This is a genomic window from Gemmatimonas sp. (assembly GCF_046594945.1).
Classification (GTDB): domain Bacteria; phylum Gemmatimonadota; class Gemmatimonadetes; order Gemmatimonadales; family Gemmatimonadaceae; genus Gemmatimonas.
Genome location: NZ_JBKJRB010000096.1, coordinates 1 through 41,923 on the forward strand (window position 1 = coordinate 1; position 41,923 = coordinate 41,923).

General features: G+C 64.4%; 37 protein-coding genes and 1 tRNA gene. 22 read left to right on the top strand and 16 right to left on the bottom strand.

The features are described from left to right. From ACLL97_RS11410 to ACLL97_RS11510, 21 genes are all read left to right on the top strand, one after another. Nucleotides 1-652, top strand: a 652-nt coding sequence (locus tag ACLL97_RS11410; protein WP_411280599.1) for a lysophospholipid acyltransferase family protein, incomplete at its 5' end; no start/stop codon positions are given. A 4-nt stretch (nucleotides 653-656) separates the two neighbouring features. After that, nucleotides 657-1,751 carry a tetraacyldisaccharide 4'-kinase gene (locus ACLL97_RS11415; protein WP_411280600.1) on the top strand — a complete coding sequence of 365 codons (1,095 nt, stop codon included), beginning with the start codon at nucleotides 657-659 and terminating at the stop codon, nucleotides 1,749-1,751. A gap of 24 nt (nucleotides 1,752-1,775) precedes the next feature. Next, nucleotides 1,776-3,086, top strand: coding sequence for a Glu/Leu/Phe/Val family dehydrogenase (locus tag ACLL97_RS11420; protein ID WP_411280601.1), 1,311 nt, complete (start codon nucleotides 1,776-1,778; stop codon nucleotides 3,084-3,086). Between the two features lie 44 nt (nucleotides 3,087-3,130). Then, the gene (locus tag ACLL97_RS11425) at nucleotides 3,131-3,595 is read left to right on the top strand and encodes a 23S rRNA (pseudouridine(1915)-N(3))-methyltransferase RlmH (RefSeq protein ID WP_411280602.1); all 465 of its coding nucleotides are present in this window, start codon (nucleotides 3,131-3,133) and stop codon (nucleotides 3,593-3,595) included. A 9-nt stretch (nucleotides 3,596-3,604) separates the two neighbouring features. Further along, nucleotides 3,605-5,221, top strand: coding sequence for a bacillithiol biosynthesis protein BshC (gene bshC, locus ACLL97_RS11430; RefSeq protein WP_411280603.1), 1,617 nt, complete (start codon nucleotides 3,605-3,607; stop codon nucleotides 5,219-5,221). Beyond that, nucleotides 5,218-6,792, top strand: a complete 1,575-nt coding sequence (gene murJ, locus ACLL97_RS11435) for a murein biosynthesis integral membrane protein MurJ (RefSeq protein WP_411280604.1) — start codon at nucleotides 5,218-5,220, stop codon at nucleotides 6,790-6,792. The genes bshC and murJ overlap by 4 nt, the downstream gene beginning before the upstream one ends. Then, nucleotides 6,789-8,744 (top strand): excinuclease ABC subunit UvrC, encoded by a 1,956-nt coding sequence (gene uvrC, locus ACLL97_RS11440; protein WP_411280605.1) that lies wholly within the window; start codon nucleotides 6,789-6,791, stop codon nucleotides 8,742-8,744. Before murJ ends, uvrC begins: the two co-directional genes overlap by 4 nt. Further along, nucleotides 8,741-9,886: a threonine synthase gene (locus ACLL97_RS11445; RefSeq protein ID WP_411280606.1), complete on the top strand. Its 1,146-nt coding sequence runs from the start codon at nucleotides 8,741-8,743 to the stop codon at nucleotides 9,884-9,886. The genes uvrC and ACLL97_RS11445 overlap by 4 nt, the downstream gene beginning before the upstream one ends. A gap of 153 nt (nucleotides 9,887-10,039) precedes the next feature. Further along, nucleotides 10,040-11,527, top strand: a complete 1,488-nt coding sequence (locus ACLL97_RS11450; RefSeq protein ID WP_411280607.1) for a tetratricopeptide repeat protein — start codon at nucleotides 10,040-10,042, stop codon at nucleotides 11,525-11,527. 132 nt (nucleotides 11,528-11,659) lie between these two features. Next, nucleotides 11,660-12,955 carry a DUF512 domain-containing protein gene (locus ACLL97_RS11455; RefSeq protein ID WP_411280608.1) on the top strand — a complete coding sequence of 432 codons (1,296 nt, stop codon included), beginning with the start codon at nucleotides 11,660-11,662 and terminating at the stop codon, nucleotides 12,953-12,955. After that, a complete protein-coding gene (gene der / locus ACLL97_RS11460) occupies nucleotides 12,952-14,265 on the top strand; it encodes a ribosome biogenesis GTPase Der (protein ID WP_411280609.1) in 1,314 nt (437 codons plus the stop codon). The genes ACLL97_RS11455 and der overlap by 4 nt, the downstream gene beginning before the upstream one ends. Nucleotides 14,266-14,270: 5 nt before the next feature. Beyond that, complete coding sequence (gene plsY / locus ACLL97_RS11465) at nucleotides 14,271-14,900, top strand: glycerol-3-phosphate 1-O-acyltransferase PlsY (protein ID WP_411280632.1); 630 nt, start codon at nucleotides 14,271-14,273, stop codon at nucleotides 14,898-14,900. Beyond that, nucleotides 14,900-15,904 carry an NAD(P)H-dependent glycerol-3-phosphate dehydrogenase gene (locus ACLL97_RS11470; RefSeq protein WP_411280610.1) on the top strand — a complete coding sequence of 335 codons (1,005 nt, stop codon included), beginning with the start codon at nucleotides 14,900-14,902 and terminating at the stop codon, nucleotides 15,902-15,904. Before plsY ends, ACLL97_RS11470 begins: the two co-directional genes overlap by 1 nt. 1 nt (nucleotide 15,905) lies before the next feature. Continuing rightward, nucleotides 15,906-16,283, top strand: a complete 378-nt coding sequence (locus ACLL97_RS11475; protein ID WP_411280611.1) for a MerR family transcriptional regulator — start codon at nucleotides 15,906-15,908, stop codon at nucleotides 16,281-16,283. A gap of 62 nt (nucleotides 16,284-16,345) precedes the next feature. Further along, nucleotides 16,346-17,104, top strand: coding sequence for a 5'/3'-nucleotidase SurE (gene surE, locus ACLL97_RS11480; RefSeq protein WP_411280612.1), 759 nt, complete (start codon nucleotides 16,346-16,348; stop codon nucleotides 17,102-17,104). After that, complete coding sequence (locus ACLL97_RS11485) at nucleotides 17,086-17,745, top strand: protein-L-isoaspartate(D-aspartate) O-methyltransferase (protein ID WP_411280613.1); 660 nt, start codon at nucleotides 17,086-17,088, stop codon at nucleotides 17,743-17,745. The genes surE and ACLL97_RS11485 overlap by 19 nt, the downstream gene beginning before the upstream one ends. Before the next feature lie 75 nt (nucleotides 17,746-17,820). Further along, nucleotides 17,821-18,771 carry a hypothetical protein gene (locus ACLL97_RS11490; RefSeq protein WP_411280614.1) on the top strand — a complete coding sequence of 317 codons (951 nt, stop codon included), beginning with the start codon at nucleotides 17,821-17,823 and terminating at the stop codon, nucleotides 18,769-18,771. Continuing rightward, nucleotides 18,771-19,058 carry an acylphosphatase gene (locus ACLL97_RS11495; RefSeq protein WP_411280615.1) on the top strand — a complete coding sequence of 96 codons (288 nt, stop codon included), beginning with the start codon at nucleotides 18,771-18,773 and terminating at the stop codon, nucleotides 19,056-19,058. Before ACLL97_RS11490 ends, ACLL97_RS11495 begins: the two co-directional genes overlap by 1 nt. A 27-nt stretch (nucleotides 19,059-19,085) precedes the next feature. Continuing rightward, entirely contained in the window at nucleotides 19,086-19,616 is a 531-nt protein-coding gene (locus ACLL97_RS11500) for an adenine phosphoribosyltransferase (RefSeq protein ID WP_411280616.1), read from the top strand. A gap of 451 nt (nucleotides 19,617-20,067) precedes the next feature. After that, nucleotides 20,068-20,141, top strand: a tRNA-Arg gene (locus tag ACLL97_RS11505). 152 nt (nucleotides 20,142-20,293) lie between these two features. Further along, complete coding sequence (locus tag ACLL97_RS11510) at nucleotides 20,294-20,959, top strand: YfgM family protein (RefSeq protein ID WP_411280617.1); 666 nt, start codon at nucleotides 20,294-20,296, stop codon at nucleotides 20,957-20,959. 443 nt (nucleotides 20,960-21,402) lie between these two features. Here ACLL97_RS11510 and dapF read toward each other — a convergent pair whose 3' ends face one another. From dapF to ACLL97_RS11590, 16 genes are all read right to left on the bottom strand, one after another. Continuing rightward, on the bottom strand, nucleotides 21,403-22,242 hold the full coding sequence (dapF, locus tag ACLL97_RS11515) for a diaminopimelate epimerase (RefSeq protein ID WP_411280618.1): 840 nt from the start codon (nucleotides 22,240-22,242) through the stop codon (nucleotides 21,403-21,405). Further along, on the bottom strand, nucleotides 22,242-22,994 hold the full coding sequence (locus ACLL97_RS11520) for a polyprenol monophosphomannose synthase (RefSeq protein WP_411280633.1): 753 nt from the start codon (nucleotides 22,992-22,994) through the stop codon (nucleotides 22,242-22,244). The genes dapF and ACLL97_RS11520 overlap by 1 nt, the downstream gene beginning before the upstream one ends. A 10-nt stretch (nucleotides 22,995-23,004) precedes the next feature. Beyond that, nucleotides 23,005-25,443 (bottom strand): hypothetical protein, encoded by a 2,439-nt coding sequence (locus tag ACLL97_RS11525; RefSeq protein ID WP_411280619.1) that lies wholly within the window; start codon nucleotides 25,441-25,443, stop codon nucleotides 23,005-23,007. 48 nt (nucleotides 25,444-25,491) lie between these two features. Further along, entirely contained in the window at nucleotides 25,492-26,466 is a 975-nt protein-coding gene (locus ACLL97_RS11530; RefSeq protein ID WP_411280620.1) for a lysylphosphatidylglycerol synthase domain-containing protein, read from the bottom strand. Beyond that, nucleotides 26,463-27,668: a glycosyltransferase gene (locus ACLL97_RS11535; protein WP_411280621.1), complete on the bottom strand. Its 1,206-nt coding sequence runs from the start codon at nucleotides 27,666-27,668 to the stop codon at nucleotides 26,463-26,465. Before ACLL97_RS11535 ends, ACLL97_RS11530 begins: the two co-directional genes overlap by 4 nt. A gap of 26 nt (nucleotides 27,669-27,694) precedes the next feature. Beyond that, nucleotides 27,695-28,738 (bottom strand): glycosyltransferase family 2 protein, encoded by a 1,044-nt coding sequence (locus tag ACLL97_RS11540; protein ID WP_411280622.1) that lies wholly within the window; start codon nucleotides 28,736-28,738, stop codon nucleotides 27,695-27,697. Nucleotides 28,739-28,777: 39 nt separating this feature from the next. Then, nucleotides 28,778-30,265: an RNA polymerase factor sigma-54 gene (gene rpoN, locus ACLL97_RS11545; RefSeq protein WP_411280623.1), complete on the bottom strand. Its 1,488-nt coding sequence runs from the start codon at nucleotides 30,263-30,265 to the stop codon at nucleotides 28,778-28,780. Next, entirely contained in the window at nucleotides 30,262-31,047 is a 786-nt protein-coding gene (gene lptB / locus ACLL97_RS11550) for an LPS export ABC transporter ATP-binding protein (RefSeq protein ID WP_411280634.1), read from the bottom strand. The genes rpoN and lptB overlap by 4 nt, the downstream gene beginning before the upstream one ends. 419 nt (nucleotides 31,048-31,466) lie before the next feature. Beyond that, entirely contained in the window at nucleotides 31,467-33,179 is a 1,713-nt protein-coding gene (locus ACLL97_RS11555; RefSeq protein WP_411280624.1) for a hypothetical protein, read from the bottom strand. A 3-nt stretch (nucleotides 33,180-33,182) separates the two neighbouring features. After that, nucleotides 33,183-33,722 (bottom strand): LPS export ABC transporter periplasmic protein LptC, encoded by a 540-nt coding sequence (gene lptC, locus ACLL97_RS11560; protein ID WP_411280625.1) that lies wholly within the window; start codon nucleotides 33,720-33,722, stop codon nucleotides 33,183-33,185. A 23-nt stretch (nucleotides 33,723-33,745) separates the two neighbouring features. Beyond that, complete coding sequence (locus tag ACLL97_RS11565) at nucleotides 33,746-34,708, bottom strand: SIS domain-containing protein (RefSeq protein ID WP_411280626.1); 963 nt, start codon at nucleotides 34,706-34,708, stop codon at nucleotides 33,746-33,748. Next, nucleotides 34,705-35,334 carry a KdsC family phosphatase gene (locus tag ACLL97_RS11570; RefSeq protein WP_411280627.1) on the bottom strand — a complete coding sequence of 210 codons (630 nt, stop codon included), beginning with the start codon at nucleotides 35,332-35,334 and terminating at the stop codon, nucleotides 34,705-34,707. The genes ACLL97_RS11565 and ACLL97_RS11570 overlap by 4 nt, the downstream gene beginning before the upstream one ends. A gap of 44 nt (nucleotides 35,335-35,378) precedes the next feature. Then, nucleotides 35,379-36,203, bottom strand: coding sequence for a 3-deoxy-8-phosphooctulonate synthase (gene kdsA, locus ACLL97_RS11575; RefSeq protein WP_411280628.1), 825 nt, complete (start codon nucleotides 36,201-36,203; stop codon nucleotides 35,379-35,381). A gap of 29 nt (nucleotides 36,204-36,232) precedes the next feature. Continuing rightward, nucleotides 36,233-37,885: a CTP synthase gene (locus tag ACLL97_RS11580; RefSeq protein WP_411280629.1), complete on the bottom strand. Its 1,653-nt coding sequence runs from the start codon at nucleotides 37,883-37,885 to the stop codon at nucleotides 36,233-36,235. A gap of 138 nt (nucleotides 37,886-38,023) precedes the next feature. After that, a complete protein-coding gene (locus ACLL97_RS11585; protein ID WP_411280630.1) occupies nucleotides 38,024-38,395 on the bottom strand; it encodes a hypothetical protein in 372 nt (123 codons plus the stop codon). Continuing rightward, a complete protein-coding gene (locus ACLL97_RS11590) occupies nucleotides 38,392-39,933 on the bottom strand; it encodes an acetyl/propionyl/methylcrotonyl-CoA carboxylase subunit alpha (protein WP_411280635.1) in 1,542 nt (513 codons plus the stop codon). Before ACLL97_RS11590 ends, ACLL97_RS11585 begins: the two co-directional genes overlap by 4 nt. 125 nt (nucleotides 39,934-40,058) lie before the next feature. Between ACLL97_RS11590 and ACLL97_RS11595 the strand changes: the two genes are divergently transcribed. Then, nucleotides 40,059-41,923: TIGR02266 family protein (locus ACLL97_RS11595; protein ID WP_411280631.1), on the top strand; the 1,865-nt coding region annotated here is incomplete at its 3' end.

Here is a 41,923-nt window from a genome sequence, read left to right on the forward strand (position 1 = left end):
ATTCGACTGGCGCACGCGAATCGCCATCACGGTCGGCACCTGGGTGTTGTACGCGCTTGGGGCCACGTGGCGCGTGAAGGTGCATGGCCGACACGCGCTGCTCGATCGTACGCCGGAGGCGCCGCGAGTCGTCTTCACGCTCTGGCATGGACAGATGCTGCCGATCCTCTGGGCGCATCGACAGCCGACCGGCGTGATGATCAGTGAGCACAAAGATGGCGAGATCATCGCGCGCATCGTCGGTGCGTTCGGCTTCTTTGGCGTACGCGGTTCGTCGTCTCGCGGTGGCACCCGCGCGCTGCTTGAAGCGGTGCAAGTGCTCAAACGTGGCGCCGATATGGCGATTACGCCCGATGGTCCACGAGGACCACGCTACAGCTTTGCCGCCGGCGCGCTCGTGCTGGCGCATCGGGCGGGCGCGCCGATCGTGACACTGGTTGCGCATGTGGATCGCACGTGGCAGTTGCGCAGCTGGGACGGATTCGAAATTCCGAAACCGTTCGCACGGGTGACGATCGAGTACGGCGTGCCGGTCATGCTGGAGGGTCCCGATGGGCGTGCCGTCGCCGCGCGTACCGAGGAGTTCGCCCAGCGGATGCGCGATGCGGTCGTTCGTGTGGAGACGCTGTCGAAAGCGCCGACGAGCGCGTGACACAATGAGCATCGGGACCGGCAGTCGCGCGTTCGTGTCGTACGTCTGGACCTCTTCATCGGTCGGCGCGCGTCTGGTACGCATGGCCCTCATGCCGCTGAGTTGGTTGTTCCGTGTGATCGTGGCGCGTCGCAATGCGGTATTCGACGTGCGGGTGCGCGCTGGCGCGCTCCCCGTGTCGGCGTTGCCGGTACTCTCGGTTGGCAATCTCACCGTGGGTGGCACCGGGAAGACGCCCATCGCCTCGTGGTTTGTCTCGCGATTGCAAGCGGGCGGTGCATCGCCAGCGCTGGTGTTGCGTGGCTACGGCGACGATGAGTGGCGCGTTCATGGACTGCTGACACCCGGTGTTCCCGTGATCGTCGCACCCGAGCGTGCCGTGGGACTTGTCACGGCTCGAGGTAAACAGTGCGACTGCGCCGTGCTCGATGATGCGTTCCAGCATCGTCAGCTGTCACGGGTCATCGATGTGGTGTTGGTGAGTGCTGATGCGTGGCAGGAGCCGGTCCGGCTGCTGCCGAGCGGTCCGTATCGGGAACCGCTCGACAGCCTGAACCGGGCGTCCGTCGCGGTGATCACCGTCAAGGCGGCCCCGCCTGAGCAAGTGCAAATGTTGCGGGCGGCCATTCGCTCGGCGGCGCCGGCCGTGCCTATCGCACAAATACGACTAGTGCCGGGGACCATTCGGCTGGCCGAGACAATTGGCCTCGGCCAGGGGTCGCCGCGCGGGCTCCAGCACGATCCGACCTGGCTTCGCGGACGAACGCTTGTCCTGGTGAGCGCCATCGCGGATCCCGACGCGTTTCGTCTCCAGATGGAGGCGGCAGGAGCCGTGGTCCAACATCACGCCGTGTATCCGGACCATCATAACTTCGCGACCGGCGACCTGTCGGACATCGTGGCACGGGCCGATCCGTCAGCAGTGGTGCTCTGCACCCTCAAAGATGCCGTCAAACTGGTACCGCTGTGGCCTCGCGCCGGGGCCGCTCTTTGGTATGTTTCCCTGACTGTGGTGGTCGAGCAAGGCGCCGAGATACTGGATCAGGCAGTAGCCCACGTATTGGCGGCGCGCAGGGCCATCACTCCCACCGCCGGCTGAGTCCGGCCTAAAATACCTGGCGAAATGGCTATCGACCTCCTCCGCCTGCCGACGGACAGTATCGTCCGACCGGACAAGGACAGGTTTCTCAACGAAGAAAATCCGTTCGAAGCGATGATGTCCCGCTTCGACCGTGCCGCCGAGCTGCTCGATCTCGAGCCTGGCATCTACAAGATTCTTCGTAATCCCGAAAAGCAGCTCATCGTTTCGGTCCCCGTACAGCTCGACAATGGGGACGTGGAAGTGTTCACCGGCTACCGCGTGCTGTACAACACGTCGCGGGGGCCGGCCAAGGGTGGCATTCGCTTCGACATGAAGGTCACGCTCGAAGAAGTGAAGGCGCTCGCCGCGTGGATGACGTGGAAGTGCGCCGTGGTGAATCTGCCCTTCGGCGGTGCCAAGGGAGGCGTGATCTGCGATCCGCTCACGATGAGCGTTGGCGAACTCGAGCGCGTGACGCGCCGCTATACCAAGGGCATTATTTCGTTGTTGGGGCCCGACACCGACGTCCCCGCGCCGGATGTGAATACCAATGAGCGCGTGATGGCGTGGGTGATGGATACCTATTCGATGCACGTCGGTCGCACCGAGAATGCCGTCGTGACCGGGAAGCCGATTGAAATGGGTGGCTCGTACGGTCGCCGTGAAGCCACAGGTCGTGGCTGCATGCTGGTGACCCGCGAGGCACTCGAACACCTCGGCCTGCCGATGAAGGGGGCGACGGTGGCGGTGCAGGGCTTCGGCAACGTCGGTTCGACGGCGGCCAAGCTGATGGCAGCGGAAGGGTGCAAGATCGTCGGCATCGGCGACCGCGCCGGTTCGTTCTACAACGCGAAAGGTATCGATGTCGACGCCGCGATCGCATACGTGGAGAAGCATCGCTCGCTCGAAGGCTTCACGGGCGCCGACATGATCGATGCCGATACGTTGCTCACGCTCGATGTGGACGTGCTGGTGCCGGCGGCACTGGAAAACGTCATCACGACCAAGAATGCCGCGCGCATTCGCGCCAAGGTGATCTGCGAGGGCGCCAACGGACCCACCACGGCCGCCGCTGATCCGATTCTCGACGAGAAGGGAATCTTCGTGATTCCCGACATTCTCGCCAACGCGGGTGGCGTGACGGTGTCGTACTTCGAGTGGGTGCAGGATCGCATGGGCTACTTCTGGTCCGAGGCCGACGTGAACGAGCGACTGGGCGGCATCATGACCCGCAGCTTCCAGGATGTCTTGTCGCTATCGAAGCAACATCGCGTGAACATGCGCACGGCCGCGTACATGTTGTCGATCAGCCGCGTGGCCACCGTGCACCGCCTCCGCGGCATCTACGCGTGACTGCAGCTCCGCATGATCGGTGAGGCGGCGCCGGATCCGGAGCCATGCGGATCTCGCTGCTGGTAATCGGCCGGCCCCGCCACGCGGGGCTGGCCGATGCCATTCGGGACTACGAAACGCGGGCGACGCGCTATTGGCCGCTCGATGTCATCGAAGTCAAGGAAGAATCTGGACGTGGGCTGACCCCGGCGCTGGTGATGGATCGCGAGGCCGAGCGACTGGCTGAGCGTATTCCATCCGATGCGCAGGTCGTTGCCTGCGATCCAGGCGGGGATTCGATGGATTCGCCCCGGTTCGCGGCGTGGCTGCAGGAGCTCCGTGAGCATGCTCGCAGCGTAGCGTTTGTGATCGGCGGTGCACACGGTCTCGGTGAGGCCGTCCGCGGGCGATCGGTCCGTCGATTGTCGTTGGCCCCATGGACGTTGCCGCATGAGGTAGCGCGGCTGGTGCTCTCGGAGCAATTGTACCGAGCGGGCACCATCATTCGAGGCGAACCGTACCACAAGTGAGCAGAGGGCGTGAGTGTCCGTGAGCCAGTTCCGATGTCGGTAGACGGCGTGATCATACGTACGGCCCAGCTGGGCGGCAGCACGCTTTCGCAGGCGGTGCAGCGCGGCGACGTCGGTGGGGAGTGGTATTCCCATCGGCCGTCGTCGCCCGCGGCGTGGCGCGCGCATGCGCTTCAGGTGCGAGCCTCGCTGGAGGGATTCGATTGGCTCACGACGCTCGCGCCGGCCTTCGCGGCAACGGGAGCGGCGGCCGACCGGCTCGCGCAGGCGGCGGCGCGAGGCGTCGTCGTGACGACGGGTCAACAGCCCGGACTGTTCGGCGGTCCGGCGTATACGTGGACCAAGGCGCTGAGTGCGCTGTCTCTCGCCGACGAACTGTCGGCGGCGCTCGATATGCCGGTGGCGCCTGTATTCTGGGCGGCCAGTGACGACGCTGATTGGATGGAAGCGGCCGTTACGCATGTTGCAACAACCCGTGGCCTCCAGACCTTATCTCTCGTTGGAGAACCGACCGAAGGGATCGCGATGGCCGACGTGCCACTTGGCGACCTGAGTGCCGCCCGTGCGACACTCGCCGCGGCTTGCGGATCGGCCGCCCACTCGAGCGTGCTCGACGCCGTCGACGCGGCGTACGTTCCCCACGCCACCGTCGGCGCCGCATACGTCCAACTGCTCCGGGCCCTCCTCGAGCCGCTCGGCATTGCGGTCCTCGATGCGGCGCATCCGGCGTTCCGGGCAGCCTCCGATCCCTTTCTTCGCCGTGCGCTCACCGCAGCGGCGAGCGTCTCCGAAGCACTCTCGGCTCGAACGCAGGCCATCGTGGCGGCCGGCTACGCGCCGCAGGTGGACGGAGTCGACGGATTGTCGTTGGTGTTCCTCACGGCGCTCGTGTCGAAGGCCGACGCGGTTCAGCGCGTTCGAGTTCGTGTTCCTGTGGCGGACGCGGCCACGGTGGCTCGTGAAGCCGAGGTCGGGACACTTGGTGCCAATGTCCTGCTACGCCCGGTGCTGGAGCGGTCGTTGCTGCCCACACTGACCTACGTCGCTGGCCCCGGGGAGTTGGCGTATTTCGCACAAGTCGCACCGATCGCGTCGGCGCTGGGCGCGCCGGCGCCGATCGTTTCGCCGCGTTGGGCCGGCGAAGTCCTCGACGACGACGCCTACCGCGCGCTCGATCGGCTCGGCCTCTCCGAAGAGACGCTGCGCGATCCTCACGCCGCCGAGCAGCAGGTAGCGCAGCGGCTGATGGACGACGGAATCAGCGACACTCTGGAACGGTTGCGAGTCGCGATCGATGCGCAGCTCCGCGCGCTGCGCGACAGTGTCGATGGCGCCGGGTCTCCCGTCACACACGACGTGGTTGCGGGACTCGCGCGCGACCTGACGCACCGAATCGACAAGTTCGAGCACCGCGTACTGGGGGGCGTCAAGCGCAACGAAGTCGATGCGATGCGCGAGCTCGCGTATGTGCGCGCATCACTGCGACCGATGGGTTCGTCGCCGGAGCGGGTGCTCAATCTGCTGCCGTATCTCGCGCGATTCGGCGTCGGGCTCCTGACGCGCCTTCGATCGGCCTCGCTATCGCACGCGCACGCGCTCGTGCACGGAACTCGCGCCGATTCATGAGTGACGCCGGGGGCGGACGCTCCGCCTTCGTCGTCGGGGCGGGCATCCTGATCAGTCGTGTCGTCGGGTTGCTGCGACAAACCGCGTTTGCGTACTACTTTGGCGCGGGACCGGCAGCCGACGCCTACGGTGCCGCGTTCAAGATTCCCAATGCCGTGCGCAACTTGCTGGGAGAGGGCACGCTCTCGGCGGCGTTCGTACCGATCTACAGCCGGCTGCTGTCGCGCGACGATCCGCGCGCCGCGCGCGCGTTGTCGAACGCGGTGCTCGGACTGCTCCTGGCGGCAACGTCAATACTGACGCTGATCGGGATTCTGGCGGCGCCGCTGTTGACACGCGTGCTGGCGGGGGGGTTCGATGACACGACACGAGAGCTCACCACGCGGCTGACGCGCGTGATGTTTCCCATGACCGGCCTGATGGTGCTGAGTGGCTGGTGCCTCGGCATTCAGAATTCGCATCGACGCTTCTTCTGGTCCTACGCCAGCGCTGCGATCTGGTCGCTTGCCCAGATCGCGCTGCTCCTCATCGGCGGGCCGCACGCCGCCGACACGGCTACACTCTCGTACTGGCTTGCCTGGGCTACGCTCGGGGGTGCGGTCCTGCAGATCGGTGCGCAGGCTCCGGAAGTGCTTCGTCTCGCCGGCCCGCTTCGACCCACCCTCGATCGTGCGGCCGAGGGTGTGATGCCCATGCTGCGCAATGTGCTGCCGGTGGTTACTGCGCTCGGTGTCGTTCAGATTTCGTCATTCGTCGATCTGTACATCGCCTCGTTTCTGCCCTCGGGGGCCGTCGCCAACATCGGGTACGCGAACACCCTGGCGCTCTTGCCTGTATCGCTGTTCGGCGTCTCGGTCGCGGCCGCCGCGCTGCCCGACCTGTCGCGTGATTCCGGTGCCATGGCCATGGAGGCCCTGTTGGAACGGGTGCGCGGTGGTTGGCAGCGCATCCTGTTTTACATCGTACCCAGCGCCGTGGTGTTCATCACGCTCGGTGACTACTGTGTCGGTATTCTCTACCGTGCCGGACGGTTCGGTGTGGCGGAGCAGACGTCAGTGCACTGGATCCTGGCAGCGTACGCCATCGGCCTCGTGAGCTTCGGGTCGGTCAAGCTGCTCGGGTCGGCGTACTATGCCCTTCAGGACTATCGCACTCCGCTTCGCGCCTCGATGGCGAGTATCGTGGTATCGGTGATCGTGTCGGTGAGCGTTGCCGTGCCGCTGCGATCACTCTCCGTAGCGGCGGCTGGCATCGCCCTCGGATCGGCGGTTGGGTCGTACGTCAATCTGGCGATACTTGCCAGTGGATTGCGGCGCCGGCTCGGCGCGTTGTACACGGCGACGATGTGGAGCGGTACACGACGCATCGTGTTCGCAGCATTCGTCGCCGCCGTGGTGGGCACGCTCTTGCGATCTGTGCAGTCTCACTGGTTTCCCACCATGCACCCGCGACTTGCCGGCATACCGGTGCTGAGCGCCTTCGGTGCGACGTATCTCTTGGTGGCATGGACCATGGGTTCGGCTGAAGCCGCGCGATGGCTCCGGCGACCGGTGCGCAAGGTGGGTGCATGAGCGCGGACCACGAGCAGCGGCTCAGCGACGCATTGCTGGTGCCCGAGGACGATTGGACCAGCGCGGCGATTGCGCGCGGCATGCCGACAGGCGTTGCGCAGAAGCTGCCGCATCTTCCCGAATCGCCCGGCGTCTATCTCTGGAAGGACGCCGAAGGGCAGGTGCTGTACGTCGGCAAGGCTAAGCGTTTGCGCTCTCGAGTCAAGAGCTACTGGGCGCAGGATCACTTGAGCAGTCCGAAAACGCGCGGGTTGATGCGAAAGGTCCGGGATCTCGACACGATCGTGGTGCCGAACGAATCGCATGCGTTGATTCTCGAAGCGACGCTGATCAAGGAGTATCATCCGCGCTTCAACATTGCGCTGCGGGACGACAAATCGTATCCGTACATCAAGGTCACGGTACAGGAGCCATTTCCGCGCGTGATCGTGACGCGCCGACTGCAGGACGATGGCGCTCGCTACTTCGGACCGTACACCGACGTCGGCTCGATGCGACGGGCCATGAACGTCGTCAAACGGATCTTCACCGTTCGGTCGTGCCACTACAACCTGCCGAAGGAAGCGCCGGAACGGCCGTGCCTCGATTACTTCATCAAACGCTGCCAGGCGCCGTGCGTGGGATATCAGACCACCGACGACTATCGCGCGATGATCGACGAAGTGGTGTGGTTTCTCGACGGACGCACGAGCGATGTCGTGCGCCACGTGCGGGAACGGATGCTCGACGCATCGGCGCGTCTTGATTTCGAGCGCGCGGGTGAGCTGCGCGATGCGTTGCGACATCTCGAGAAAATGGAGGAACCGACAGTCGTGCTCGAGGTCGAGGGGGGCGACCGCGACGTCGTTGGCTACGCCCGCGACGGGGCAGACGCGTGTGTCGTCATCATGCGTATCCGGGGCGGGAAGTTGCTGGCGCGCGACCACCGTCTCGTGGAGCATGCGGACGACGAGGAGGATGGCGCAGTGCTCGGCGCCTGTCTCGCGCAGTGGTATCGCACCGCCGAAGCACGCGCGGCGGATTTGCTCGTGCCGTTCGACTTCGAAGATCGCGAGTCACTGGCCGCGTCGCTCAGCGGCACCACGATCCGCATCCCGCAACGCGGTCCGCGTCGAGCGCTGGTGGATCTCGCCGACAAGAACGCGCAGCATTTGCTCGAAGAGTTCAAGCTGGCGGCGCTGGAAGCTGATGAACGCGCCGCCGATCCGGTGTACGAGTTGCAGCGAGAGCTGGGCTTGCCGCGCTTGCCGCGTTCACTGATCTGCTTCGACATCTCGCACGCGCACGGCACCGACGTCGTGGCGAGCGCGGTCTGGTTTGAAAATGGACGGCCGAAGCGCGCCGAGTATCGCAAGTTCAAGATTGCGATTTTTGAAGGCAACGATGACTTCAAATCGATGCACGAAGTCGTCACGCGCTATTTCACGCGTCGCGTGACCGAAGAGCTAATGCTACCCGATCTCGCCGTGATCGACGGCGGCAAGGGTCAGCTCGGTGCCGCACGCGCCGCGCTCGATGCGTTGGGCATCACATCGATCGGGTTGATCAGCCTCGCCAAGCGAGAGGAAGAGATCTTCCTTCCTGGCCGTAGCGATCCCGTGCGACTGCCACGTCGCTCGCCGGCGCTTCGCATGCTGCAACAGGCGCGCGACGAAGCCCATCGGTTCGCCGTCACATTTCAGCGACAGAAGCGCGCGGCGCGTACGATCACGTCGGAGCTGCTGAAGATTCCCGGCGTCGGCCCCGGCAAGCGGCGTGCCCTGCTTACGTCCTTCGGCAGCGTGCAGGGCGTTCGAGAGGCGACCGTCGAGCAGATTGCCGCGGTCCCGGGCTTCGGCCCGGCCTCCGCTCAACGGCTGCTCTCGGCGCTGGGCGTTCCATCCCGTGTACCTCCGTCGGAGATTCCCATCGTTCCGACTTCTGACGTTCCTCTCGACTCGACTCCCGAATGACTGCTGCGTCTTGGACTCTGCGCTGTTCCGCGTGCGACATGGCGGCGGCGCGCGATCGCGCCTCCGTGTGCGCATCGTGCGGACAACCCCTTTTCGCGTACTACGCGCCAGTGCCGAAGGGAACACCACTCCTCGACCGGTGGGATGCCTGGCGCTATGCGCCGTTCATGCCGCTGGAGACCGGGGAAGTCCCGGTGTCCCTTGGCGAGGGGCTGACGCCGATGATCGATGCGCCGGCGCTGGCCGCGGCGACCGGTGTTCGCCGTCTCTGGATCAAAGACGAGTCACAGAATCCGACCGTGTCGTTCAAGGCACGCGGAATGAGCGCCGCCGTGACCCGCGCCAAAGCGCAAGGCTACCCCGGCCTCGTGGTACCGACGGCAGGGAACGCCGGTGCCGCCCTCGCCGCCTACGGCGCCGCCGCTGGCATGCCCGTGCGCGTGTTTGCGCCGCGTACCACGCCGCGCCCGATTCTCGACACGATCGAGGCGATGGGTGCGACGCTCGTACGAATCGACGGGCACATTGGTGATGCTGGCAAGCTGGCAATCGCCTACGCGGCGGAATCCGGGTATTTCAACGTCTCGACGTTGCGCGAGCCGTATCGCGTTGAAGGCATGAAAACGATGGGCTTCGAAATGGCCGAACAGCTCGGCTGGCGACTGCCCGACGCGCTGGTGTATCCGACCGGCGGAGGGGAAGGGACGATCGGGATCTGGAAAGCCATCAACGAGCTCATGGCCAGCGGATGGTTGCCCGACGGCGCGAAACAGCCGCGGTACGTGGTGGCCCAAGCCGCGGGATGTGCACCGATTGCGCGAGCCTTTGCCGCCAACGAGGATCGCGCCACGCCCTGGGTCGATCCCGTGACGTACGCCAGCGGACTGCGTGTGCCGTCTCCGCTTGGGGATCGGCTCCTGCTGCGCGTGCTGCGCGAAACCGATGGAATCGCCGATACGGCCACCGAAGAGGCAATTCGCGAGTGGACGCTTCGCTTGGCCATGGCGACGGGCATCGATGCCGCGCCAGAGGGCGGCTGTGCACTGTCGGTACTGCGTGATGCGGTGACGGCGGGCACACTCTCGGCCGACGCCGAAGTCGTGGTGTTTAATACGGGCAGTGGTGCGTCGTACCGCGCGTAATTGCGCCGCTCGCCTATCACTCGAGTGGCGTTTCAGTGTTCGGTGGGACGAATTGCGCTGGACTGAAGGCGCGAAGAGGCGCCGCGCGAACCTGTGCGCCCGTCGGGGTATAACAACGCAGTAGCTATCATGGCACTTACGAGGAGAGCAGTGATGAAGGCTCGGATGTGGACAGCAGTGGTGAGCGCGACGGTGCTGAGCGCGGGAATGCCGGCGGCGGCGGTTGCGCAGGGCGCGTGCGAGATCAACGACAGCAGCCCGTTTCAGGTGAATGGCGCGAAGCAGTACGTCATCGCCGCCGCGGCCGCGAAGCGCGCTGATGAGGTGCCCAAGCACCTGCGGAACGCGATTCGTGTGCTCACCGACGACCCGTCGAAGATCAAGAACGACGCCGGTCGTCAGTGGATGCTGGTGCGCGCCTACGCGCAGTGGCTTCAACGCGAGGACGCGAGCTACGTGATGAAGCGGGGCGACGTTGGTTTTACGCAGAATCCGGCCGGCTCTCAGAACCTGCTCCTCGCCCTCGATTCGGCGGCGACGGCCGTCGAGTCGATGTTGCCGCAATGCACGGACAAAGTGCGCCCGTATCGTGAACAGTTCTTCGGCGAGATCCTGAACAAGTCGATCGCCGCCATGGGCGCAGAGCAGAACGACTCGGCGGCGTACTTCGCGACCCTCTCGCTGCAGGTCGCGGGTTCCGATCCGCGTCCGTGGAACGTGCTGTCGTCCGTCTATCAGAAGCAGAACAAGATGGATAGTGCGATGATCGCGATGGAGAAGGTGATTGCGCTCTCGGGCTCCGACACGCTGTACGCCAAGGTCAAGCAGCAGAGCCGCTATAATCTGGCGGTCATGTCGTTGACCCGTGCCGAGGCGGACGCGGCAGGCGAAAAGAGGGACGCCGAGATCAAGGCTGCTCGTGCGCTGTTGGAGGCATATCTGAAGGACACGCCGGGGGACGCCAACGCGGCGCAGGCGCTGGGTCGGGCAGTTCGTCTGTCGGGTGACACGGCGGCGGTCACGGCGATCTTCGCCGACATGCTCAACGCGCCGGACAAGTTCACGGCTGACCAACTGTTCGAGGCCGCCTCGAACGCTGCCGCGACGGGCCACGACGCCGACGCGTCCAAGCTCTTCGAGAACGGACTCAAGAAGAATCCGTACCATCGGGTGGCGCTGACGAATTACGCCAACGTGTTGCTCACGCTGAAGGACGCCGCTCGCATGGCGCCGGTGGTTACGCGGTTGGCGGAAATCGATCCCAACTTCGACCGGGCCTACCGCCTCATCGCCGCGCTCTGGCAGCTCCGCGCGCGGGCGGAATCCGATCCCACCAAAAAGAAGGCAGCCAACGATTCGGTGTTGTTCTACCTCGATAGGCAGACCAAAACGAATCCGCGGGTCGACATGACGCTCGCCCAGAAGTCGGGGAATGCCTATACCGTCCAGGGCACCGTCAATAACGAAGGTAGCGTCACGGCATCCTGGACGATGAAGCTCGAGCTCCTCGACGCAGCGGGCGCCGTGGTCGCGAGCAAGGACGTAGCGATCGGACCGGTGGATGCTGGTGGGAACACGACCTTCTCGGTGAAACTCGAGGCGCCGAAAGCCGTCGCGTATCGCTACGCGCCCCTCAAGTAAGTCCATGTTCTAAATTGACTTCGGACCTCACAGTTCGTATATTTTGTCACGTGGGTGGCAGCGCTACGGTTGCCGCCCCTTGTCATCCGGGGGAAGGCCTTTGGGCTTCTTCCCCTGTTTTCGTCCCGGGTCATGGTTCGCGTCACACGTGTGCAGCCAGGGAGCATTGCCGACGAGATCGGCATCGTTCCTGGCACTGAACTCCTCGCCGTTAACGAACGGCCGTTGGAAGACTTCCTCGATTGGGAGTTCCTGACGGCCGATGAGGCGTTCATCGTGTCGGCGCGGCTACCGGATGGTTCGGAAGTTGAATACGATATCGAACGGGACGGCGGTGAACCGATGGGTGTGGAGCTCGCGCCGCCTACGGTGCGACGATGCGCCAACCGGTGCGAGTTCTGCTTCATTGAAGGACTCCCCAAGGGATTGCGGAAGGGACTCTACATCCGCGACGACGATTACCGGCTGTCCTTCGCGTACGGCAACTTTGCCACGCTGTCGAACGTGAAAGAAAAGGACATCGCGCGTATCCTCGAGTACCGACTGTCGCCGTTGTACGTGTCCGTTCATGCGACGCCGTGGGAAGCACGGAAGGTCCTCCTCAACAACCCGCGCGTCCCGAATATCGTGGACCAGCTCACGCGGCTGGCCGAGGGCGGTATTCAGTTCCACGGGCAGATGGTCATCGTTCCCGGCCTGAATGATGGCGACGTGCTTGAGCAGTCACTCACCGATCTCTGGACCCTCGGTGATGCGGTGATGTCCGTGGCGCTCGTGCCGGTCGGTGTGACACAGTTTTCGCATCTGTACAACGGCAAGTCGATGGATGCGGTGAATGCTCGCTGCTTGCTCGATACGGTGCATCGATGGGCCGAGCGTGGCGTCGTCGAACGTGGTGACCGGTGGGTGTTCGGTTCTGACGAGCTGTACCTGTTGTCCGACGAGCCGCTTCCCGACATGGCGCATTACGGCGACTTCTCGCAGATCGAGAATGGTGTCGGTGCGGTGACCTCGTTGCGCGCCCGCCTGCGTGCCGGACTCTCGCAACTGCCCCGCCTCGACGGCAAGAAGATTGGCGTCGTGACGGGTGTCTCCATGACGCCGTTGATGCCCGAATTGCTCGACCTGCTACGTGAAGCCACCGGCGCCGAATTTTCGCTCATCACCATGGAAAACTCGTTGTTCGGTCCGACCACGACCACCGCCGGATTGCTGGTGGGGGCCGATATTCGCAAGGCGCTCGTTGATCGGCTCGATCTCGATCTTGCGCTCATTCCCGCCGAGTGCATCAACGACGATGGACTCTTTCTCGACGAAGAGTCGTTCGTGGCGGTGCGAGAATCGCTGCCGATGCCCGTGTACCCTTCGTACGATTTCATAGACGCGCTGGTCCCGGAAGGTGACGCGGCGTTCCAACCAGCCGCATGAGTCTTCCAGTCATAGCCATCGTCGGACGTCCCAATGTTGGGAAGTCCCATTTGTTCAATCGTATCGTCGGCGACGCGTCCGCGATCGTCAGCGAGGAAGCGGGCACGACCCGCGACCGCCATTTCGGCCAGGCCGACTGGGCCGGCCATCACTTCTGGCTGGTCGATACCGGCGGTCTCGTCGAAGATTCGAATGAGCCGATGGACGTCGCCATCCGCAACCAGGTCATGCAGGCGATCGACGAAGCGGATCTGCTCATGCTCGTGGTCGACGCCAAGGTCGGCGTGCACCCCAGCGACGCGCGCCTCGTCGATATCCTGCGTCATGCGAAGAAGCCGTGGGTACTGGTCGCCAATAAAGTCGACGATCCGAACAGCGCCGACTTCTACGACTTCTACCGTCTTGGCGTGACCGACGTGTACCCCGTGTCCGCCGCCAACGGCAAGGGCTCGGGAGACCTCCTGGACGCCGTCGTCGCGGCCATTCCGGAAACGGATGAAGTCCCGTCAGCAGCAGTGCGCATTGCCGTCATCGGCCGTCCGAACGTGGGCAAGTCATCGTTCGTGAACAAGCTGCTCGGTGAAGAGCGACTCGTGGTAAACGACGAATCGGGCACCACGCGCGATTCGATCGACGCCCCGATGCGTTATCACGATCAAGAGATCATTTTCGTCGATACCGCCGGATTGCGGCGGCAGTCGAAGATCGATGACGGCATCGAATTCTACTCGGCGCTGCGCACACGTCGGGCCATTGATTCGTCGGATGTCTGCATCCTCATGGTCGACGCAACGGAGGGGTTGCAAAACCAAGATCTGAAGATCGCGACGCTGGCGTGGGAAGCCGGTCGCGGGCTGATCATGGTAATCAACAAGTGGGACCTGTACGCGGACAAGACGGACAAGAGTTCGGCCAAGTTCCGGAAGGACGCCGTCGAGAAAGTGCCGTATCTTGGCTTCGTGCCTTTCCTGTTCACGTCGGCGCTGACTGGCCAGCGCGTGAACAAGGTGCTCGACATGGCGCTCGAGGTGCAGGCACAGCGCACTCGCCGCATCTCCACGTCGCAGGTCAATGACGCACTGCAGGAGATCATTGCTCGACTGCAGCCGCCGCAGGCGGCGGGTCGCGAAGTGAAGCTGAACTACGCCACGCAGGTGGAGACCTCTCCTCCCACGTTTGCCTTCTTCGGGAATCACCCGGAGCTGATCCCCGAGAACTATATCCGCTTCATCCACAATCAACTTCGAGAGAAGTGGGGCTTCACCGGGTCGCCGATGCGCATCATCATGCGGAGCAAGCGCGAGTCGTGAGTTCCATGCTCGCCCAGGCCGCAACGCTGCTCGCCGCGTACATGATTGGCTCTTTTCCCACGGCGTACCTCGTGGGGAAAGCCAACGGTGTCGATCTGCGGACGGTGGGATCTGGCAACCTCGGTGCGACGAACGTGTTTCGCACGCTGGGGTGGAAGTGGGGGCTGCTGGTGTATGTCGTAGATGGCCTCAAGGGGGCACTACCGGTGCTGCTGCTCCCCGCCGCCATCGGAATGGCGTCGGGGTGGCCGTGGGGAGTCGGGTGTGGCCTGCTTGCGATTCTCGGACATGTTCGCCCCGTGTTCCTGATGGGTAAAGGGGGAGGCAAAGGCGTCGCGACCGCGAGTGGCGTGTTCATCGCGTTGACGCCCATTCCGGCGCTCTGTGCCATCGGCGGTTTCGTGATCGTGGTCGCGACGACTCGGTACGTGTCGCTTGGCTCGCTGGTCGGTGCTGTGGTATTGCCGGTGGCGTTGTTGCTACAGCAACGTGCGATCACGCCGCTCGTGATCGTGAGCGCCGTCGTTGGCGCGTTTGTCTTCTGGACCCACCGTGAGAACATCGGCCGTCTGCGCCGCGGCGAAGAACGCCGCGTGGAACGGACATCGTCGCCTTCCGCCGGAGGACGCGCCTGATGGATCGTACGATCGCCTGTGCCGTGATCGGTGGTGGTGCCTGGGGGACGGCGATCGCCGATCGTCTGGTGCGCAACGGTCATCGTGTAACGCTCTGGGCGCGCGAATCGGATGTGGTCGATGCGGTCAACGCGCGTCACGAGAACCCCCGGTTCCTGCCCGATATCGCGCTGGCACCGGGGCTTATCGCGAGCAGCGACATGGCTGTCGCGCTGCTGGACGCCGGTCTTGTGGTGTATGCCGCTCCGTCGCACGTGCTGCGAGCGGTTGTCGCGTCCTGCGCCGGTGCGATTGCGCCGGGCGCGGTGTTGTCGGTGGCCACCAAGGGCATCGAGCGCGGGACGCTGGCGTTGATGACCGATGTCGTCGCACAGGAAGCGCTCGGGCATGACGTGGTGGCGGTGAGTGGTCCGAGCTTCGCGGCTGAAGTGGCCAAGGGTCAGCCCACCGCCGTCGTCGCCGCCAGCGTCTCGCCGAGCGCGGCCAAACTGGTACAGGGCGCCATGAGTGCTGCCGCATTCCGCGTGTATACCAGCGATGACGTCGTGGGTGTGGAACTCGGCGGCGCGCTCAAAAACGTGATGGCGGTTGCCACGGGTATCCTCGACGGGCTCGGGCTCGGGTACAATCCGCGAGCCGCACTCATGACACGCGGTTTGGCGGAGATGACGCGACTTGGGGTCTCCCTCGGAGCACGTGCCGAGACCTTCGCCGGGCTGGCGGGCCTCGGTGATCTCGTGCTGACCTGCACCGGCGCGCTTTCGCGCAACCGCGCGCTCGGCGTGGCGATCGGGCAGGGGCAGTCGCTCGACGAGGCTCTGGCGGGAAAGGACAGTGTGGCCGAAGGCGTGCTGAACGCGCAGAGTGCGAAGGCGCTGGCCGACCGGGCCGGTGTCGAGATGCCGATCATCGATGCGACGTATCGGATCCTGTTTGAGAAACAGGATCCGCAGGAAGCGGTTGCGGAGTTGATGGTGCGCGAACTGCGCGCGGAGCGCGACTGAGTTGGCAGCGCCCCGCGGCGAACCGATCCAGGAGTTCTATTCGATTGGTGAGGTCTGTTCACTCACCGATCTGAAACCGCACGTGCTGCGCTATTGGGAGAGCCAGTTCAAGCTGCTTAACCCAGCCAAGAATCGCAGCGGCAATCGTGTGTACGCCCGTCGCGAAGTTGAGCTGATTCTGCTCGTGAAGCATCTGCTCTACACTGAGAAGTTCACGATCGACGGCGCCCGACAGAAGCTCGATGAGCACCGCAAGGGCGGCTCGCTGCGACCGACGGCCCGAGCGGCGCTCGAAGTGGAGACGCTCGAGAGTATCGAGCGAGATCTGGCGGAGTTGCAGGCCATGCTCGATGACCGACCGGCACCGCGTCCTCGATAGCGCGACCCACGCCGTGTTTTTGCGTGTTCGCTCTCTTCGCTTTTCGTCTTTCACCCGATCCGATGCGCATTCTTCTCAGTAACGACGACGGCATTCTCGCCAAGGGCTTGGGCGTGCTCGAGCAGGCCTGTCTGCCGCTCGGCGAGCTTAGCGTCGTGGCCCCAGATCGTGAACAGAGCGCGACCAGTCATTCGCTGACGCTGCATCATCCGCTGCGTCCGGTGCGACTCGGTGAGCGTCGTTGGCAGGTGGACGGCACGCCGACCGATTGCGTCATGCTCGCGTGCGAAGCGCTGCTCGACGCGCGCCCTGACTACGTGATCAGCGGTATCAATCACGGCCCGAACATGGGCGAAGATGTGCTGTATAGCGGCACGGTGGCGGCGGCGATGGAAGGTCTCGCCCTCGGCATTCCGTCCATCGCGGTCTCATTTGCCGGCAGCGTGCTGCGCGCGGATGCGCTGCTCGAGACGCAGGTGGAGGTGTTGCGCGATCTGTTGACGCACCTGATGTCGCTCACGTCGTTCCCGCGAGAAACGCTGTTGAACGTGAATCTTCCCAACGTGGCCGGTGATCAGATCAAGGGCGTGCGTCTCACGCGCCTCGGTCGTCGCGTGTTCAGCGATTCCATCACCAAGATGAAGGACCCTTGGGGTCGCGAGATCCTGTGGATCGGCGGTGGCAGTGTGGAGTGGAGCGGTCCAGACGACTCCGATTTCCGCGCCGTGCACGACGGATATATCTCGGTGACCCCGTTGCATCTCGACCTCACGCACCGCGATGTGCTCGATACGGCGACGGATTGGTGGCGTCCACTGTAGAGCCGGAGTTCCGTGGCGCGCGTCGACGGCTCGTCGAGGCGCTTCAAGACAAGGGCATTCGCGATCTGGCCGTGCTGCGGGCGATCGATCAGGTGCCCCGGCATCTGTTCGTACCGCCCACCGTGCGCCACCGCGCATATGAAGATTCGGCCCTGCCGATCGGCAGCGGGCAGACGATCTCACAGCCCTATGTGCACGCCCGCGCCCTTGAGCAGCTGATGCTCACGGGCAAGGAGAAGGTGCTCGAGATCGGCACGGGTTCCGGCTATCAGACGGCGCTCTTGTCCGAACTCGCGGCGCAGGTGTTTTCGATCGAACGTTTTCCGGCCTTGCTCGACAAAACGCGCCCGATTCTGCAGCAGGCCAACGTGCGTAACGTCTCCATCCTGCTCGGTGACGGCACACTCGGCTGGCGTGAGTATGGTCCCTATGACGGCATCGTAGTCAGCGCTGGCGCGCCGCACGTGCCACCGGCGTTGGAGGAGCAGTTGGCTGAAGGTGGACGGATGCTGATTCCGATCGGTGGTAGGGACGAACAGATGTTGACACTGTTCGTAAAGCGCAACGGAGTTTTAGAAGGTCGTGACATCGTTCCGGTCCGCTTCGTCCCCTTAATTGGGGCCGGTGGTTGGCCGGCCTGATTGATCTGGCCGTTGCGCACGTTTGCGCGCGACTGCTCCTCGGCGCATCTTCGGCACTCACGGACTGACCACGCTATGTCCACACCTGCCTCAACTCCATCTCACGGCGCCATCGAGCGCTCACCCGCCGCTCCCTACGCGTTTCCGCAAGCGAGGAGCGCGTCGATAGAGCGTGGCCTGCAGTCGGGTTGGGCCAACGTCGGTCCGTACGTGCCGGAGCCATGGCGTGGAAAGCCCGTCGTTGAGCGCCCGGTAACGCCGCGCTTCGTCGCGCCGATCGCCTCGGCCCATGCACCACCAGCGGAGATGCCGGCGACCGGGATGCCACCATCGTATCCGACGCCGGCGTACTTCACGCCGCTCGGATCGCAGGCGCAGGATGACTTCGTGACGCCGGCATTCGCGCTCCCGGCGTTTGTCGATGCCACGGAGGAAGTCTTCGCCGTGTCCTTGATCGAGCCGCCCCCGCCGCTGGAACCGGAGGTAGCGTCGCTGCCGTGGATCGATGCATTTTTGTCATCGACCCCGGCAATGCCGATGCGGGCGGTAGACGAGTCGACCGCGCCACACTCGCCGCCCGCCTCGGACACACCGATGCCGTCGGATGCGTGGGCGCTTGACGAGGCAGCTGCGCAGCTGCGGTCGCTGGCGGATGAACTACGCGACCACGAGGGCATTGCCAGTGACGCGGGTGAGTCCGCACGGTTGTTCGACGCGTCGCTGACCCCGGAGCCACTTCCGGCGTGGAGCGACGATGACCTGATCGACATCATGCCGCTTCAGAAAGACGGCGCGATCGCGTCGGCTCGGGTGCCCACTCCGGGCTCGAGCAGCGTCATCGAACCTTGGGCCGATCGGGCACGTCGGGCGGGGGAGGAGAGCGCGGAGGCGGCGGCCAAGGCACTCGAGGTGCTCGCGCGCCGCGTGCGAGACGGGGAGATCTCGCTGGCGGGGTACGAGCCCCGTCTCGGCGATGCTGCCGCGTTGGCGGCGGCGCTGGCCGCACTCCTTGGCGTCCGTCGCTGATGGCGCTGGCGGTTCGCCGCTATCGAGTAGAAGGGGAAGTGCAGGGGGTTGGCTTCCGGTGGTATGTGCGTGCGCAGGCGCGTGCGCTCGAGCTTGCTGGCTGGGTCCGGAACGAACCAGATGGCGCTGTGGTACTGGTCGCTTCCGGTGAGGCGGAATCGTTGGACGCGTTAGAGCGTCAATTGCATATCGGTCCGCGCCACTCGACTGTCACGAACGTGGTCCGACGGGAACTCACGAGTTTCGACGCGGTCGGGTTACCGACCGCATTCGTGATCGAGCGCTAAGCCACGTCGTGTGATAACTTGGCGCGCATGGCTGCCGCTCTAATCGACCGATTGACCGCTACACTCCGCGACGTCCCGCACTTCCCGTCGCCGGGTGTTCTCTTCAAGGACATCACCCCGGTGCTGGCCGATCCGGCACTGATGCGCGACGTGATCTCTGCGATGGTGGCCCCGTACCGCGGCGCCGGCCTGACGCATGTCGTCGGGGTGGAAAGTCGTGGCTTTCTGTTCGGCATGCCGATGGCGCTGGAACTCGATGTGCCATTCGCGCCTGCGCGCAAACCCGGCAAGTTACCGTGGAAAACCGCGCGTGAGTCGTACGACTTGGAATACCGGAGCGACGTGCTCGAGATGCACACGGACGCGGTCGGGGCAGGTGCTCGCGTGCTGGTGGTCGACGATGTGCTCGCGACCGGCGGCACGGCGGCCGCAACCTGTCGACTCATCGAGCGGCTCGGGGGGAAGGTCGTTGGCCTGTCGGTACTGGTCGAGTTGTGCTTTCTTGAGGGTCGCTCGCGGTTGCCAGGGAGAGAGGTGCATTCCGTGGTAACGCTGTAGGCACCGAACCGACGGGCAGTCTTGCGCGCAGCACTCCTTCGCGAGCGGGCAAGACGTGAACTGTCGGCTGGTGTTCCGTAGGGCAATGCTCGAGCGCTCTTTCCACACGGCACCTTCATACGCCATACGGTACGCCATGCGGTACGCCATGCGGTACGCCATGCGGTACGCCATACGGTACGCCATACGGCGACTCAGCTGGCTGCGGGCGAACCGGCGCGGAGGGAGCCGCTCGCCGTGTCATCAAGAGTACAAGTATGGCAGCGTCGCCGCGTGCGACCCGACCCTGCGAGTCGAGACAGGCTCACTCCGAATCGGTGTCTGGCGGCGGACACCGAGCGGAGTGAGGCAACTTGCGAGGACTTGAGTCGTCGGCTTCAGGTGCGCAAGTTTACCGCTCGCCCTTACACTACACGCCCCCGAACCACGTTCTGATTCGTTGTGCGTTGTCGTCCTCGTAGCTCAGTTGGATAGAGCGGAAGTTTCCTAAACTTCAGGCCGCAGGTTCGATCCCTGCCGGGGACATCAGTTGCGACTAATGCAAACGCCCCCATACAATCCGGGGGCGTTCGTCACTATATTTAGAGGCTAGATCCGTCCGCTCCGTTGCCGCACGCGTGATCGTGCCACCGGAGGCTGGGCGCACCCATCGTTGCCCCTCATCGCTGGTCTTCCGCATGGCCCAGTCGTCCCGTTCCGCGTCGTCCTCCTCAAGCCTCTCCGACGATCCGATGGAGAGGCTTGGCGATTGGTTCCAGTCGAACAGCCGTCCGATCGGCATGGCGGTTGGTGGCGTCGCCGTTGCCGCGTTGGCGATCTTCGGCTACCGTAGCTACTCGTCGGGCCAGAACGCCAAGGCCTCAACGGCGCTCTACGCCGCGCAGGCCCCGATGGCCCAGGGCAAGCTCGACGAAGCCACGAAGGCGCTCGACAAGGTCGCGAAGAGTTATTCCGGAACCGCTGCCGGCCAGCAGGCGGCATTGCTTCTGGCTCAAACGCTCTTCGAGCAGAAGAAGTACGCCGACGGTATCTCCTCACTTGAGAAGTCCGTGGGCAGCGCCAGTGCCGACTTCAAGGCGTCGATGGAGTCGATGATCGCGGTTGGATACGAACTCCAGGGTAAGATGGCTGAGGCGGCGACTCACTACGCCAAGGCGTCGACGGCCGCGAAGTTCGACAACGACAAGAATAGCTACAAGGCGTCGGAAGCCCGCAGCTTGATGGCGGCCGGCAAGAACGCGGAAGCCAAGAAGATCTGGGAAGAGTTGGTTAAGTCCGACAGTCCGTCGGCGCAGGAAGCCAATGTCCGGTTGGGCGAACTTGCCGGTGCGGGAAAGAACTGATCGACGCGGTGTGGAGTGAACAGCACCGCGAGCGTTTTGTGAAGTGGTAGGTGACGGCGGTCCGGAGTAGATCCGGACCGCTGTTTTGTTTGCGGCAGAGACGACACTAACGGGCCCCGAACACGTCGCAATAGCGTCATTCTGTGGATACTGTCTCCTTATTGTATGCGCATAATACATGTTATGTAAACCAATGTTGGTGGATAACTGTGGGAAACATTCTGGGGATTTCTCCATCCACCTGTGGATGAACGCAGCAACGTTATGCACAGCATATGGTTAGGCTGTCTGCGTGAAGGCAGATGAACCGTCAAAGCTCACGAACTGTAAAGCTGTCCACCTTCCCACATGGATCTTGTGATCAAAACCGCATGAGTCCGCGACTCAACCAATCCGCCGTGCGACCCGCACACACCACCGGATCACGACGCTCTCGCAAGCCGCTAGATCGACTCGATCACGCCGCGGAACACCACGCGGCCCTCGCCACGAAGTGTCGGCTCAAAGCCTGACGCGGTCGCCGACAGCCGCACTTCCAGATCACGCCGAGAACTCGTCCGGATCGTGACCGTCGATGACGTAGCTAACCCCCACGCTGCCAGCAGTACCGCCGTGGCAACAGCCCCCGTACCGCACGCCAAGGTTTCCCCTTCGACGCCTCGCTCGAAGGTACGATACCGCCATCGCTTACCAGGCAACGACGAAACCCAGTTCACATTTGCCCCCGCTGGCCCAGAGGCCGTGTGGCGGCGAAGCGTCGGCCCTCGACCGTCCACGTCCACGTGGTCGGCATCATCACACAGGATCACCAAGTGCGGAATGCCGGCTAGTGCGAACCCGATGCGTTGCTCCCCCGCCACCAAGTCGATCGGCATGGCGGTGTGGATCACCGTGACCGGCTGCAAATCGATCTCGGGCTCTGAATCGGCGAGACGACTGGCAATGAGTCCGGCCGGCGTGGTGAGCGTCATCCCCGACGCGGAAGCAAGTCCCAGCATCGCCGACAGTGCCGTCGAACAGAGCGTCGCATTTCCACAGAGATCAGCCGGCGTCCCGTCGCGATTAAAGTAGTGCAGTCGCACATCGGCATCGGGCGTTGCAGGCTCGATAACCACTAGCCCGTCAGCTCCTATCCCGTTGTTTCTATTACATATAGACCTGATCAGCTCAGGTGCTGTCACAATGTCGCGCGACACCTCACGCCCGTCGAAGAACACGAAATCGTTGCCCGATCCCGTCATCTTCACAAAGGGGATTCCCCGCAACGGGGAGTGCGGCGACATCAGGCGTTCCCCGTGATCGCCCACCATCGGAGCCGCCACACCATCCAAATCGCCTCCCGTACGATCCGCTTCGACATCTTCGATTCGCCTTCCGTACGATCGTGGAACACAATGGGTATCTCCGCGATGCGAAATCCACGCTTCCACGCTCGAAAGCTCATCTCGATCTGGAAGGCGTATCCGTTGGAGCGAACCTGGTCGAGCGGAATCGCCATGAGCACTTCACGGCGGAAGCACTTGAAGCCGCCGGTCGCGTCACCGAGCCGAAGTCCGGTGACCGCGCGCGCATAGATGTTCGCGCCATACGATAAGATCAGGCGAGTCATCGGCCAGTTGACGACCGTCACCCTGCCATCGCGGTAGCGCGAGCCGAGCACCATATCGGTGTCGCGGATCGCGGCCAGGAACTCCGGCAGGTGACTGGGATCGTGCGAGAAGTCGGCGTCCATCTCAAAGATGAAGGCGTATTCGCGCTCGAGCGCCCATTTAAACCCCGCCAGGTACGCACGGCCGAGTCCTTCCTTCCCCGCACGATGGAGCACGTGGACGCGGCGATTGGCCGCGGCCAGCTGATCGGCGAGCTGTCCGGTGCCGTCCGGAGAGTTATCGTCGACCACCAACACATCGAGGCGCTCATCCTGGGCCAGGATCAGCGGGACGATGCGGGTCACATTTTCGCTCTCGTTATACGTTGGTACGATCACTAGGCCGCGTTCGCCTAACGCGAGGCAGCCACGAGCCGGTGACGGAATTCGCGTCACGTCATCCTCCTTCGGCCAAAAAAACGTCGGCCGTCGTACCGGCCTTTCGGTCAAGGGCGAATCCGATGATCCACCAGAGCAGTGCCAAGCCAAGTGCCAGCAAAGTCAACAACTTCCCCGTGTGATATGGTGCGCTGTCGAAGCGGAGCTGTACGGACTTCGCGCCCATGGGCAGCTCAACGCCGATAAGTGTAAAATCCGCACGCGCTATCGTGGCCGGTTTGCCATCCACCGTCGCGCTCCAACCTGGATAGAAATTTTCAGACACGATCAACGCGCTACCCGCCGGTGCCGGTCCTTCGAGGGTAAGGTCGATCGCCCCGGCCTCATACTTCGTAACCGCGACGCCGAAGGCTACAGGCTCGGGCAGCGGAGAGTTCACCGGTCTTGACTGAATGGTCGATGCCGTATCAAAGATCGCGACGCGCTTCAGGTCGAACAACGGGTTGAGCACGGTCGCTTTGGTCGTCTGGTCGTCGAGCTTCACGATCAGCGGCGCAACCCACGCCGCTGGGTGATCACCGGGTAACTCGTACAAATACGTCATGGTGCCGGCCGCGTTTCTTACCGGACCCGCGGCCAGCTTTGCGCCCTGAAATGGTAAGCCGGGCGTGTTTGTGTAGAAGAAACGCGCGTTGGTGAGCGCCCAGAAGTTGGGGTTGGCTATCGACTCAAAACCCTCGCTCTTGCCGTAGAGCTCTTGGTAGCGGCCGAGTTCGTTTCCGTGGTAACCAAGCACGCCGCGTATGCCGTGGTGCATGAGAGCGTCGCCGAGCACGAAGGGGTCGTGGGGCGCCATGTTGTCGCCGAGGGGAATGGCGATGACACGGGCCGGTTCCGGCTGCGACTTGAGGAATCGAATGATATCGTCTTCAGCATAGAGCAAATCGGCGCGGGCCGAAAAGATCCAGTAGTCTCGCTCCACACTCCACAGGTCGAGTGCTACCACGGCCGCGAGAAGCCACCCCGCCAGTGGCGCTTTCAGCGCCCCGCGAGCGACGGCGATCATGAGCCCGAGCAGCGCCAGGACGGCGACGGCCGCTCGCCATGCGCCGGCCACCACGTGCCGCGCGTTGGCTTCGATGAGATCGCCGCGCGCATCGCCGTGGATTGACATCGCGAGGTTGGTGAGCGTTCCCGAAGTCGCAAGGATACCGACGAGCAGCGCAAAGCTACCCCAGCCGATCACGTACCGGATGGTCCCCTTCCCCGCCAGCACCCGTTCGGCTCCAAACGCGGCGAGCACGGCGCAGGAGAAGGCACTCACATAGAGAATCGTGCTGGGCGCCCGGAAAAACTTGGAGCCGGGGACGACCGCGTAGACCAGCTGATAGAACGGGGTGTGGCCGCCCCACGCCCAGAGCAGCGAGACCATCAGCGCGCCGAGCCAGAACCAAGCATGTGAGCGATGTCGGTTCACGAGTCCGCCGCCGAATGCGAAAAGCGCCAGGACCAGCACAGTGGCACCGATATACTCGCTATGAAAGTGGATGCGGTTACGGCCCCAATAGCGCTCCAGGATTCCCGAGAACTGGGGAAGATACATGTTGATGGTCTCCTCGAGCGGAAACGAAAAGCTGGTGGCGTAGTCGTATCCCTTGCCACCGGCGCGCGGAGACCAGGGCACATATTCCTGAACGGGGAGATACTGAATAGCCCCCATCACTGCGCCGAGCGCGACGGCACCGAATGCCAATGCCAGTCGGGGGACTCGGCGGGACGGGGTCGCGTCGCGGGTCGACGTTGAAGGCGCCGAGGCCAGACTCCACGGTCGACGGGCGAGGAACAGGGCGTACGCACCGCACGTGAGCAGCATATACTGCAGGAGTTGTGGATGCGGCGACAACATGGCCAGTCCGACGATCAGCGCCAGCAGCCCCCAGGCACCACGGCGTCCATCGCGCATGCCGCGCACCAGTGCCCAGAGGGCGGCCGGCAGCAGTGCACTGACGAACAACTTGCCGTCGTGTCCCGGCGACGCGTAGGACGCGACCGCCCCGCTGAGCAAATAGGAGACACCGCCGATAGTGGCACTCTGGAACCGAACGCCAGCCGCGCGCAGGAAGCCGACCGTGAAGACGCCGGCGAGGAACGTGTGCAGCACGAAACCCCACGTCATCGCGATGTCGGTGGGAAGCAACCAGCGCAGTAGGAACGTGGGGTAGAAGATATCGCCGTGCATGGCCGCGACGTACGGCATGCCACCGAACTGGAACGGATTCCATTGCGGGAATCCTTGTCCGTCACGGAGCGCGCGTGCGGCGAACTCGCGGAACGAATACCCGGCGATATACTGATCCGAGTTCGGGTTGACGAGAAACGCACCACCGAGCGCCGGCCATGCCAGCAGCATTGTCGCGAGAAAACAGACGAGTGTCCCCCAGGCTAGAGGAAAGCGAGGTGACGGGGGCGGCGCATTCATCGCGTCAGAGCGAGCCATCGAGAAGACGGGAAGGGTGAGCACTGAGCACGTTCCAAGCGGAACCACTCATGTCGCGCGCTGCAGCGCCGCCCGCTGCGCGGCGGGGAGGACGAGCAGGCTGACGAGTCCCGGCAGCACCTCGAGCAGGGTCAGCCAAACGCGAGATGTGACGCCGAGGATTACGGCGTCCCCCTGCCCTGCAGCACCGACGCCTACGAGGAAAACGGTCAGCGCCGCCTCGCGGAATCCGAGTCCACCGGGAGAGAAGAGGACGAGGTATCCGATGAGGTAGGAAGCCGTGAATACTGCGATGAACAGCGTCGGATCGCTACTGATGCGCGGTGTCACGCCGCGAGAAAACAACGCAAACGCAACACCGTATCCCAGCCAGGACGCGGCGTGCATCGCGGTCACTCCCCAGAGCGTCCCGGGGGTAAGCTGTCGGCCAGACATCGACACGCCGCGCTTTTCGGCGAACCACCCAAGTACCCGTGGCAGAATCAAAGGCAACGCCAGCACGCCGGCCACGAACACGACGGTGGCAATCACGGCACCGGTGCGGAAACCGGGATAAACCGTGTCCAGCCCTTCCGCACCCGTGATGACGGCAACGCCGAACCCGGCACCGATGTTCAACAGTGTTCCGAGCACGGCGGCACCGGCGGCCGCCGCACCCGAGACGCCCTCGCGCGCGGCCAACACACTTAGGGCACCGACCGACCACACCTTGCCCGGAATCCATCGACCGAGATTCGCGATGGACCAAATACGTACCGCCGGCAGATAGGCAAGTTCGCCGCCCCACCCGCGCAAAAGCAGACGCCAGCTTTGAATCAACATTGCGTAGACCGCCAGCACGCTCACACTCGCCGCGACAATCCAGCGCCACTCCACGTGCAGCTCCCGCGCCGACGCCCGCATCTCGGTCCACTGGCCGTGCAGGGCCCACGCGATGAACACGCCCGTGAAAAGCAGCAACAGGAACTTGAGTGCGGGATGATACCGCATGCCGCGCTCACGCCAGATCGCGGCGTTCGTCATCGCACCGCCTGTCGATAGTGCGTGAGGTATCGATCGGCCACGGCGTCGGGAGCAAAACGCGCAAGCATCTCATGCCGCGCGCTCATCCCGAGTTCTCGCGCGGTGATCTCGTTGGCGAGTAGGCGGGCAAGCGCTTCGCCCAAAGCGCGCGTATCCCCGACCGTGACCAGCGTACCACCATGCTCCGGGCGCACGACATCGATCAGGCCACCGTCCGCGTACGCCACCACCGGCGTGCCGCACAGCTGTGCCTCCACGGCAACCAAGCCAAGCCCTTCTTCGCGTGACGGGATCGCCAGTGCGCGCGCTCCTTGATAGAGGGGGACCAGTGCGGGCTGCGGGAGTGCACCGTACCAGCACACGCGGTCGGTGAGGCCGAGTTCCGTGGCGCGGATCTTCAACGCATCGCCATCCGGCCCGTCGCCGACCACGTGGAGGGAGGTCGGCGCTCCGTCGCGCTCCGCGTCATAGGCACACATGGCCGGCGACACCATCGCGTCGAGCAAGTCGGCAAGCCCCTTCTGCGCGTTCAGTCGCCCAACAAACAGGATCCCGCGCCGCACGGCCGACGGCTCGGCGGCAGGGGCGAAGTACCGCGCATCGACCGGCATCGGTGAAACAGCGATCGACACGTCGGGTGCAATACGGCGCGCGGCCTCGGCCAGCCATCCAGAGACGGCCGTACACCTAGCCGCCTCGCCGAGCACGGCGCGCATCACGGGGTGCGCGAGGGCCGTCCGTTGCGCGAGGCGCACGTCGGAGCCGTGCATAGTGATCACCAGAGGTGGATCGCCCGCCCGACGTGCGCGCCAGAGTGCGAGCGCCGACGGGAACCACCAGTGTGCGTGCACGATGTCGTACGGGGTGCCGACGCGAGCGGCGGCATCGATCTGCAAACGAACGGCGCGACGCATCGCCCGCAGCATACCCAGTAGCGCCAGTTTTCCGCCCCACGACGACATCACCTGTTCCGCCATGTTGCCGGCATACGCGAGGGTCATTCGCGAGTCGCTGGCGTAGCGCACCCGCTGAATGCGAACGCCTTCCAGCATTGCTTCGTGCGCGAGGCCAGCGGCGGCTGGTGCCAGGATGTCGACGGTGGCACCGGCCGACTGCAGCGCGACCGCAAGTCGCAACACGAATGAGCCGGCCGCATCGCCATCGAAGCGCGGCACGTTGTGGGTGACGAAAAGTACGCGCACGGCGCGAGGCACCGGAGCGCCGGCCGTCAGCCGCGGTCGCGATCGACGCCGGGTGTCACGGCGAGCGTGACGTCGTCGGCATCCTCGTCCTGCTGCGCGCTTGCCAGATCATCGAGCTCGCGTCGCAATTCGCGCACTTCGGAGCGCTGCTGCGCGATCTGCTCGCCAAGCAATCCGGTAGCGAAGAAGATCGAGCCAAGCATGAGGCACGTCTGAATGACCGTCCAGACCCAACGCTGCCCCTGTCCGGTAATCGCGAGCCACCCGAGCGCTCCGAGTCCGGAGAGCACGCCGACGGCGAACAACGCGACGCCGAGCATGCCGAAGGCGAGCAACGGCTTCTGACCAAACTTCAGCTCAAACCAGACCGCGAGCATGTCGAGCACGCCGATCGGAATGCGCGACAAGCCGAACTTCGATTTACCGGAGTGGCGCGCATAGAGCGGCACCGGCACCTCCGTGACCGTAAAGCCCTGAGCGGCCGCCATGACGATCATGTAGCGATGGAAGTCGGGGCGCATTGGCAGCGCCGCCATGATCTCTCGGCGATACGCTTTCACGTTGTTCAGATCGCGCACCGGCACGTGGAAGAGCGTGCGACTGAGCTTGTTGTAAATGCCCGACACAAAGGCCTTCTCGTACTTCCCCTGCTTGTATCCCGTGACCATATCCGATTCGCCGGCCAGGATCGGATTCACCAGCCGCGGAATATCTTCCGGCTTGAATTGGAGGTCAGCCGGATAGAAGACGAGCACGCGCCCGTGTGACTGGAGGTAGCCGGTACGCAGCGCTTCAGCGATCCCGCGCTGGGCGCGATGGCGCACAGGTCGCAGGAACGCATACTGCGCGCGGAGCTCCTGAAGGAGCGCCCAGCTTCCGTCAGTCGAACCATCGTCGACCACCACCACTTCATAGCGGGCCGACTCGCCGCGAAACGTGGCCTCACACAGTTCCAGGAAGAGCGCGAGGTTCCCCGCCTCATCCTTGGCAGGAACGAGCACGCTGACGTCTACGATAGCGGTAGACGCCAGACGGGAAGTACGCCGAAGCGGACGGAGGGAGACGGCCATTCAGAGAGAGATGAGATCGCGATCAGTCGAGCGCGGGGGTCAGACGCGTTTGCGCATGCGGGCCGGAAGCACGCCGAGCTGGTCACGGTATTTGGCCACCGTACGACGCGCAATCTGCACACCGGTTTGCTGCAGAATCTCGACGATCGCCTGATCGGTGAGCGGATTCTTGCTGTCTTCCCCCGACACCAACTTCTGAATCTGGTCCTTGATACCACGCGCGGAGACGTCGTCACCGTCGCTGGTGGCGAGTCCCGACGAAAAGAAAAACTTTAGCGGCAGCACACCGCGCGGTGTTTGCACAAACTTCTCGTTGGTCACGCGACTGACGGTCGATTCGTGCATGCCCACGGCCTCGGCGACCTCACGGAGCGTAAGCGGACGCAGCGCCTGAACACCACGCTCGAAGAAGTCCCGCTGCCGATCGACAATGTAGTGCATGACTTTCAACATCGTCTGACGGCGCTGCTCGATCGCCTGAATCATCCAGTTTGCCGAGTTCAGCTTACTGGCAATGAAGTCCTTACTCTCGGTATCGAACTTCTTCTTGTCGCGCGCGATCTCCTGGTAGGCGCGCGACAATTTGAGCCGCGGCAGATTGCCGTCGTTCAAGAAGATATGATATGCCTGACCGATCTTGTCGACGACCAGGTCAGGGATGATGTAGTTGTCACCAGCGGCGCTGTAGCGTAGTCCGGGCTTGGGATCGAGCTTGGCGATTTCGTCAGCCGCGCTCTGCACTTCCTGCGCGCTGATCCCGAATCGTTTCGACAGTTCGCTCCACCGGTGCGAGATGAGCTCTTCGAACGACTCCTCGACGAGACGGTACGCCATCGCATCACGATGACCGGCGGCGCGAAGCTGCAGCAGCAGACATTCACGGAGATCCCGTGCCCCTACACCGGGCGGATCGAGCTCTTGAATGATGGCGAGCATTGCCTGCATCTCGGCGTCGCTGAAGGGCGCGACGTCGGCGTCGCGCTCTTCCGCCTCCGCCGCGAGCCACTCATTCACGCCACGCTGGATCACTTCGATCGGACAGGCGAGGTAGCCGTCATCGGAAATGTTGCCGACGAATTCATCCGCCAAAATCGCTTCACGCGCCGACATCTCGATCAGCGTGAGCTGCTCGGTGAGATGGTCGGAAAGATGTTTGGTATCGACCGTGACCGGCTCGTACCACTCGCGCTGCTCATGTTCTTCGCGCTGACCGCCGGTCTCGAATCCATCCAGCAACACCGCTTCCCAGTCAACTTCATCGTCGCCGGTCTTCTCCGGCTCGGACTCGACGTTCGTATCCGGCTCGGCCAGATCCTGCGCCTCGGGCACTTCGTCAGCGTCCGGCGACTCGTCGTCTTCGTCCTCGGGCTCAACGAGATCGAGAAACGGATTCGTCAACAGCTCCTGCTTGAGGTGCTGCTGAAGGTCGAGCAAGGGCATGTACAACAAATCCATCGCCTGATATAGGCGCGGATTTACCTTGAGCTCCTGTCGGAGTCCGGTACTCTGCTGGAGACCTGGCCTCATGACGTCACCACCTCTTCATCCGCTTCAGCGAAGCGCGCGCGGAGTCGCGCAGTCAGCGTCGGCCCTAGATAGATCTCCGCGACCGTATCGTCGAACACCAGTTCGCGAACCGTGCCGGAGACTTTCACCTGCCCATCGAACATGATGTACGCCCGGTCCACAATGTCCAGCGTCTGCTCAACATTGTGGTCACTGATGAGTACGCCGATACCACGGTGGCGCAGTCCAGCCACGATGGTCTGGATGTCGTGCACCGCGATCGGGTCGACACCGGCAAAGGGCTCATCGAGCATCATAAACTTCGGCTGCGTCACCAGCGCGCGGGTGATCTCCAACCGACGGCGCTCACCGCCGGAGAGTTGAAAGGCGCGGCTGCTGCGCAGGTGCTTGATACTGAGTTCATCGAGCAGCGTCTCCAGGCGATTCGTTCGCTCCGCCGAGGAGAGCGGAAGCGTTTCCAGAATGGCCAGAATGTTCTGTTCAACGGTGAGCTTTCGGAAGATCGACGGTTCTTGTGAGAGATACCCGATGCCGTGACGCGCCCGCTGGTACATCGGCATGCTCGTGATGTCCTGGCCGTCGAGCTTGATGCGCCCCGACTGCGGCTCGATGAGACCGACGAGCATATAGAACGTTGTGGTCTTGCCGGCGCCGTTCGGCCCGAGCAGTCCAACGATCTCCCCCTGCGCTACGCGCAGCGCCACATCATTCACCACGCGACGACCACGGTACGCTTTTACCAGTCCGTCAGCACTAAGGACCGAATCGCCGGTGACGGGCAGGTCCGTGGTCGGCGTGGCGGCGCGGCCGACGCGGGGGAATTCGCCGGTGGCCTTGAGTTGACGGGCCAGATCGACCCGATGCGCCCGTAGCGCCGTCCAAAGCGACGGCAAGACCTGCACCGTGGATTCGGGCGACGAGAGGCCGTGCGCCGGAATCTCGAGCACCTTTCCCGCGGCAAGACGTGGCAGAATCTCCGTCGCGAGATGGGCACGCACCTCGTCCATGGGCAGGCGCGTGCCGTCGGCGTGCTGTTCGATGTAGCGACCGGCGATAGCATGCAATGCCGCCGACCCATGCGCATCCGCCGCCTCGATCACCGCCCCGAGCGCCAACGCCATCGACCGATCGCCGTGCACGACGCGATCGACCAACGCGATGGTCTCCTCAAGCGAAGTCGGCGTGGGCGATGCGGAATCGGTCATGACGGGCGGCGAGAGATGGTGACGGCGGCGGCGGGAAGCGGGAAGAACGTGGAAGCCGGCGACTCTGGTCGAGGCGCCGTTGGAGCGAGCGGGGGCTTCTTGGCCACCGATGTCTTCGCGGTCGTGTCTGCTAGACTATCCGGCGTCGGTTCGAGATACAGTCCCGATGCTGCGGAATCTACTCGAACATCCCGCACGGAGCCCGTATCGAACTGCACGAAGATGCGCTGGCCTCGCACGTAATTGAGCGCCGGAGGCGCGGTCGGCCCTTTCTTGGAGGCAATCTGGAAAAGCGAGCTGGCATTGCCGAACGCATGGATTTGCTTGATACGTGTCTGCTTGCTCGTGTCGGCCGGGGCCTGTGTGGTATCGAAATAGGCAAAGAGACTATCGCCGCGCAGCATATCGCGGTCGCTCGACTTGATCTTGAGCGTGTCCGGCACCCCCATCGCCACGGCGCCTCCGATCGCGCGGACCTCGCGCGGACGTTGGTCGGTGAGCACGATGCGCATCGAGTCCGCTTCCACGTCCTGCTGGGGCGTGCGCGCGCGCGCGCGGCCTTTGCCGAACGCGAACGCTTCGTCGATCTTCTGCTCCTTGAGCCGCAGATCGATGCGTTCTGCGTTGATGACGAGATCCTTGTTTGTTGCCGTCGCGCTGTGCAGTGCGAACACGCGGTCGAGCTTCTTGTCGGTGGTGAACAGGTCGATCGTATCGCCATTCAACGTGAATGCCTGCGACGTATCCATGCTGCGGATACGCGCGGCGCGCACGAGCCGCGCCAACTGGGTCGTCTTGTTGTACGCCAGCGAATCAGAACGCCCGATGATCTTCTCGCGCGTGATAATCACATCGCCCCATCCCAGCACCAGGGTGTCGCCGACGTCTTCAAAACGGTCAGCGGTCACGATCGTCGGCTGGCTCGGCTTTCCGGTGCTGTCCTTCTCGATGAGTTGAGCCGTCGGCCGGTTTGGTGCCACTAGCCTCGCCACCGGGCGCCCCGGCATGACCCGGTAATACTCGATATTGGGTCCGCTAAAGGTGCTGCCCGTTGCAAGTTGCGTGGCCACCACGCCGCCGTCGGCGAACAGGCGGCCTTCACGCGTGAAGTACGTGGCGTGCGCCGCGGTCACGCGCAACTTGTTCGGCTCTTCGTACACGACGTTGCCGTACATATTGACAATGCCAGCCGACTCGAACTGCTCCGCGCTGTCCGCGCTGATTCGGTTGTTCTCACCCTGACACCGGCCGACGAACCCCCCACCGATAAAGGTGTTGGCCGTGCTATCAGGGAGCCGCGTGTATAACAGCCGAGTCTCCGGCGGGCTGTCGGCAAAGTCGAGCACGCAGTTCCGACTGGTGGCCGACGACGTCGCCTTCTTGGCCGGTCGCTTGGCCACGGCCGCGAGACTGTCGCGCTGGGCAGCGGCGCGCGTCACGCTATCGCGCGCCGCCACACTATCCTTTCTCGCTGCCGTCGCCGCGACCACCAACGACTCCGCCTGCACCGAGTCGGCCCGCACCGAATCGGCCCGCACCGAATCGGCCCGCGCACCGGCACGACGCGCACTGTCGGAGACCGCTATCGCCGTGGCGGGCGCGACCGATGTCGCCCCACGGCGCGCGCCTCGGCACCCGGCAACTATCGCCAGCAGCGCGACGGTACCGAGCACCGTACAGGCGCGAATTCGCAAGCGTCGAGGAGTCACGTGCTACTTGGTCGGAATCTTGACGGGCGCGAGGCCCTTGCAGTTGCGCAGACACCGGAACTTCGTGAGCTGAGGATCAGACTCGAACCCCAACCCGGTGAACGTACGGGACGGCTCATTGAGCACGAAGGCGCTGTCCGTGAAAATCTGGTTTCGCACTTGGTCATATACGAGCTGCGGCGATGAGAGTCGTTTTCCATCATCGCGAACGACGACCACGTCGCCGCGCGCGTCGAGACGAGACAGTCGCGAATTGTAGGTACCGGCCTTGGCCGTCAGCACCCCATCTTTCATACCCACCGACGTGTAAAACGTGACGTTGACCCGGCGCAACTCCATCCGGGTGCCCTCGTCGTAGGTCAATACGGTGTCCGCCAACAACACGCCCTTCGAGACGCCCTGATCGGTCAAAAAAATGCGACCGCCGAAGATGATTTGATCGGCAGAGTCGGGGATCACTGTCTTCGTGGCCTTGGATTTGACTTGCGTCTTGCCCTTGGCCTTCGAACACGCGGCGGCGGTAAGAACAAGCGCTGCGAGCAAGAGCGCGGATACTGAGCGCCCGCTCATGCCGCGCCTGCGCGCATCAAGTCGTGCAAATGCACGATTCCGACGAGTTGCTCCTGCGCATTCAGCACCGGCATCGCCATGATGCCATGCGTTTCCATACGGTGCACAACAGCACTCCCCAGTTCATGATCATGCGCCATCCGAGGCGTGGTGGTCATCACCGACACCACGGGAACGGACAACACGTCCGTGTGGCGCTCCAGCAAACGCGTCAAGTCGCCTGCGGTGACGACCCCCGACACGCTCCCATGTTCCACGACCACCGCGATGCCACGCCGTTCGGCGAGTAGCACGATGGCCTCGCGCATCGTCGCGGCCCGATCGAGGACGGGCAGATCCGACGTCAGCATGACGTCGCTGACACGCGTCAATAACCGGCGGCCAAGCGATCCTCCGGGATGAAACCGGGCGAAATCCTCGGCGCGGAATCCCTTCTCCTCCATCAGCGCGACCGCCAACGCGTCGCCCAGCGACATCGTGACGGTGGTGCTGGTCGTCGGCGCGAGATCATGCGGACACGCTTCGTCGCGCACGCCGAGATCAATGGTGACGTCGGCGTGCCGTGACAAGCGCGACGACCGGTCGGCGGTCATCGCGATCAGGTGTACGCCCAGCCGCGACAGGGCGTCGATGAGTCCGAGCAATTCCTGACTTTCACCACTCTTCGAAATGAGAATGGCCACGTCCTCGGCACCCACGATGCCGAGGTCACCGTGCACACCCTCCACCGGGTGCAAGAACATCGCCGGCGTGCCGGTCGACGTGAAGGTCGCGGCCATCTTGCGGCCGACCAGTCCCGACTTTCCGACGCCGGCAATGATGACACGGCCGCGGCAGGCGGCCAGCAACTGCACGGCGCGCACGAAATCGTCGCCCAGTGTGCGTTCGACATCGGCCAGCGCGGCCGCCTCGAGTTGCAGCACGCGTCGCCCTCGCTCGATGATCAGTTCGGCACTCATGCGTGCGCGTCCTCACGCGCGGTCTCATGTGCAGTCACGCGTTCCGTCGTTGCGGCCACGCTGCGACTCGCGACGTAGCGCTCCACGGCGTCGGTCCACTCGCCGCGCGCAACCAGCAGCGCTTCGGCGAACTCGCGCACCGCGCCGTGCCCGCCATGTGCACGCAGCTGTAACTGCGCCGTGCGACGCACTTCGGCCACGGCGTTCCCGACGGCCACCGGAAGTCCAACGCGGCGGAGCACCGAGAGATCGGGCAGATCATCACCGACGAACGCGACGTCATCGAGCGTGCAGCCGCAGTCGTTGGCGATCGTCGTGAGCGCCGAGAGTTTGCGCGCGTCAGGATCCTGCACCAGGGCATCGACACAAAGTTCCCGTGCGCGCTGCGCCACGCTCTCCGACACACGACCGGTGATGATGACCACTTTGAGACCGCACTCACGGAGCAGATGAATACCAAGACCGTCCTGAATGTCGTAACGTTTCAGCTCGAACGGGACATCGCCCTCGCCGGTCTTGGCCGAACCGAGATAGATCCCACCGTCGGTCAGGACGCCGTCGACATCGAGGCCCACGACGCGGATGCGGCGAGCCAACGTCCGCTCGATGCGTGGCGCGTGGACCACGAGCGGTGGAAGGGCGTCCGTTGCGCCCGTCGCGTCCGCCGTCATCACGAGCGCACGCGATCCCAAATATCGACCGCACGTGCCATGAGATCCCCCATCTGATCGAGTCGCAGCATATTCGGTCCGTCGCTTGGCGCATGATCCGGAGCGGGATGCGTTTCGATGAAGAGCCCCTGCGCGCCGGCCGCGATCGCGGCGAGCGTGAGCGGCGGGATGAACTCGCGGGCGCCCCCGCTGGAGCCGGCAACGCCCTGTCCCGGACGCTGCACGCTGTGGGTCGCGTCGAAGATGACGGGGACCTCGCACGATTCACGCAGGCGCGCGAAACTGCGCATGTCCACCACGAGATCGCCGTACCCGAAAAAGGTGCCGCGCTCCGTGACGGCCAGCGCCCCGGCCTCGACTGCGGCCAGTGCGGCCCCTGCTTCGACCTTGCGTACCGCGCCGCGCATGCCCTCCGGGTGCATCCACTGGCCCTTCTTCACATTTACGGCCTTGCCGGTCGCGCCGGCCGCCAACAGGAGGTCGGTCTGGCGGCACAGGAAGGCCGGGATCTGCAACACGTCCACGACGTCCGCCGCGATCGCGCACTGTGACGCCTCGTGCACGTCGGTGAGAATCGGCAGTCCCGTTGCGGCGCGCACGCGCGCGAGCGCGGCGAGCCCGGCGTCCAGACCCAGGCCCCGCACACCATCGACGTTGGAGCGGTTTGCCTTGTCGAAGCTGCCCTTGAAGATAATGCCGCCGGGCACATGCTCGGCCAATCGGGCGAGCGCCTCACCGACGCGCAGATTGAGCGTGTCGTCCTCGAGCTGGCATGGGCCGGCAATGAGGAAGAGTCGATTTGCGGGAAAAGGCGACGTGGTCATGGGTGCGAGAGAGTCGATCAGAGAGTCGATCACTGATTCACGTGCGCCAATGACGGCGGCGCGGCGTGCTGCTGCGCATGGTGATAGCGCTCCGCCGCCGCCACAAAGCCGGCGAACAACGGATGCGGGCGCAGCGGGCGCGACTGCAGTTCCGGATGGAACTGGCAACCGATGAAGTATGGATGCGCCGGCAGTTCCACCATCTCCACCAGTGAGTCGTCGGGCGAAAGGCCACTGAGGCGCATGCCGTGCTCAATCAACGAGTCGCGGTACCGGTTCGACACCTCGTACCGATGACGATGCCGCTCGCTGACTTCGGGCTGTCCGTACACTTCGGCGGCCTTCGAGCCACGCTGCAGGCGGCACGGATAGGCACCCAAGCGCATGGTGCCACCCATGTCGGTCACATCGCGCTGCGAATCCATCAGCGAGATGACGGGATCTCGGCACTCCGGGGCGAACTCGCTGGAGTGACTATTGTCGAGACCCAGCACGTTCCGCGCGAACTCGATAATGGCGACTTGCATGCCAAGACAGATCCCGAAGAACGGAATCGACAATTCACGCGCCGCGCGAATCGCCTCGACCATGCCTTCCACGCCGCGCACCCCGAATCCGCCGGGCACCAGCAATCCGTGATAGTTCGAGAGAATTTCCCGCGCCCGTTCCGCCGACGTGAAGAGGTCACTGGAGGTCCACGCCAGGTCGACACCGACATCATTCGCGATACCACCGTGAATGAGCGCTTCGTGCACGCTTTTGTAGCTGTCGATGTAATCGGTGTACTTGCCGACGACACAAATCTTCACGCGCGTATGCGGATTCGTGATGTGCTGCACCATCGTGCGCCAGTTCGAGAGATCGGGCGTGGGGGCCGTGAGGCGCAGACGCTCCATCACGCGCTCGGCGAAGCCCTGCTGCTCGAACGACAACGGGATCTCGTAGATCGTGGGCACGTCGGGGCTCTCGATGACGGCGCCGAAATCGACGTTGCAGAACAGCGCGATCTTACGTTTCACGTCGTCCTGCAACGGCTTCTCACTTCGGCAGATCAGGAAGTCGGGCTGGATACCGATCTCCATCAGTTCGCGCACGGAATGCTGCGTCGGCTTCGTCTTCACTTCGCCGGCAGCCGCGATATACGGCACGAGAGTGAGGTGCACGAACAGTGCATTTTCCTTACCCACCTCGCGACGGAACTGGCGAATCGCTTCGAGAAACGGCAACGATTCGATATCGCCGACCGTACCGCCAACTTCCACGAGCACGACATCGTTGCCCGGCGCGATTCGCTTCACGGCGCCCTTGATCTCGTCGGTGATGTGCGGAATCACCTGAACGGTCGAGCCGAGATACTCCCCGCGGCGCTCCTTGCCGATCACCGCCGAGTAGACCTGCCCCGTCGTGATGTTGTTGAGCCGGGACATCTTGGTCGAGACGAACCGCTCGTAATGGCCGAGATCGAGATCGGTCTCCGCACCGTCATCGGTGACGAACACCTCGCCATGCTGCGTGGGGTTCATCGTGCCCGGATCCACGTTGATGTACGGATCGAGCTTCATGTTCGCGACCTTCAGGCCGCGGTTCTCCATCAGCGCACCGATCGAGGCGGACACCATCCCCTTGCCGAGCGACGACACCACACCGCCGGTGACGAATACGAACTTGGTCTGCTGCGCCATGGATCCGTGCGTTCTACCGAGTGCAGTGAGAACACGCAATGCGGTAACGAAGTCGACTAACCCATGGTGATCGCTGCCGTCGATTGACCGTTGAACAATCTGGCCAGGGGAGTATGTTCGTAGATCCCCGCAGCGAGATCAGCGCCCGATCTCGCACGCGATGTACTCGCCGAGCCGCACGCGCTCCGCGTCGCTCGGCTGCGGTTGGTGATCATCGTCGGGCATCAACCGGTTCTTTGACGTCGGTCCAAACGCGGCCTGCTTGTCGATCCGGCTCGTGTTCTCGCGGATCAGGCTCCGCGTGTCGAAGTCGATCGTCACCGGAGCCCCGTTGCGGTCATCGCCGAGCTTGCTCTGCGAGTGACACGCCAGGCAGTAGGTCTGCATGAACGGCTGTCCGAAGCTCGCGTAGGTCGGCGGGTCGCTCGGCGGGCACGTCGATCCGGTGTCCTCGCCCACCGGATCGCCAGTGCACGCGGCGATCAGCAGCAGCGCGAGGGCCGCCTTCACGACAGCTGCCGGCGCCAGCCCGAGATCTCGGTCGAGGCGGCGGCAACCGGGACGCCCGCGCTGGTGCCGTTCGGCTTGCCGGCGGCGTGCAGGTTCTGGCCACTGTCGAGCGCGACCGCGACGATCGCAGCGATCAGCTCCGCCTCGTCCGCGCGCGGCGCGAGCTGCTTTGCATTGCGGCCGATGAAGCCGGTGTCGTACTCCCCGGCGACGAACGCGTCGTGCCGGAAGCAGCGGCGGTGGAACGCGAGGTTGGTCTCGATGCCTCGCACGACGTACTCGTCGAGTGCGCGGCGCATGCGCGCGACCGCGGTCTTGCGATCCTCCCCCCACACCACGAGCTTCGAGATCATCGGATCGTAGTGGACCGGAATCTCGGAGCCCTCGTAGCAGCCGCTGTCGTTGCGGATGTACGGACCATCGGGCACCCGCATGTGCGTGATCCGGCCGGGTGAGGGCAAGAACTTCACGGGATCCTCGGCGTAGATCCGGCACTCGACGGCGTGACCGCGGCGGCGCGCGTCGAGCTCCGCTTGCGTCATCGGCAACGGACGGCCCTCGGCGACATCGAGCTGCCACGCGACGAGGTCGACGCCGTAGATCATCTCGGTCACCGGGTGCTCGACCTGGAGCCGTGTGTTCATCTCGAGGAAGTAGAAGCCGCCATCAGCGCCGAGCAAGAACTCGCAGGTGCCGGCGCCGACGTAGTTGACCGCCTTCGCCGCGGCAACCGCGGCCGCGCCCATCTTCGCGCGGAGGTCGGCAGAGACCACCGGGGACGGCGCCTCCTCGATCACCTTCTGATGGCGCCGCTGGATCGAGCAATCACGCTCGCCGAGGTGGACGAGGTTGCCGAGCGTGTCACCGAACACCTGGATCTCGATGTGGCGCGGCTGCTGGATTGCCTTCTCGAGATACACGGTGCCATCCCCGAACGAGCTCGTCGCCTCGCGCACGGCGCCGTCGAACGCGGCCGGCAGCTCGGCTTCGGTCGCGACCAAGCGCATGCCCTTGCCGCCGCCACCGGCGGCCGCCTTGGTCAGGACCGGAAAGCCGATCTTGCGTGCGGACGCCAGCGCGAGCTCCGCGTTCGGGAACCCATCGCCGGTCGGTCCGTTGTCGCCGGGGACCACCGGCGTGCCGGCCGCGGTCACCGTCTTGCGCGCCTCGGTCTTGCTCCCCATCTTGCGCATCGCGTCGGCGGACGGCCCGATGAACGTGATCCCCGCCGCGGCACAGGCATCGGCGAAATCCTCGTTCTCCGACAGGAATCCGTAGCCGGGGTGCACGGCATCGGCTCCCGACTGCTTGCACGCGTCGAGGATCTTCTCGATCACGAGGTAGCTCTGGGCGGCCGCGGCGGGCCCGAGGCCCACGGCGGCATCGGCCATCAGCACGTGCGGTGCGAGGCGATCTACGTCGCTGTAGACCGCCACCGTGGAGACGCCGCGCTCCTGACACGTACGCATGACACGGACAGCGATCTCGCCCCGGTTGGCGACCAGGACGCGGCGGATGGGGCGGATAGCTGAAGGCATCTGTCGCACAACATACACAAACCCAGGGCCGCGTTGCATTGCGCACGGCCGCGCCATAGAATCGAGCCAAATCGGTGTCTTGCGCCCCAGCGATGAGGGGGGCACACCGGTTCGGGAGAACCTGCTTGGCCGATCCAAATACGCGACAGGGAAAGCGAACGCCGGTCACGCTCAAGATCAAGTTCAAGAGCGAGACGCTCGAACAGTTCATCGAGCGTTACGCCGTGGACGTGAGCCAGGGTGGCATCTTCATCCGGACCAAGGAGCCACTCGCCGTCGGCACGCAGATGCGGTTCGAGTTCCAGCTGCGCGACGCGTCACCGCTGATCGCGGGCGAAGGCACCGTCGTGTGGACGAGAGAGAACGACCCGAGCCGCCCGGCGATCGCGCCAGGCATGGGCGTGCGGTTCGACCGCCTCGCCGAAGGTAGCCAGGGCGTCCTCGAGCGGATCCTCGCCGAGAAGGCGAAGCAGGCACCGCAGCGTCCCGCGACTGAATCGAGCAAGCCGCCGATGTTCACCGATACGCCGACGCGCGTGGCGCCGGCTCCCGTGCAGGAAGCGCTGCTCGGGAAGGAGGCGAACCCGACCGGACTGCCCAAGCGCAAGCGTCCCGATTCGTTCGGCGAGACCACCGGGGACGGCACGCCACTGCCGCGGCCGATGCCGTTCCACTCCGACGCCGACGAGTTTCCGGAGGAGGCGTTCGAGGAGGCGACCAAGGTCCGCGCACTCGACGAGCTGATCGCGCAGACCGCCGACGCGACCTCGACCACCACGCTGCGCGACGAGCTGGCCGATCGCCGCCCGCGCGCAGACGCGACGGTTGCCGATCCGCCGCGCGCCGAGACCGCGCCGGTCGCCGGCGATGCAAAGCCAGCGGTCGTCGTGGACCGTGATTCGGCCCCTGGCCTGCCGAGCCCGCCCGAGGGCCGGATGCCCGAGGCGGTCGCCGCGGATGCCGCGAAGGCCAAGCTCGGTGCCGAGGGCGCGCGCGTCCCGCTGCGTCCCTCGTCTCAGACGTCGCCGCCGGTCACCTCTCCGGCGCCGGCACGTCCAGTCGCCAAGGATGCCGTCACCAAGCCAACCGGCATGCGTGCGGTCGCCGCGGAGACCCGGCCCACGGAGCCGCGTTCGAAGTCCAATGTCGGCGTGCTGCTGGTCCTCCTGTTCTTCGTCGCCGCGGGCGCCGCGGCCGTCTGGTTCTTCGTGATCCGTCCGAAGGCCGACGAGACCAAGGTCGTCCAGCCCGATCCGGGATCGGGATCCCCGGGCTCTGCAGGCTCGGCGGGCTCGGTCGGCTCGGCGATGGCGACCAACCCCGATACCGGCTCGGCCGGTTCGGCGGGCAGCGACTCGATCGGCTCGAACAACGGCAGCGGGGGCAGCGCCGTCGCGATGACGGGCTCCAATGGCTCCGCTGGTTCGGCCGTCGCGCCGGCAGTCGAGATGGTCGAGACCCTGATCTCCGCGGCCGGCGCCGACAAGGCAACGGTCGAGGTGCTCGGCACCGATCAGACCGGCGCATCGCCGCTCAAGGCGAAGCTCGAGAAGGGCAAGCCGTACCGCGCGCGCGTCCAGGCCCCGGGCTTCATGATGCTCGAGATGGACGTCAAGGGCGGCGACAAGGCGACGGCCAAGCTGATCGGCAAGCCGCGCGTCATCTCGGTCAACAGCCAGCCGCCGGGCGCGCTGATCTTCATCGATGGTGGCACCACCGGTCACTCGACGCCGTTCGATGTCGAGCTGACGAAGGCGCAGGCCGCGAAGAAGAGCGTGCGCGTCCAGATCCGCAAGAGCGGCTTCCGCGCGATCGAGCGCGTGATCGATCTCGGCAAGTACACCGAGGACGCAGCGCAGATGATCGCGAAGCTCGACGAGAAGCTCGCGGTGCAGGCGGTCGTCCAGAACCCGACGAACAACTCGACGAACAACACGACGCCGAAGAACGGTTCCAACGGGACCACGACCGGCAGCGCCGGGACCACGAC

Excerpts from the sequence above, each read along its gene's own strand:
- ACLL97_RS11415 (WP_411280600.1), top strand. The coding sequence starts at position 657 with ATGAGCATCGGGACCGGCAGTCGCGCGTTCGTGTCGTACGTCTGGACC.
- ACLL97_RS11420 (WP_411280601.1), top strand. The coding sequence starts at position 1,776 with ATGGCTATCGACCTCCTCCGCCTGCCGACGGACAGTATCGTCCGACCG.
- ACLL97_RS11425 (WP_411280602.1), top strand. The coding sequence starts at position 3,131 with ATGCGGATCTCGCTGCTGGTAATCGGCCGGCCCCGCCACGCGGGGCTG.
- murJ (WP_411280604.1), top strand. The coding sequence starts at position 5,218 with ATGAGTGACGCCGGGGGCGGACGCTCCGCCTTCGTCGTCGGGGCGGGC.
- uvrC (WP_411280605.1), top strand. The coding sequence starts at position 6,789 with ATGAGCGCGGACCACGAGCAGCGGCTCAGCGACGCATTGCTGGTGCCC.
- ACLL97_RS11445 (WP_411280606.1), top strand. The coding sequence starts at position 8,741 with ATGACTGCTGCGTCTTGGACTCTGCGCTGTTCCGCGTGCGACATGGCG.
- ACLL97_RS11450 (WP_411280607.1), top strand. The coding sequence starts at position 10,040 with ATGAAGGCTCGGATGTGGACAGCAGTGGTGAGCGCGACGGTGCTGAGC.
- ACLL97_RS11455 (WP_411280608.1), top strand. The coding sequence starts at position 11,660 with ATGGTTCGCGTCACACGTGTGCAGCCAGGGAGCATTGCCGACGAGATC.
- der (WP_411280609.1), top strand. The coding sequence starts at position 12,952 with ATGAGTCTTCCAGTCATAGCCATCGTCGGACGTCCCAATGTTGGGAAG.
- plsY (WP_411280632.1), top strand. The coding sequence starts at position 14,271 with ATGCTCGCCCAGGCCGCAACGCTGCTCGCCGCGTACATGATTGGCTCT.
- ACLL97_RS11470 (WP_411280610.1), top strand. The coding sequence starts at position 14,900 with ATGGATCGTACGATCGCCTGTGCCGTGATCGGTGGTGGTGCCTGGGGG.
- surE (WP_411280612.1), top strand. The coding sequence starts at position 16,346 with ATGCGCATTCTTCTCAGTAACGACGACGGCATTCTCGCCAAGGGCTTG.
- ACLL97_RS11490 (WP_411280614.1), top strand. The coding sequence starts at position 17,821 with ATGTCCACACCTGCCTCAACTCCATCTCACGGCGCCATCGAGCGCTCA.
- ACLL97_RS11495 (WP_411280615.1), top strand. The coding sequence starts at position 18,771 with ATGGCGCTGGCGGTTCGCCGCTATCGAGTAGAAGGGGAAGTGCAGGGG.
- ACLL97_RS11500 (WP_411280616.1), top strand. The coding sequence starts at position 19,086 with ATGGCTGCCGCTCTAATCGACCGATTGACCGCTACACTCCGCGACGTC.
- ACLL97_RS11510 (WP_411280617.1), top strand. The coding sequence starts at position 20,294 with ATGGCCCAGTCGTCCCGTTCCGCGTCGTCCTCCTCAAGCCTCTCCGAC.
- dapF (WP_411280618.1), bottom strand. The coding sequence starts at position 22,242 with ATGTCGCCGCACTCCCCGTTGCGGGGAATCCCCTTTGTGAAGATGACG.
- ACLL97_RS11525 (WP_411280619.1), bottom strand. The coding sequence starts at position 25,443 with ATGGCTCGCTCTGACGCGATGAATGCGCCGCCCCCGTCACCTCGCTTT.
- ACLL97_RS11530 (WP_411280620.1), bottom strand. The coding sequence starts at position 26,466 with ATGACGAACGCCGCGATCTGGCGTGAGCGCGGCATGCGGTATCATCCC.
- ACLL97_RS11540 (WP_411280622.1), bottom strand. The coding sequence starts at position 28,738 with ATGGCCGTCTCCCTCCGTCCGCTTCGGCGTACTTCCCGTCTGGCGTCT.
- rpoN (WP_411280623.1), bottom strand. The coding sequence starts at position 30,265 with ATGAGGCCAGGTCTCCAGCAGAGTACCGGACTCCGACAGGAGCTCAAG.
- ACLL97_RS11565 (WP_411280626.1), bottom strand. The coding sequence starts at position 34,708 with ATGAGTGCCGAACTGATCATCGAGCGAGGGCGACGCGTGCTGCAACTC.
- kdsA (WP_411280628.1), bottom strand. The coding sequence starts at position 36,203 with ATGACCACGTCGCCTTTTCCCGCAAATCGACTCTTCCTCATTGCCGGC.
- ACLL97_RS11580 (WP_411280629.1), bottom strand. The coding sequence starts at position 37,885 with ATGGCGCAGCAGACCAAGTTCGTATTCGTCACCGGCGGTGTGGTGTCG.
- ACLL97_RS11590 (WP_411280635.1), bottom strand. The coding sequence starts at position 39,933 with ATGCCTTCAGCTATCCGCCCCATCCGCCGCGTCCTGGTCGCCAACCGG.